The following is a 57,671-nucleotide window of genomic DNA, read 5'->3' on the forward strand; positions in this document are numbered from 1 at the left end:
AAGGACAGACACCAAAAGAATTCCGCCGCGCAAACAGTAGAGCGTGATGAATCCCCTGCGAATCACAACGCATTTAAAAGAGCGCGAGAAAAGGAGCCACCCATTAATTCGGGGCGGCTCCTTTTCTTTACAACGAAACTTCCTACACCGGTCGCTGTTCCTTGGCGACTTGCGAAGGCGCGGTCCCGTAGTATTTTTTGAACAGTTTGCTGAAGTGGTACGCATCCTGATAGCCGACAGCCTGTGCGACTTCTTTGATGGTCCACTCTTCCTGCTTCAGCAGTTCCCTCGCATGCTTCAGGCGCACGTGGATCAGGTAATGGATTGGGCTCAATCCGGTCGCTTCCTTGAAGATCTTTGAAAGATGAGCCGGACTGACGAAGAGTTGCTGCGCCAGTTGTTCCAGCGTGATTTCTTCGGAATGGTGGTTTTCCAAATAATAAACGGCATGGTTCACCAGATGCTGTTGGCGCATAGCCGTTTGAGAAAGCGCCGTGGGAAGTGTATTGTCGGACCCGTCGTCCTCCAAACTCCGCAGCAACAACCCCAGCATCTCCAATATCAGCCCTTTCCCCATCAACTGATATTCACTCCGCTGTTCGTTGAACTCTTTCGTCACTTGCCATGCTTTAGCCATGAAGGCATCCGCATAACAGCCCAAATCCAGCAAAGCGCGCTTGTTCGGGAAATGATTGCGCGGAAGACCGTTAAGCGAAAGGTTCGTAAGGCCGATATGCAGCTGATGAGAAAATGTGCCCTCTTTTTGACTTTCCGCATGTTTGACGCCCGGATTGAAGAGCATGACGGTGCCGGTTCCCAAGTCCTGCCGTTCTCCGTCCACCAGGTAATCGGCTTCCCCTTCCAGGATGATGCTGATTTCCAGGAAGTTGTGGCTGTGCGTTTTGGAATAGCTTCCGGCCGCGTTCAAGGGATCGAAAGCGTACAGAATTTCAGGATTGAATGTTTGAACGTGTATATAGGCCATCGCAAAAGTCCTTTCTGTTAATTACCCTTATATTGTACAGGAATCTGACGAAGAAAATCCATTCTCATTCCTCCAAAAAGCAGTAACCTGTTAACATACACTTTTTTTGAGGAGGACTGTTATATGAATCATTATCAATGGATTTGGCGCTATGCCCAAGCATACAAATCCAAAGGCTTACTGGCTTTATTATTTATTTTCCTGAATGCCCTCCTGATCATCGTCAACCCGCTCTTAGCTGGGGAATTGGTCGACAAAGTCATCGATGGTGGACAGGATGACTTGTTGGTGCCTATTTTGGCGATCATGATCGGCATCACGCTCTTCCGGACGACAATCCGCTACAGCTACCAGATGCTGTTTGAGCGGATTGGCCAAAATACGCTCTTCGTACTGCGCCAAGACATGTACCGGAAACTGCAGGAGCTGGATTTCGACTTCTTCAACCATACCCGTGTCGGGGACATCATGGCTCGGATGACCGGGGATACCGATGCCATCCGCCACTTTGTCTCCTGGGTCACCTACAATATCTTGGAAAGCATCCTCTGGTTCGTGATGGCCATTGCAGTCATGGGCACGATCCACTTTCCGCTGATGCTGTCGTTGGTGGCGGTCACGCCGATCATCTTCATCCTGACGCAAAAGATGTCCCGGGAAGCGTTCCCGCTGTTTTTTCAAATCAGGGAAAGCTTCTCCCGGCTGAATTCGATGGTGGAAGAAAACATCGGCGGCAACCGCATAGTCAAAGCATTCGCAAGGGAAGAGCATGAAATCGAAAAATTCACGAAGCACAATGAGGATTTCAAGCGCCGCAACCTGGATTCCGCAGCCGTATCCCGCACGTATCTTCCTTGGCTCGACGGCTTCGCGGGAACATTAAATGCAATCGCCTTGGTGCTCGGCGGCTTGTATGTCATCCGCGGGGAAATGTCCATGGGAGATCTGGTCGCCTTCAATGGTTTCCTCTGGATGCTGAATATGCCAATGCGCATGAGCGGTTGGCTCATCAATGATGTGCAGCGTTTCTCCGCTGCTTGCGTCAAAATCCGCGACATGCTGGACACAGAGGCCCGGATTCCGATTACGGCTGCCGAGGAGCAACAGCACATCAAGGGAAACGTCATGTTCGACGATGTCTCTTTTGCCTTCTCCGATGATCCGAAAACGGATATCCTGTCGCATGTCTCCTTTACAGTCGGTCCCGGACAGACGTTGGGAATTTTGGGCGAAACCGGCTCAGGCAAGACGACACTCGTCAATTTAGTCGGAAGATTCTACGATCCGACTTCGGGAACCGTCCTTATCGACGGCAAAAACGCCAAGGAGTACCCGGTCCGCCAATTGCGGGAAAACATCGCCATGGTCATGCAAGACGTCTTTCTGTTTTCGGATACGATTGAAGACAACATTGCTTTCGGAAATCCCCTGGTGGACCGCTCGTATATCCAGCAGATGGCCCGGATTGCCGATGCGGACGGCTTCATCACCAGCATGCCCCAAGGATACGCCACTATCATCGGCGAACGAGGAGTAGGCTTATCGGGAGGGCAAAAGCAACGCATTTCCTTAGCCCGAGCGTTGGCGAAGGATCCAGCCATCTTGATTTTGGATGACACCACTTCCGCTGTGGACATGGAAACTGAATCGAAAATCCAACAGGAATTATTCGGCTTGACGGAAAACAAAACAACCTTCATCATCGCCCACCGGATTTCGTCGGTGCGGGATGCAGATTTGATCCTGATGATGGAAAAAGGCCAAGTCGTTGAACAAGGAACCCATGCGGAACTTTTGGCCGAGCGCGGCAAATATTATGACGTTTACTGCAAGCAACTCGGATTGACGGGAGGGGAAACCAATGGCACGCAATACGTATGATGTCGATGAAAGCTTAGAGCAAGAATTCAATTGGGGCCATTACCGGCGCTTAGCCGGCTATATCCGCCCTTACAAAAAATCAATTTCAAAGATATTGGCTGTCATCATTCTGGCGAACATCGCCGGAATGGCAGGTCCTTATTTCACAAAAATCGCAATCGATGACCTGATACCAGCAGGAAACGTGCAACAGTTGCTGGGACTGGGCGGCATCTTCATCCTTTCCCTTGTCCTGATCGGCGGGTGCATGCGCTACCGGATCTACGCCATCACCGAAGTCGGCCAGGACATTCTGAAGGACATGCGTTACGACATTTTTTCGCATCTGCAGCGGTTGCCCTTCGCCTACTTTGACAACCGGCCCCACGGCAAGATCCTGATCCGCGTAGTCAATTACATCAATACGCTGAGCGACCTGTTGAGCAACGGTCTCATCAATTTGATATCGGACCTTTTCAACGTAGTGATCACGTTAGTCTTCATGTTCCTCATCGATGTGCGCTTGACCTTATACAGTATGGCCTTGCTGCCGGTTCTGTTCGGATTGGTGCTGTTCATCAAAAAGCGTCAGCGGATAGCTTTTCAGATATTGAGCAACAAACAGTCCAATCTTAACGCCTATATTCACGAAAGCATTTCGGGAATCAAAATAACCCAATCCTTTGCCCGCGAACAGGTCAATTATGACATCTTCAATGAAGTGAGCGAGGAATACCGGACGTCGTGGATGAAAGCCGTCAAAATTCAATTCTTGATGTGGCCGGGTGTTCTGAATATTTCAGTCATAACGACCTGTTTGATTTATTTTGTAGGCATCCGCCAGCTCGGCGTATCCGTAACGACAGGAACATTGATCGCCTTCATCGGCTACATCAATAATTTCTGGAATCCCGTCATCAACATCGGAAACTTCTATAATTCCTTGATCACAGCGACGGCCTACCTGGAACGCATCTTCGAAACACTGGACGAGGTACCTTCCATCCAGGATGCGCCGACCGCGTATGAACTGCCCTCGGTCTCCGGAGCAGTGGACTTCGAAGATGTCACCTTCCGCTATGAGGATGGCAAAGATATTTTGCATAAGGTCAACTTCCATATTGAACCGGGCCAGAGCATCGCTTTGGTAGGACCGACGGGAGCAGGTAAGACGACCATCATCAACCTGTTGACCCGCTTCTATGACATCAACGAAGGCAGCGTTAAAATCGATGGCCATGATGTCCGCGAAGTCACGCTCCACTCCTTACGCAGCCAGATGGGCGTCATGCTGCAGGATACTTTCATCTTTTCCGGTACGATTCTGGAAAATATCCGCTACGGAAAGCTGGATGCTACCGAGGAGGAAGTGATCGCCGCCGCAAAAGTAGTACGCGCACATGACTTCATCAAACATCTGAAGGACGGCTACCATACCGTTGTGGAGGAGCGCGGCAGCACCCTTTCGGCTGGCCAACGGCAATTGCTTTCCTTTGCGCGGGCCTTGCTTGCCGATCCGAAGATCCTGATCCTCGATGAAGCGACCGCCAGCATCGACACCCGGACAGAGGAACTGCTGCAGGAAGGTCTCCAGAAACTTCTGAAAGATCGGACTTCCTTCATCATCGCCCACCGGCTGTCCACGATCAAAAACAGCTCCCAGATCTTCTACGTGGCAGGCGGCAACATCGCCGAAGCAGGCACCCACGAAGAGCTAATGGCCCAAAAAGGCTTGTATCACCATCTCTACCAATCCCAATACGACCTCCTGCAGGCCGTGTGACGAACTGAAGCTGTCCCGTTTGGGGCAGCTTCTTTGTTCCTCAAAATCAGGAAATATCCGAAAAAGATGCGCTGCCGACCGTTGGAGCAACTGCTCCAAGGCCGGGAACGCATCTTTTGATTATTAAACGGGATCTCTTACGTTAGTCCGCTTTGTTTGCAATCAGTTCTTTGGCTGCTGCCGCACCTTCCAGTGCTTCCCATTTCCATTCCATGACTTCCGCAATGTCCTCGCCGTTCTCGCGGATGAAGCGGTGGTGGAAGTCCACCGTTTCCGTCATCCTTTGCGAAAAGACTGCCGCTTCTTCGCCATAGACAGCATTAGCCGCATCCTGCGCCAAGTGGAAACGATCCATTTCGGACAACACACGCATGTCGAACGGTGTCGTGATATCCCCGTTCTCACGGTAACCGTGGATGTGCAGGTTATGGTTATGACGATCAAAGAAGATGTCACGGATCAAGCCTTCGAAGCCGTGGAAGGCAAAGACGATCGGTTTGTCCGCCGTGAAATAGGCATCGAAGGCTTCGTCGCTCAAGCCGCGCGGATCCACATCCGGATGACGCAGTTTCAACAGATCCACAATGTTGATGAAACGGATCTTCAATGCCGGGAACTGCTTATGCAGAATCGTAACGGCGGCAAGTGCCTCCAGGTTCGGTTCCGTTCCCGCTGCTGCGATCACGACATCTGGTTCTTCGTCTCCGCAAGTCGAAGCCCAATCGATCACTTTCAAGCCATCCTTGACCAATATTTCCGCTTCTTCAGCAGAGTAGAATTGCGGACGCGGGTGTTTCGAAGACACGATCAGATTGATCTGTTCCTCGGAAGCCATCGTTTCCGCCATCACGGCCATCAAGGAGTTCGCATCCGCCGGCAAGTATTCCCGGATAAATTCCGGTTTCTTCTCAGCCAAGTGCGTCAACAAACCTGGATCTTGATGGGTGTAGCCGTTATGGTCCTGTTGGAAAACTGTCGATGTTGCGATCAGATTCAGGGACGGATAGTGTTTGCGCCACGTCTGTTCTTTGGCTTTGCGCAACCATTTGAAATGTTGGGTGATCATCGAGTCCACCACGCGCAGGAAGGCTTCGTAACTGGCGAAGAAACCATGACGCCCAGTCAAGACATACCCCTCCAGGAATCCTTCTGCTTGGTGCTCGGACAATTGTGAATCGATGACACGGCCGGATGGGGATAACCATTCGTCATAAGCAGGATCGATTGCTTCCATCCAGACGCGATTCGTTACCTCAAAGACTTTGTTCAGGCGATTCGATTTGGTTTCATCCGGTCCGAAGATGCGGAAATTATCCGGATTGTCCACGATCAGATCGCGTGCAAAGTTGCCGAATTCGATCATATCCTGGGCAATGACTGCGCCTGGAACGGTCGTGTCGACGGCATACTGCTTCCAATCCGGAATGACGAGCGGTTTCGGATCGATGCCGCCATTTGTGATTGGATTCATAGCCATCCGTCGGTCACCTTTCGGTGCCATCTCTTTCAATTCAGCCACCAGTTGGCCATCGGCACTGAATAGCTCTGCGGGACGGTAGGACTGCATCCAATCCACTAGCGCATCAATGTGTTCCATGTGGTGTGCATCCACTGGAATCGGCACTTGGTGGGCACGGAAACCGCCTTCTATCGGTTCGCCGTCCCACGTTTTCGGACCCGTCCAGCCTTTCGGTGTGCGGAAAATGATGACCGGCCAAGCCGGCATCTTCGCTTCGGCAGCGGAGCCTTTGCGGGCTTCGGTTTGGATCGCTTTTATCTTTTCAACAGCTGTATCCAACACTTGCGCCATGATCGGATGCACCGCTTCCGGTTCGGTTCCTTCCACGAACAACGGCTCCCAGCCCATGCCCCCAAAGTACTGCGTCAATTCTGCGTTCGATTTGCGGTCCAGGATCGTCGGATTGGAGATCTTGCCGCCGTTCAGGTATAAGATCGGCAAAACGGCCCCATCCGTGACCGGATTGATGAACACATTCGAGAACCAACCAGCCGCCAACGGACCGGTTTCAGCTTCCCCGTCACCAACAACAGTCGCTGCGATCACTTCCGGATTGTCGAAGATAGCGCCTGTTGCATGGGAAAGCGAATAGCCGAGTTCGCCGCCTTCATGGATCGATCCGGGTGTTTCCGGTGCCGCATGGGAAGCGACCCCACCAGGGAAGGAGAATTGTTTGTAGAGTTTCGTCAACCCTTCCAGATCTTCGGTGATTTCAGGATAGATTTCCGTGTAGGAGCCGTCCAGATAGGAGTTCGAAACCATGACCTGACCGCCATGTCCCGGCCCTTCAACATAGAACATATTCAGGTCATATTTGTTGATGACGCGGTTCAAGTGGGCATAGATGAAATTCTGTCCGGAAATCGTTCCCCAGTGGCCGATTGGATGAAGCTTCACATCGGTTTCCTCGATTGGGCGTTGCAGCAAGGGATTGTCCTTCAGGTACAATTGTCCTACGGAGATGAAATTAGCGGCGCGCCAGAAGGCATCCACCTTGTCCAGATATTCTTTTGAATCAAATGCAGTCATTTTTTTTTGCTCCTTTTCAGTTATATTATTGAAAACGCTTGCTATACCTTTCACAAACGTCCTCCAAAAAATCGGTTTGACGATCTTCTGTCAAACCGACCGATAGACTATTTGATTAAGGCTACTTCAAGACCGACCAGTTTTGCCCAAGCCAGAATCTGATCTGTGCTTAAACTCAATGAAACGACAGTGTGGTGACCGCCGCCAGCTTCGATCCAAGCGCGGATACCGTCATGGAAATTAGGTTTCACTTCCCATAGGACGCGTGCGACTGGAAGGTTTGGAGCTGCTTCAGTCGGTTCAAAAGCAACAACTTCATTCACCAACAATTTGTAGTGCGTTCCGAAGTCAGCCATTGAAACGACAACGCCTTCCCCTGCTTTACCATCGAAGACAAGGCGAGCAGGCTCTTCACGGTTCCCCATCGATAATGGTGCGATCAAAATTTTCGGTTTGTTGACAGCCAGTCCTGGATCGACTTCCAACATATGCGACTGCAGAATCGCTTCTCTGCCTTCAGCCATTTCATATGTGTAGTCTTCCATGAAGCCGGTGTCGATGTTGTGGGACATGATCTTCATCAAACGGTCGATTGCTGCTGTTTTCCAGTCGCCTTCGCCTGCGAATCCGTAGCCTTCTGCCATCAAGCGTTGTACTGCAAGACCAGGTAGTTGTTGCAGGCCATGCAGATCTTCAAAGTTTGACGTAAAGGCAGTGTAGCCGCCCGCTTCCAAGAAACGACGGATACCGATTTCTTGACGTGCCTGCACTTTGACATGCGCTTCCCATTTGCCTTGTTCATAATCGCCATAGTCGAAATCATACAAATCTTTGTATTCATTGAACAAAGCATCGACTTCTGCATCTTCGACCGCATCGACATAGTCCACTAGATCCCGGATACCGTAGTAATCGACTGTCCAACCGAATTGGATCTGCGCTTCCACTTTGTCGCCTTCCGTCACGGCAACGTTACGCATGTTATCGCCGAAACGCGCCACTTTGATGGAGAAGCTTTCGTTGTAAGCTACCGCAACGTCCATCCATTCCGCGATTTGGGTTTGGACATTTTCACGTTCCCAATAGCCGACAACGACTTTGTTGTTCTTTTTCAAGCGCGCATTGATGAAGCCGTACTCGCGGTCGCCATGTGCTGCTTGGTTCAAGTTCATGAAATCCATATCGATTGTTGCCCATGGAATGCTTTCGTTGAATTGCGTTGCCAGATGCAACAACGGTTTTTGCAGCAATTTCGTGCCGCGGATCCACATTTTGGCTGGCGAGAAGGTATGCATCCAAGTGATGACACCTGCCACTTCATCACGGTAATTCACTTCTTTCATGATCTTCGTGATTGTATCGGGCGTTACTGCCAATTCCTGCAACACAAGCGGATAAGGCAGTTTGCCGCTATTGTTGAGGCTTTCCACGATGACCGCTGCATTGTTTTTTACTGTTTGCAAAGCTTCTTCACCGTATAAATGTTGTGAACCGACAACGAACCAAAATTCTTTTTTTCCTACTTCTAACATATCTTCAGCTCCCCTATTTTTTTTGCCCGTAATAGGCGTTTTCTCCGTGTTTTCGCAAATAATGTTTATCCAGAATGCGTTGCGGCAATTCCTCCGCGAAGGCATTCAATTGACGGGCGAACAGATTGGTTTTGCAGACCTCATCCAACACGACCGCATTCAGTACTGCACCCTTGGCGTCCTTGGCCCAAGTGAAGGGTCCGTGCCCATGCAGCAATACACCGGGAACTTCCATCGGTTTGATGCCGCGTTCGCGGAAAGTTTCCACAATGGCGTTTCCTGTTTCTTCCTCGTAACCACGATCGATTTCCGCCTGCGTCAAGAACCGGGCGCAAGGAACCGTACCGTAAAAGGTATCGGCGTGTGTCGTACCCATGGCCGGCACATCCAATCCGGCTTGCGCCCAAATCGTGGCCCAAGTCGAATGCGTATGCACAACAGCTCCGATTTCCGGGAATTCTTTGTACAGAACGGCATGCGTCGGCATGTCGGATGACGGGTTCAGCTCCCCTTCGATGACGTTGCCGTCAAAGTCGCAAACGACCATATCGCTCGCCTGCATGTCGTCATAGCCGACCCCGCTGGGCTTGATGACGAATAAGCCTTTTTCGCGGTCGACTGCACTCACGTTTCCCCACGTGTATTTGATCAGTCCTCGTTCCGGCAGTTCCAGATTGGCTTGAAAAACTTCTTCTTTTAATTGTTCCAGCAAGATGTTTCCTTCCCTTCTATCTCAAATTCAAATGATCGACTGCAGTTTGCTCGATCGCCAGTCCTTTTTGGTAACGTTCGATGAAGATTCCGAAACCTTCAACATCGCGCGCATCGGGTGCAATCGTAACGCCTTCATCGGCACCGAATACTTCCTTGTCCAAAAATGTATCCAAAGTCTCTGTCGTTTCTTTGCGGTCCATGTAAGCAGCCAACAATGCGATGCCCCATGCGCCGCCTTCCCCTGCGGTCTCCATGACGGTGACCGGTGCGTCCATGACGGCAGCCAATACTTTCTGGCCGACTTCTGGGGTCTTGAAGATACCGCCGTGACCGACGATTTTATCGATTGCGACATTTTCCTGTTTCAGGATATTCATGCCAATCTTCATGGCGCCAAAAGCAGTGAAGAGGTGCACGCGCATGAAGTTGGCCAAGTTGAAGTTGCTTTCCGGTGTGCGGACAAACAACGGCCGTCCTTCCGCCAAATGGGTGATGTTCTCGCCCGAGTAATAACCGTAGGAGAGCAATCCGCCGCAATCGGCATCTCCTTCAAGAGCCTTATTGAATAGAGTGGCGAATAATTTGTCCGTATCAATCGCGAAACCGGCTGCCTCGCTGAATTCCCGGAAAAGTTTGACCCAGGCGTTGATATCGGATGAGCAGTTATTGGTATGGACCATCGCAACCAGGCTGCCTGCCGGTGTCGTCACGAGATCGATTTCAGGATGCACTTCATTTAAGTCCTGCTCCAAGACGATCATCGCAAATGCCGAAGTCCCTGCAGATACGTTCCCGGTGCGCTCCGCCACGCTGTTCGTGGCGACCATGCCGGTTCCGGCGTCCCCTTCCGGCGCACACAACGGGATGCCCGCTTCGAGTGTGCCTGTCGGATCGAGGAGTTTGGCTCCCGCTTCCGTCAGCTTCCCAGCCGCGTCACCTGCCAACAATACTTCCGGCAGCAGATCCGCCAATTTCCAAGTCGCGCCTTTTTCTGCGACTAAAGCATCGAACTGACCAATCATCCGTTCGTCATAATTTTTCTTCTCGACATCAATCGGGAACATCCCGGAGGCATCACCGACTCCCAAAACCTTCTTGCCTGTCAGTTGCCAATGGATGTAGCCTGCCAAAGTCGTAAAGAAAGCGACTTCATTTGTATGTTCTTCCTTATTCAAAACCGCTTGATACAGGTGGGCGATGCTCCAGCGTTGCGGGATATTGTATTTGAACAGTGCGGTCAATTCCTTTTCGGCATCAGCCGTAGTGGCGTTGCGCCAAGTCCGGAACGGCACCAATAACTCATTTTCCTGATTGAACGCCATGTAGCCGTGCATCATCGCGCTGAAACCGATCGATCCGACTGTGGTCAAGGTCACGCCGTATTTTTTTTTAACCTCGCGCGTCAGTTCTGCGTAGCTTGTTTGAAGGCCTTTCCAAATTTGTTCCAATGAATACGTCCAGATGCCGTCGACTAACTGATTTTCCCATTCGTAGCTGCCGGATGCGATCGGAGCGAAGCGGGAGTCGATCAGCACCGCCTTGATGCGGGTGGATCCGAATTCGATTCCGATGCTAGTCTGCCGCGATTCGATATCAGTGACTATCGCTTGTAACTTCTCAGTCAAAATATTTCCTCCTTTTTGCGGTGCACCCTTTCAGGATGCTGTCCGTTCTTCTTAGGAATATTATATTCTATATGTCCGTACATGTAAAGAGATAAATTGAATATTTGTCCGAACACAAAAAAACAATGCACAATCGACTTCCTGTCGTTTGTGCATCGCTCCCTTCCGCAACGCAGCCTCAAGATCCGCCAAAAACCTGATGCAGCAACAAAAAAGAAGCTATCCCGATTCAGAGATAGCTCCGTTCTCCAGTTATTGGATCCGTTTGACCGAATCGCGGATGATCAATTCCGGCTCGAATATTTTGTTGCCTGTCATTTCTTGCTGTACGGCCAGCATGATCCACTCGGCAGCGGCCTCGCCCAATTCTTCTTTCGGATGGGAAAGGGTTGTCAGCTTGACGCTGCCTGCCGTGCTTAAGAACGAGTCATCGTTGCCGACCACCGAATAATCCTCAGGTACGCGTTTGCCCATGTCAGCAAGTGCTTGGATCAAGCCCTGCGCCACTTCATCGTTGTAGCAGACGATGCCAGTGACTTCCTGATCGCTCGCTAGTTTCTCCCGAATCGTCTGGAACACTAGCGCCTTCGTCTCTGTCGTGTACGTATACACATTTTTCGGATCGAAATTTGTCCGCATCTCTTCGTGGGCTTTGATGAAGCCTTTCATCCGGTATTTCCCTTGCAGGTCATCGATCTTCGTGATCAGCGCCAAATGCTGATGGCCCTGCTCGAATAGATGTTTCGTGGCAAGATAGCCCGCTTTCGTGTCATTGACGCAAATGAAAGGGACCGACAGTTCTTCATAGTAGGCATTGATCATGACAACCGGTATGCCTCGTTCCTTGAAGGAAAGGTAATAAGCCAAATTCGGATTGTATTGGTTACTTTTTGTCGGTTCCACGATCAGCCCCGAAACGCCTTGGCTGAGCATCTGTTCCAGACACTCCCGCTCCTGATCGACATCGTTGTTCGTGCTCGCCAGCAGCAAGGAGTAGCCATTCTCCCGCAACTTCTGCTCGATACCGCGGATGATCGACGGGAAAATATAGTCCGACAGATAAGTCGTGATGACGCCGATCGTTTTGCTGGATGACACCCCGTCACCACGCCTCTGATACGTATCGTCGACATAAGTCCCGGAACCTTTCTCCTTGCGCAAAAAGCCTTCATTCACCAGCAAAGCGATTGCTTCCCGGACAGTATGGCGGCTGACCCCATAATCCTTCTGCAGCTGCAGTTCAGGCGGAATGACTTTGCCTACCACAAATTCGTTCGAAAGTATTTTTGAGCGTATCTCATCGGCAATCACCTGGTATTTTGTTTTCATGGCATGCTCTCCCTTTGTATATGTCCGTACAAATAGTATAGTAAACCAACCGGAAAAATACAAGTGTACGTTAACTAATTCTACGCAAAAAAACGGATTTCCTGCTTGATATCCCAGGAAATCCAGTACCTTTTACAATAAAGTTTCGATTGGAGTATAGACTGCGCCGATCGATTCGGCGACATCTTTATTCGTCAAATTGCCGCTGTGCACGTTGAATCCGGTGAGGATTGTCGGATTGGTTGCCGCCGCTTGTAGTGCGCCTTGATTCGCGATCTCCACTGCGTAGGGCAGCGTGACATTCGTCAACGCGATTGTAGCAGTGCGCGGAACGGCTCCCGGCATGTTCGGCACCGCATAATGCAGGACGCCATGCCGTTCATAAACCGGATCATCGTGGGTGGTCGTGCGGTCTTCGGTTTCAAAGATGCCACCCTGATCCACCGCGATATCGACGATCACGGAACCCGGCTGCATGCTTTTCACCATTTCCTTGGTCACTAAGGTTGGCGCTTTCCGGCCGGGAATCAGGACAGCCCCGATGACTACGTCGGCATCCTTGATGGCATGGGCAATGTTCCACTCGTTCGACAGCAAGGTGATGACCGCGTTCCCGTACAAATTCTCGATTTCAGTCAAGATCTCCGGTCTGACGTCCAGGATTGTGCAATGGGCGCCGAGTCCCAATGCGATCTGCAACGCATTGCGTCCGGCCACACCGCCGCCGATGATGACGACTTTCCCGTTCGCCACACCCGGAACGCCGCTCAGCAGCACGCCTTTTCCGCCGTACGGTTTCTCCAGAAACTGCGCGCCAATCTGGACAGAAAGGCGGCCCGCGATAACGCTCATCGGCGTGAGCAAGGGCAAATCACCTTTTTTACCGACCATTGTTTCGTAGCCGATTGCAGTCATGCCCGCTTGCAGCATGGCCTTCGTCAACTCCGGTGCGGCCGCCAAATGTAGGTACGTAAACAGAATCAGGTCCTCGCGGAAGTATGCGTACTCCGATTCCAAAGGCTCTTTCACTTTGATGACCAGTTCAGCAGCCCAGACTTTGGCTGAATCTTCCAACACTGTCGCCCCTGCTTTTTCGTACTGTCCGTCCTCGAATCCCGAGCCGATGCCGCAGCCCGCTTGGACCCAGACTTGATGGCCATTCTGGATCAGCAACTGCACACCCGCTGGCACCATACCCACCCGGTTTTCGTTGTTTTTGATTTCCTTCGGCACTCCAATGATCATCGCGATCATTCCTTTCCGACAAGTCCGTCCACTGCCAAAATGGCGTCGGCGACTTGCTCAGCCGTTATGTTTTTGTTTAGATTTTTCATGGTGTTGCTTTGTGCCACCGCAAGTTTTCCGACTTTAACGAGCTCTTCGCGTGTGGCTCCGGTCAGATGCATCCCGGCCAGAGTCGTCGGCATGCCGATCTCCGCGAGGAAATGGCTGTATTTTTTGAATTCTGCGTGAGGGCGCTCTTCGAGCACGAGTTGGACCAACAGGCAAAAGCCGACTATTTCCCCGTGCGTCAAACGATGGACCTCGCCTTTGATGGCGGTGAAGCCATTATGGATGGCATGTGCGGCCGCCAAGCCGCCGTTTTCAAAGCCCAGTCCCGACAGCAGCGTATTCGCCTCAACAATCGCTTCGACAGCCGGCGTCACCAAGCCTTTTTGGACATCAGCGAAGGCGCTGAGGCCGTCACGGAATAAGGTTTCTTCGCAGGCTTTCGCAATGGCGGTGCCGGCGATTGTTGGCAATCCTCCGGCCAATGTGTTCTCCCCGGAGGCCTTCGTTGCCAACGCTTCTGCACATGTTGCCAAGGCGTCCGCCATCCCGCTTGCGAAGAATCGGATCGGCGCTTGGATGACGATTTGCGTATCAACAAGCACCAGATCAGGGTTCTTCGCATAGAAACGATAATGGTCGAACAACCCGCCCTGCGTATAGAGCACTGAGATGGCGCTGGTTGGGGCATCCGTGGAAGCAGTGGTCGGGACAATCACGATCGGCAAGTCGCATGCAGCTGCGATGCCTTTTGCAACATCGATGATTTTGCCGCCTCCGAGGCCGATGATGACGTCCGCCGTTGCATCGGCGACTTTGTCAGCCAAAAGAACCATTTCTTCCAGCGAGGCTTCGCCAGTGAATGCTTCATAATGATAGGGAAAACCCTCCAGAGCCCGTTCCACTTTTTCCTGAAGCAAGCCCCAAACGAAATCATCCGTGAGCAGGAATGCCTTCTTTCCGTAGTCACCCGCTTCCTTCCCTAGTACGTCTATTGCGCCTACTCCTTGAATATACCGGCTATGCGACCGAAAAACACGATAAGCCATATGTGCGCCCCTTTTCCATTTGTGATTTATTTATTATATTTTTATTTTACCACAGCTATTCTTATATTTTCCTGTTCCACAAAAAATCCTTCGGGGCTCTTATGCTTCCGAAGGATTCTGATTTCATGCGTATTCTGTTTGCAAAGCCTTACTTGTATCCCCGCTTTTAAGAAACGGCTGTTTCCGTTTCCGCTTCTTTGTCGGCTCCAGATGGACTGATTGCCTTATCTGCCGAAATTTCGGCTGCCATTGTCTCATTGAGTGTACCCAATTTGCTGCCGATATTTTTGTTTCCGACGAACGATTCGATCAACGCCGTCACATCCAACCCGGTCGTTTCTTTGAGCCCTTCCTGGGTTGCAGCCAGGACTTGACTGGCATAATTGGCTACTTTCGCAGCACCTTGGCTGCCGTTGCCGCCGTCTATCACCGTAATTCTGTCGATGTTGGAAATAGGCTCAGCAGCAGCACGCACGATATCCGGATATTTTTCGATCAGCATCGTCAAGATGGCTGCTTCCCCATATTGTTTCAATGCGTTCGCTAAAGCTTCCTTCGCTTTCGCTTCTGCTTCCCCGATCGCCAGGATGCTGGCGGATTCCGCCAAACCGTTCAGCTCTTTCTCTTTGGCCCGCGCTTCGGATTCCCAGATCGCTTTTTGTTTGTCGGCAGCCGCTTTGGTTTCGATGGCATACCGCTCTGCATCAGCTTTCTTACGCACTTCTGCATCATATTGTCTTTCTCTCCGGACGATTTCTTTCTCTTCCAGTTCAATTTGTTTCACACGTTCCGTGATTTCGACGTTCATTTCTTTTTCTTTCAATAAGATATCCAGCTGCGCCTTTTCCAGAGCATAGGCGTTATCCGCTTTCGCTTTAGCTACGTCCTGTTCTTGGCGGAAGGAAGCCAACTTCAATTCTTTTTGTTTATTCGATTCCGCAATTTGGGTCTCTCTCAAAATTTCGGCTTGCTGCGATTCTTGTTCCGCTTGGGCACGCTTGATGCGCGTTTCCTTATCGGCTTCTGCCTGAGCGATATACGCATCCCGTTTGACTTGGGCGATACGCGGTTGCCCAAGGGCATCCAGATAACCATTTTCATCCGTCACTTCCTTCACAGTGAAAGAGACGATGACCAAGCCCATCTTGGCAAGGTCCACACTGGCGACTGCTTGCACTTCTTGTGAGAACTTATCACGGTTCTTATAGATTTCCTCGACCGTCATGGAACCCAGAATCGAACGCAGATGGCCCTCCAAAACCTCACGGGCTTCATTCTCCAGATCCTCTGTCGGCTTGCTTAAGTATTGTTCGGCCGCGGTGGCAATTTCTTCCACTGTGGAACCGACCTTGATGATGACCGTCCCATCCGCAGAAACGGGGACTCCTTCCTCCGTATAGACAGCCGGCGTGCTAACTTCCAATTTACTCGACAAGAGCGATAATGCCTTGGCTGTCTGAAATACCGGGATGACAAAAGTACCGCCACCGCGGACAACTTTCATCGTGTTGCCTGTCGCTTTGTCGATATAAGTATTTTTTCTGCCAAGAAAACTCCCACTGACGATCAGCGCCTTATCCGGCGAAGCCGTCTTGTATCGCCCGATGAAAATTATCAAGGCGACCACCAGTAAAATCACTAAGATACCGATACCCATAAATTGATCCAAAAAATTCGTCATTTATTTCCCACCTTTATTTTTTTTTTGATTCCATGTAGCAGGCTCATCCACCAAATCGTGGACAGCATTTTTGTACGGCGTGACATAGGCGATGTTATCACGGATTTCAATGATCAACACCGTTTCCCCGCTGGCGATGTTCAGCACATCAGCCGTCTCAGAACAGGCATAGATGAGCGCCATTTTGTTCATTTTACCGAATCCGGTCGATACGATGATTTCACCGATTGTTTTCTGTCCGATCGGCACAGTCACCGTCGCTTCTTTGCCTTCCAAATCTTTTGAACTCGTGATGGTGCTGTTTTCTGCTCGTTTCAATAAGGGCAGTACAAAGAAAATTTTGAAGGCGATGATGAGGGCTGAAATAACCAGAAAAGCCGATGCGAACAAGCCAACTGACCAGCCATCCGATTTTTGCAGCGCATTGATGAGCAAGCTCGTCGTCAAAATTCCCAAGAAAAAATCAGTGATATCATAGAATCCCACAGACAAAATATCATTGAGCGGGAATGTCAGGACAGTGCCGGCCACACCAATGATGAACAGCATTTCCAACGGCTCAATCGTTTGAAAAAGTGTAAGCATATTTCATTTTCCTCCTTCCAATCAAATTTTTGTAAGAAAAATGAGCCGCATACATGTTCATTATCGAACAAACGCAACCTGAAGTAAAGCCAGAACCCTTCTGGGCTTTTCGGCTCAGCCATAGCCGCTAATCAACAAAAGAGGCCCAGGATCAGCGATCCGGCCCTCTTCTGCCTTGCCGTTCAGGGGAAAAAATTACTTTTCCCTTTGGATAATTTACTCTTCTGTTTTCTTAGCTGATTTTTTGTAATAGTACATTGATACCCTTGCGGCTGCCACTGCACCGAATGCGAGTGTGCCATACAACAAAGTCGATTGGCTGATGGATGCTTCAGCCGCAGGCGCATCCGGGGCTGCTGCAGGTGCTTCCTCGTACAGTGCTTTGATTTCATCCGCCGAAAGGACGATTCCGTCTTGGATATACAGTTCATCAATCAGCCCTTTGAATGGTTGATCCCAGTAGTTGACTCCCAGACTGAACGATGCTGCCGAACCTTCGAAGATGTTCGGGAATGCCTCTCCTGTGAACTTTTCCTCACCGTTGACATAGACGGAGATTTGGCCGGCATCTACCGTAAAGGCCAGGTGGGTCCATGCACCAGCAGGGATGGTCGAACCGATCGGCGCATCATACCATTGCTGACCGGACCAAAGCATCGTCTGATTGGCCGGTCCTACAGGCGTCAAACTGATCCAGCTTTGCTCTGTGGCGGCGCCGAAGAAGGCGGTCGTGAACTGATCCAGCTCGGTTGGATTGATCCAGAAAGCTACGGTATAGGCATTTTGGGTGATCAATCCCTTCCCAAGCGACAGTCCGGATTTGCCATCGAATGAAGCTGCCTGGCCTTTGATACCCTCAACGAACGATACAGCTCCGCCCGTATTGTTGATCCGGTCTCCGGTCACTTGCGCATCACTCTGATCGCCTGCCGCATTCTGATAAGTCTCATCGAAGGAATAGTAAGCCGAAAGCTTGCCGGCTTCCTTCGGTTCGACCTGGATCTCGAAGCTGACTTGCTCCGATTGCAGCTCGTTTTGGATGAGTGCAGTCAACGTCACGAGCGCTGCCGGCTGACCGGCTTCAGGACGAGTGACGATGCCTGTTTCCGAAATGACAGCCGGGTCGGAGGAAGTCCATTGGATGGTGCTTCCGCCCGCAGCGGTTGTCGGCAGTATGATGTCCTTCATGACGGATTCAGGCATGGATTCCGCAAGCTCGGCTTTGATTTTCTCCATCTGTTCCGCGTCCGTTGCCGTGCTGGTTTGACTTCCCCAAATGACCTGTCCGTTCTCGGACATGCCGCTGAAAGTCATGACCAACGCTTCTGTCGTCGGATCCCATTGGCTGATGAAGACCCCGTCGTACGTTCCGTCCGCCAGTTTCAATTCGGCCCGATAATCATCATAAAGCCGCCATGTACCTTCCTGCGCACCTGTAACCGTGCCGTTAGCCTGCAACTGAATTAGTGTGGACTCCGTCAATTGGCCGGTGATCTGGTTGCCGTGGTTGACGAACTTGTAAGTGCCGGTGACCTCTGCCTGCGCCACTTCCGTTATCGTCTCACCAGCATAGCGATACGGTGTCGGAACCGGCCAGTCGTTGCTGTTCTTGAATGTCTGATGGACACGCACTTCATGAGTTTCGCCTTTGTTCGGGAAGCGGGTATGGAATACGAGAAATTCCTTATCGGCTTTTGCATCGATGTAATAGGAGTTGTGCCCAGCCGACAGATACCCGACGCCGTCCCCGGTCCCGTCCTCACCCAATTCCCGGGTGAAGAGGAAGTTCCCGATCAATTTGTTGCCGATGTCCTGATGATCGTTGACCCCCGGGAAATTGCCTACGCCCTTGTCGAAGGACTCGGGATACACGGCTTCATTGCCGGCTGCATCCACATAAGGACCCGTGATCGACTCCGAACGGAACTGACGCATCTGGTAACCGCCATCCGAAGCCAACCCGCCATAGGTCAAATAAAGATAATAATAGCCAGCCTTTTTGTCGTAGACGGCATAAGTCCCTTCAGACGAACGCCCATACCCAGCAGCGATCTTGGTGCCGAAATACCGATCGATCATCCGGCCGTCCTTGGTCACTCCGTCTTCGCCGGGATACAGCGGAATACCTGTTTTTTTGTCCAGTTCAAGAATGAATGTCCCGCCTGACCACGAACCGTATGTCATCCACAGTTTTCCTTGCTTGTCGTACAGGATATTGGCATCGATGGCGTTCGTGTAGTCTGCATTGTTGTAGGTACCGTTATCCGTGAACCAATCCGGATTCGGCTCTTCCAGCACGCCCTCTTCGATGAGTTCGTCGATGTTCGTGCTCTCCCATTGCTTATTGACGTCGCTATTGGCATCGTACGCCTCTTCTTCCTGGAAGCCGGAGTAGATGATCGTATCGACATACGCATACGGCCCTTCGATATTTTTGGATACAGCCAAGCCGATCGCCGATCGGATATAGGTGGAGGAGACGCTGTAGTAAAGCATGTAGGCACCTTTGCTGCCGTCTTCGTTCCGATAGTGCTTGTTCCAGATGACATCCGGCGCCCAGACCGCGTAACCTCCTTTGCTGTCGGCATCATCTTCCCCTGCCCAGGCGAAGGATTCGGAAAGATTTTCGCTCAAATCCCCGTAAATCGTATTGTCCGTACTGGTGTAACCGTTGGTGAAATTCTGCCAATTGATCAGATCCGACGATTTGGCGGCTGCGATATGCGAACCGAACACATAGTACATCCCGGATTTCGGATCTTTGATGATGGAGGGATCGTGGACCGATGCATTTGAGAAAGTGATGGCCTCATCCGTTTCCGACGCGTGCACCTGTGACTTGGACTGGACCGCGGCAGCCATGCTGATGGCCATACCGCAAAGCAACAATTTGGATATTCTCGATCTGGTAATGATAAAAAACGCCTCCTTCTATAATTGCAACCGCTAACATTTGCATCCGCACATAATATATGTACTTACAAATTAAGATAGCACATTTAATTTGTTCGTACAACTATTATGTCGATTGGCGGTTACTTTTTGTTTTAGGCGTTCTCAGCTGCGCTAAAGCGTCTCTTCTGCCGTTATCACTTTCAGATATTGGTCTCCCCAGTCGCAAATGGATTGGACGACCGGCGCCAATTCCTTGCCGATGTCGGTCAGATGATACTCGACTTTCGGAGGAACCACGGGATAGACCGTCCTTGCGATGATCAGATCGCGCTCCAACTCCCGCAACTGCCGGATCAGCATCCGCTGGTTGATGTCAGGGAGGATTTTGTTGAACTCGCTCAGCCGCAGCGTGCCGTTGTGGAGCAATGACCAGATGATCGCAATCTTCCATCTTCCACCCACGACGGATAAGGCTAAATCTTTTGTATTGTAAAATTCTTTCTCTTGGTATTGGATCATAGGACTGCCTCGTTTCTTGAAAATTCATCATGGTGACAAATATGTCAGTATTCACACAAGAGTCATTATATAGTATTCTGAAACAGAACGAAATACCATTTTTAAAGAAAGAAGGAAATAAAATTATGAAAAGTAGAGCAGCTGTCGCTTTTGGACCAGGCAAACCGTTGGAGATCGTGGAAATAGATGTAGCAGAGCCAAAAGCCAAAGAAGTAATGGTGAAGATCCTTTACACTTCCGTCTGCCATACCGATGCCTTCACTTTGTCGGGCGACGATCCGGAAGGTGTTTTCCCTGCCGTACTGGGACATGAAGGTGCCGGTGTTGTCGTTTCCGTGGGTGATGAAGTCACTTCCGTCAAACCCGGGGACCATGTCATTCCTCTTTACACGCCGGAATGCGGGGAATGCGAATTCTGTATATCCGGCAAAACGAATCTGTGTTCAGCCGTGCGCGAAACCCAAGGCAAAGGCTTGATGCCTGATGGAACGACCCGTTTTTCTTATAATGGTGAGCCTATTTATCATTATATGGGGACAAGCACTTTCAGCGAGTACACGGTTGTCAATGAAATCAACCTGGTGAACATCGATAAGGAAGCGCCGCTGGATAAAGTCGCTTTGTTCGGTTGCGGAGTTACTACAGGTCTCGGTGCTGTCGAAAACACGGCTAAAGTCGAAGAAGGCGCAGTGACTGCAGTATTCGGGCTGGGCGCAATCGGCCTCGCCGTTATCCAAGGTTTGAAAAAAGCCAAAGCCAAACGTATCATCGCTGTCGATATGAATCCCGACAAATGGGAATTGGCCAAAAAAATGGGCGCCACTGATTTCGTCAACCCAAGCGATCACGATCGCCCGATCCAGGAAGTCTTGATCGAAATGACCAACGGCGGCGTGGATTACAGTTTTGAATGCATCGGAAATGTCGAAGTCATGAAAGCCGCTTTGGAAGCTTGCCACAAAGGCTGGGGCGAAAGCATCATCATCGGTGTCGCCGGTGCCGGCAAAGAAATCCACACACGACCGTTCCAATTGGTGACAGGACGCGTTTGGAGAGGTTCCGCGTTCGGAGGTGTCAAAGGCCGTACGGAATTACCCGGAATGGTGGAGGATTTCATGAATGGCGAAATCGATCTGGACAGTTTCATCACGCATCACCTGAATTTCACCGACATCAACGAAGCCTTCGACCTGTTGCATAAAGGGGAGTCCATCCGTACCATCTTGACCTATGGAGAATAAAGATATGACAACAACCTTGATCGAAACGCATAAAGTATTTAAGGGCGAACAAAGAAAATACCGTCACTATTCTGAAACGCTGGATTGCGACATGGTTTTCAGCCTGTTCCTGCCGAAACAAACAGACAACAAGCGGACATCTTTGGTTTGGTGGCTTTCAGGATTGACGTGCACCGACGACAACTTCAGCCAAAAAGGCGCGTTCCAAAAATACGCAAACCAACACCAGTTGACAGTTGTCATGCCGGACACTTCCCCGCGCGGAACGGCTGTGGCGGATGACGAAAACTGGGATCTGGGACAAGGCGCCGGATTCTATCTGAACGCGACCCAGGAACCGTGGGCAAAAAATTATCGGATGTATGATTATTTGACGGAAGAACTGCCGCAACTTGTCCACAGTCTTATCCCCAATTTTTCAGGAAAAGAGAGCATCATGGGCCACTCGATGGGCGGACACGGAGCGTTGGTCATCGGATTGAAAAATCCGGAACGCTACCGATCCATTTCCGCTTTCGCACCTATTTTGAATCCGTCGCAGGTTCCTTGGGGCCAAAAAGCCTTCACCGCCTACTTGGGGTCGGATGAAAAAGATTGGGCAGCCTGGGACGCGACCAGCTTGATTGCGGAAAGCCCTGCCGCTCCCCCTATCCATATTTCGCAAGGGACCGCTGACAACTTTTATGCTGTCCAGCTGAACGAGGAAGCCTTCCTGCAAGCCGCTGAAGGTAAAAAAGTGAACTACGAAAAATTGGACGGTTACGACCACAGTTACTTCACGATCGCTTCCTTCATAGAAGAACATCTGCAATTCCACAAAGACTGTTTGAAGTAGGAAGAAAACAGTGCCCAAAAACATATAGCCAGTAATGGGCAAAAAGCCGATAAGGTCACGGATATTCCGTTTCCTTATCGGCTTTCTTCATTGAGTACTCAGGCAACTATTTTTTCTTCTGGGTCCCTTTCCGGGATGGGATCGGTTTGATCAGATTTTTCTTCAGCCATTCGTAATAGTACATGTCCGGCACAACCGCAAAATCGGCCATCACATTGGAAATCGCGATATAGAGTTCTTCTTCGCTGTCCGCAAGATAATCGGCAGCATCCGTTGCGTCAAACATACTTTCTACATCAAACTCCATCTGGCCGAAAACTTTTTTGCAGTTTTTGTTTTCCTTCTGCAGATCTTTGTAATAGCGTTTTGCGCTTAGCTCATCATCGTATTTCAACGACAGCAGAATCAGCGGCAACAGCATTTGGGCGGATGTTTCGGGGTAGCGTTCATAAAGTTCTTTGGCTTTTTCCAGTTGTTCCAACTGACAGTAGATACCCATCAGAATGTAGCGGGCTCCCATGTTATCCCCCACACTCAACCGCAACATATCCTCGTATTCCCTCACGGCCGCTGTCAACATCCGACGTCGCTGCAGTTCTTCGGCATAGAGCGCCTTGACGCGCATGTATGCCCTGGTTTCGACGATTCCCCAATATTTTCCGATGGACTCTTCATCATCCAAACCATGCTTTTGCAGCACCGTCTTTCCGAACGCCACCAGTTTCTTGATTTCATGGATGAATTCGAGTGACTCAGGATCCAGCTGATAGAGTCTCGCTTCCAGATTATCCGGATCCAATTTCAAGGCACGCTCCAATATAGCCGCGTGTTCGCTTTCGGAAGTCGCGAACTCCAGCTTCTCCAACTCTTCGCTCGCCTTCTCTTCAGCAGTCAATTCTCCGGCTGTGAACGCTGCTCCCTTGGCACCCGCCTCGTTGGAAAGTTTCATGAATGCTTCGATTGCTTCCTCCACAGAATCATAGTCCTCGCCGTGTTTCATCACGAAATTGTTCAACTGTTTCATCAGCTTTTCCATTTCACCCATACAATCCATCCTCCCTTAGTGCTATCTGTTAAGTATATTATACCCGCTTTTTGACAGATTGCGTTAAGGACAAGTCGTATTCCAGCAGAAACGTTCCACTCCGCGCGGCATTCTGTTCGACGATAGCCATGATGACGTCAACGGATTTCTCCATCGTCTCAAGCGTCACGAATTCGTATTTCCCGTGGCCGTTTTCGGTTCCGGAGAACAGGTTCGGGGTCGGCAAGCCTTTGTGGGAGATGATGCAGCCGTCCGTACCGCCGCGCATCGGTTTGAAGACCGGCGTGATGCCGCAGGATTCATAAGCTTGGACCGCCAAATCAACGACGACCGGATGCTGCTCGATGATGTCGCGCATATTGTAGTATTGGTCGAACAACGTCAAGGAAATACGCGGTTCGGCAAATTGGGAGTTGAAGGCCGCTACCTGTTCGGCGAAGAAACGCTTGCGGGCTGCGAAGCCTTCCCGGTCATGATCGCGGATGTAATAGGTCTGTTTGACTTCATCGACGGTCCCGCTCTGGCAAGTCAGGAAGTAGTAGCCTTCGTAGCCGCTGGTGCGTTCGGGCGTTTCGTGCTGAGGCAAAGCTGTCGCAAATTGACTGGCGACCAGTAAAGCGTTGACCATTGTATCCTTTGCGGAACCGGGATGTACGCTCGTGCCGCGGATGATGAGCTCCGCTTGGGCCGCATTGAAGTTGTCGTAGGTCAGATTTCCGATTGGTCCGCCATCGATCGTGTAAGCGAAGTCGGCCGCGAAATGGTCCACATCGAACAGCTTCGCCCCGCGAGCCCCAAGTTCCTCATCGGGTCCGAAAGCGAGGCGGATCTTCCCGTGTTTCCGTTCCGGATGCGCGATGAATTGCGCGCAGGCGGTCACGATCGAGGCAATGCCGGCTTTGTCGTCGGCGCCCAACAAGGTCGTGCCGTCCGTCGTGATGACCGTCTCCCCAATGTAGTTGCGCAGTCGCGGGAATTCCTTCGGCGAAAGGATAATTTGTTCGTCCGCGTTCAGGACGATGTCACCGCCATCATAAGCATAGTGAACCTGCGGACGGACATTGACTGAGTTGAAATCGGCTGTGTCCAGATGTGCGATGAAACCGAGGACCGGCACTGCTTCTGCCGTATTGCTCGGCAGGGTTGCCGTCAGGAAGCCGTTCGTTTCATTGTATTCGACCTCATCCAAACCGATTCTGATCAGTTCCTTCGCCAATTCCAGGGCGAATGTCACTTGGCTGTGCGTGGACGGCACCGTGTAGCTGCTGTCGTCCGACCGCGTGTCGACCTTTGCGTATGCGATGAATCGTTCCAATAAATTTTCGTACATATTCCTCATCCGCCTTTCTTTGACGCTTTTCTTATCGGTATAAGGAAATATCCGACTAACGGGCGCCTTCTCGAGGCAGTCCGTTAAGCGGATATTTTCTCACGTACTTGTTTTCGGTCTGTTATCCGTTTACTCTTCCACGTAGGCCGTGCGGAAGTACATCGCTGCACCCACCGGTTGGATCTGCACATCCTTCAAGGACGGATCGATCAGATTGGCATTGGCTCCTTGATAAATCGGCGCATTCACGGCGTTCTCGGCTAGCAGTGTTTCTTCAGCCGCCAACAACGCTTCCCAACGGCTTTCCGGATCGTTGGCATACGCGCTTCTGGTGTCGTCCAGCAAAGCATCGTAGCCTTCATCCGCAAAGCGGGAACTGTTCAGGCCGCTTGTGGATTCATACATCTCCAGAAAGGCGATTGGATCGGCATAACTCGGCGTATACGTTCCATAGGCGATATCATAGTCACCGTTCGTGGTCGATTCCATCCGGCTCTTCAAAGGCACATTGCGGATCGTAATCGTCAAGCCCGGCAGGTTCTCTTGCCATTGCGATTGCAGGAATTCGGCCGTTGTCTTGGATGTTTCCGTATCGGAAGTCAGCAATTCGAGCGACAGCGTTTCGATGCCCAGTTCTTCCTTCGCGGTTTCCCACTCGGCTTGTGCCGTTTCCACATCGTAGACGGCCAAATCGCCGCTCTCTTCGCGGAAATCTTCATCGGTTTCCGGATTGAAGGCGTAATTGGAAGGCACAAAACCATTCGAAGGAACGGAACCGTCATTCAAAACGGTATCCACATAAGCCTCCTTATCGAACGAATAGGACAAGGCTTTCCGCAGATGGACATTGGCGGTGCTCGTGCGGCCTTGGTTGAACCAGACATAGCCGGACAGAGCTTTCGGTTCCGTCACCAAAGCGTCGGAGCCTGCATACTGTTCGATGTAAGGATTGCTGATTTGCGTCAACTGGACCTCACCGGACTCGAACAGATTGATGTTCGTGGCGATTTCTTTGCTGACTTCCCAGTTGATTTGATCCAATTGGACGTTCTCCGCATCCCAATAGGCTTCGTTCGGAACCATCGACCAGTTCAGATCCGTGCCTTCCCAACCTTCCACGACGAAAGGTCCATTGTAGACAGTGTTTTCACTGTTCGTTCCGTAGGCGCTGCCCAATTCGCTCGCCACTTGGTGGTTCTGCGGCAAGTAGGAAGACGTCCCCAACAGGTCCTTGAAGTAAGCGGTCGGATTGCCCAAAGTGAACTTCACGGTCTTCTCGTCGATCGCTTCGACACCCAGTTCCGCTTTGTCCAACTCCCCATTGTTGATCGCTTCTGCATTCTTCAACGGATACAGTTTATTGATGTTCGGGGAAGCCGTCGCCGGATCCACAATTTTCTGGTAGGTATAGACAAAATCTTCCGCGGTCACCGGATCACCGTTCGACCAGTTCGCATCTTCCCTGATTTTGAAGGTATACTCCAGTCCGTCCTCGCTGACGATAGGCTCTTCGGCTGCGATACCCAGTTCAAACACGCCCTCGTCACCGACGCGGTAAAGACCTTCATTTGCGTTCTCGAGCACCACCAAGCTGGCGTTGTCGGCCGAAACGGCGTTGTCCAAGGAGGCCAACTCCCCTGTATTCGTGATTGTGATGACTTGCTCGGCTGCTGCGACGGTTGATGAAGCAGCCGTGCCTTCGCTGCTTTCTGTATTTGCGGCATCACCAGTCGAACAGCCCGCCAACACCAAACTGATTGCTAGCGTTGTCGTGATGACCCATTTATCTTTTAACATACTGTTCCTCCTGACAATTTTCATATATATTCAATTCTATATTGGAAGTCATTCCCTTTATAGTTCGTAAGAGTAGCTTACCATTGCAGCAGCCTTTAGGATAATTCCGATTTCCGAACACGTGTGATAGGCACAACCGATACATCACGAAACACAAAAAACCCGTCCCCCGTTGTGAACGGCAGGACGAGCGATGCAGGGGATTGTTCCGGGATCAAACCCGGGCCAGAATCCGCTGCAGGAACCCTCTGGTGCGGGCTTCTTTCGGATTGCCGAAAATATCCTCCGGCGTACCTTCTTCCACGATGACGCCCTGATCCATGAAAATGACCCGGTTGGCCACTTCCTTGGCGAAGGTCATCTCATGCGTGACGACGACCATGGTGGTGCCTTCCTCGGCGAGCTTGCGGATGACCTGCAGCACTTCACCGACCAGTTCCGGATCCAAAGCCGAGGTGGGTTCGTCGAACAGGATGACGTCCGGATTCACCGCCAAGGCGCGGGCGATGCCCACCCGCTGCTGCTGGCCACCGGACAACTGCGAAGGGTAGTAAGCCAAGCGATCGCTCAGGCCGACTTTTTCCAAAGCGCGGATGGCGGTTTCGATGGCTTCCTTCTTCGGCACTTTCCGCCCGACGATCAAGCCTTCGGTGACATTGTCCAACACCGTTTTGTTGTCGAACAGGCCATAGTTTTGGAAAACGAATGCCGATTTTTTCCTTACAGCGTTGATGTCTTTTTTGCTTGCTTTCGAAAATTCGGTCTGGATTTCATCGAAATGCAGAGAGCCTTCGTCGGCGCGCTCCAGGAAATTGATGCAGCGCAACAAGGTCGTCTTGCCCGAACCGCTTGGGCCCAGGATCACGACGATATCGCCTTTTTCGACTTCGATATCCACGCCTTTCAGCACTTCCGTTTCGCCGAATTTCTTATGAATATTCTTCAATGCCAGCATGGTATCGCTCCTTTCGTGCGTCTTGAAAATACTCCGGTTGGTTATCATTTTCTGATTTTACCGTCATTTTACGTCCGCGCTTGTAGAGGGACAAGCGTTGCTCCAGCAGTTGGAAGAATACCTGAACGAGCGAGCAGAGGACGATGTATACGATGAAAATCACTAGGTATGACTCCAGATAGTTGTAGCCGAATGCCGCTTCCGTCTTGGCGATGGCCGTGATGTCCTGTACCGACATCAGAAAGGCAAGCGAGGTCGATTTCAGCAGATTGACGGTGCTGTTGCACAAGTTCGGCGTTGCCGCCACCAACGCTTGCGGAATCACGATGCGACTATAGGCCTGGACCGGCAGCAGCCCGATCGAAAGGGCCGCCTCAAGTTGGCGTTTGTCGACCGTTTCGAGGGCCGAACGGAAAACCTCCGACAGGATCGCGATCGTATTCAAAGTGAAAACGATGTAGGCGTAATAAATTGGATTGATGCCGAAGACGTCGTAATCGAGCCCCCAACTTTTCACGAGCACGTTCAGCAGGCTCGGGAAAAGGCTGTACATCACCAGAATCTGGACGATCAAGGGCGTTCCTCTGATGAAGGATACATAAATTTGGGAAACGCGGGCCAATATTTTGATGTTCCGCTGTCTCGCCACGGCAATCAGGAAAGCAAACGGCAGCGCGATGAGCAAGGGGATAAAGGTCAAGCGCAGCGTTGTCGGGATGCCCTTCAACACAAGGATCAGAATTTCCTGCACATAAGGTAAATCAATGGTCATGCGTCTCGCTCCTCTCTCCTATGCCGCCCGCAGCGGTTGTTTTCCTGCCGATAATTTGTCTTCCGCCATCTTGAACGCCTTCTCGATCGCCAGCGTCAGCAGCCAATAGATGCCCGCCAACGCGATGTACGTCTCGATCGAATAACCGCCGAGATTGCGCGCGATGATCAGTTGGCCTTTGCCCATGATGTCGATGATGCCGATCGTGTAGGCCAAAGCCCCCTCCTTCATCAGCAAGATGAACGAGTTGCCGAGATTCGGCAATGCACTCACAAGAGCCTGCGGTAAAACGATCCTTCTGAATGCTTGTGCTTCGGTGAGGCCGATGCTGAGGGCAGCCTCGCGCTGCACTTTTGCGACGGCCAAGTAAGCCGACCGCATGATTTCCGAACAAGGCGCCGAAAACAGGAGCGACAAGGCAACGACGACAAAGTTGAGGCGATTCCAGCTGTTGATGTCGATGTCGAAGGCGCCCAACAGCACCTCCGGCAAGCCGTAAAAGACCAAGAACATCATGACGATCGAAGGCGTGCAGCGGATGATCCAGATGTAGCTATGGACGATTGCCCGCAGCCATTTCGGACCGCTGAGCCTTGCCCAGGTAGCCAGGAATCCCAAAAGACCCCCGATCACGATTGTACCGATCAAAAATTGCAGCGTTACGCCCAGACCGGATAAAATTTCCGGCACGGCCTTCCAAATATAAGCGATATCGAATGGACGATTCATCTTTTATCCTCCTCCTTGTCTGTGTTGTCATCCGTCGGCACTCTTGTTGTTATTCTTTCACGTATTGGAATGTATTTTCACCAAGGAACTCGATCATCAAATCATCGATGGTGCCGTCCTCTTCCAATTGCAGGAAGGCTTCGTCATAGGCGTCGGCCAGTTCCTGCTGTTCTTTGTTGAACAATGGCCAAGTCGGCAGCGCTTCGTAGACGAAGTAGTCGAAGTCATCCTTGTATTGGCTGTACGGCGCGCCTTCTGCCAGCACGTTCACTTCATAAGCGGTCTTAACGGCGAAGTAGCCATCATAGCGTCCTTCCAACAACCAGGTGTAGGCGTCGGCGATTTCGAATACATCAGCCGCAGTCAGTTCGATTGGTGTATCCGGATGTTCCGCATTGAAGTCCTCGATCACGTTGTACTGGGCATTGTTGGGCGAAATGGGAACCAGGCTCTTGCCTGCAGCCGCAAAGGATTCCAAGTCGGTGATTTCTTCAGCATCTTCCGAACGGATAAGCACACCGATGCTGCTGGCGCCGATATAATTCTCAGGGAAAATGAATTTCTGCGCGCGTTCCTCTGTATACCAAGCACCTTTTGTTCCGACATCATACTTGCCGGATTCAATCCCGATCAGCAGATCCTCGTCAGAAGTCGGCACATATTCGAATTCATACTGCGGCAACAACTCGTCGATGGCTTTCAAAACGCTGACTTCGTAGCCGGTGGATTCGCCGTTCTCATCCACATAATTCATCGGCGCGGAGCTTTGCGTATGCGCGACTGTAACTGTTGTCACTTCCACCGTCTCAGCTGCGGAACTGCTCGTTGCCTCACTCGTCGTTTCCGCATCCGTCTGACCGCATCCGGCCAAAAATGCTGCCCCCAATAAACTTACTGTCGTCAATAATCTTCTTCTCTTCATATTCTACTCCTCCTGTGTTATCAATTATTTTAATGGTTCGTTGTGTTTATGGTCGTCGTGCTCACTTTTTGGGCGGCGGCGTTGATGCGTTGATAAAAATCCGGGTTGGCTTCCAATGAGATTGCGCAGCCCGGTGCAAATACAATGCCCGTATCGCCGGTTTCGGCGAGGACATCCGACAATCGATCGACCAGCAAATCCTCGACTTCCTGAGCATTATCCGAAAACGTCAGATCGGTTTTTGGCGAGATGCCGCCGATCAGCAGTTTGTCCGTCAGTGCCCGCAGCTTACGGAAACTCAAGCGGGTCGGATCTTCCGCGTGATCGCTGCCGTCTTCCCAGTTGATGGCCTGGACATCGTAATCGATAAAACGTTCCACAGCCAGATCGACATGCCCATGTGCATGCAGGATGTTGAACCAGGTGCGGTCGTTGATGTAAGCCAAAAGGTCATCCGTATAAGGTTTGGCGAAAGCTGCGTAGTCCGCTTCGGAAATATCGCCGCGTTGGCTGTACTGCTCGGCGATGAAGAAACCGTCCACGCCGGCCGCGATCAATTCGTCCACAAACACTTTATTCGAGGCATGCAGCACATCGAGCGCCGCCTTCAATTCCTCACGATGGTTTTCCAGGAAATCCGCAATTGGGCTTTCTTCCGGTCCGTCGACGATATGCGCGATCGAATCGTTGCCTGGCGCAAATTGCTTCACCCATGACAAAGGCGAGAAGACGGTGCCGACGACCACTTTTTCGCCTGGATAATGATCCACGATTTTCTTGGCAAAAGCGGCTTCGCGCTGGAGAACAGGGTTATCGGCTCGTAACGGCTTCAAGCGCGTCAAATCTTCCGCGCTCCGGATCGGATACTCCAGGATTTTGCCTGCCCATTCCTTCGCATCTGTCGAGAATTCGATAGGAGCTCCATAGGCTTCAGCGAAGAATTGCCCTTGCGACATCAGCTTGATCAGATCCCAATCGTTCTCATCCGTGAATGCGATTGTCGCTGCGGCAAACGCCTCGACGTCCCGATCGACTAATGGCATGTGACGCCAACCGGAAATGGCCGGTCTGTCCAAAGGTTGCTTTGCGATGGCTGCTTCAATTCGTTTTCTTCCATTAAATTTTTCTGTCATAGTGTGCGTCCTCCTGTTCGATTGGTGTCCATGTCTGCGTTTCCTGCGACCGGTAGGCGGCTTCCAGAATGCGCAATGCGGTTATCCCCTGCTCCGCTGTGACGAAGGGAACGGTATCCTGTTCGATGCTTTCGATAAACTTGTCGACGATTGGAGTCAACGGTTCCGTATAAGAATCGCCTTGCGCCGGATCATCCAGATAGGTCTTTTCCCCGTTCTTCCGGTAGAGTGCGACCGGATGCCCGTCCGCATACGTCGCGACTGTGGCATTTTCGCCGTAGATGACGGTCTGCCTATCGTTCGAATAATCGAACCAGTGGGTCAGCAGCGTTCCCTGTATCCCCGAGCGATGTTGTAATTGCAGCACCGCATAATCCTCATATGGGACCGGGCTGCCGTCAGACAACTGTTTGCCTTGTGTCATGGTGTTCGCCAATACTGCGATGACGGGATCTTCACTGAACAAGTAGTTCAACAAGTCGATGCGGTGGACGCCGACTTGAGTCAGAGCCCCGTTCGTATGGCCGATGCGGTCGTAGAAATCAGGGAATGCCGTACCCCAGCCATCATTTTCCTGGCCTTGATTGGCCAAAGTCGTCCGGTAAGCATGGACCTTTCCGAGTGTCCCTTCCGCCAGCACTTTTTTCAGCAGCTGATGCGCGGGATAAAGCCGTTGGTTATGGATGATCATCAACTTTTTACCCGTTTTCTCGGCTGCCTGCTGCATTCGTTCTGCCTCGGCCGCCGAATCCGCCATCGGCTTTTCGCAAAGCACATGCTTGCCTGCTTCCAGGGCGGCGATGGTGATGGGGCTGTGCGACTGTTCGTTCGTCGCGACGATGACGGCATCGACTGTTCCGTCTTCCCAGATTTCATCCAGGTTCCGGTAGACTTTCCCGCCGTACCTCTTTTGGAAAGCTTCTGCTTTGGCGATGGTGCGGTTATAGAATCCAATCAAATCGACTTTTTCATTTTGGTGGCTTAGAGGGGCGTGCCTCTGTTTCGAAACGTCCCCGCAACCGATGATGACAATCCCGACCATGGGACCCCTCCTTTCTTTGCCTTCCGATTTTTAGGATGACGGCTGTTTTAGCTATGTGCTTGATTCTATCATGGCTGTTCGGTTAAAAATAATACCGATTGTCTATCAGGGTTGACCGCCTGTGCCGAACACCGGCGCCTGCTTTGTTCAATTCGATTATGCCGAGGGGGTCGCTTGTTTGCGGTTCTTGCCCGACACGCCGGCAGCTGTATCCCTGACCAATATCAAACGATCCAGTTCGATCTGCGGATTCACGGTGCAGTCCGCTCCGATGATGACGCCTGTATCGCCGATTGCTTGGATGAGGTCGGCCGTGTATTGGGCGATATCCGCTTCGTTTCCTGCATCCAACAGCGTGCCTGCGTTATTGTCGAATCCGCCGATCACCGCTTTGTTGCCGAAGAAGTCTTTGCCTTCCTTCAGGCTGATTTTTTCCGTGTGGACCGCCCAGTTGTAGGCTTTTGCATCATAGTCCTGGTAGTACGCCAAGTTGTTTTGGTTATGCTCATAGCCGCATATATGCAGGATGTTGTAGTCGCTGACTGCATTTGCCGCAGCCAACACGTCCAATTCACTCGGCGCGATGTAGGTCTGGTAAGCTTCTTTCGTGGCCGCGCTGGTTTGGACATTCTGAACGCTCAGGTAGATGCCGTCCGCGCCTGCTTCTTCGATGATTTTTTGCGTTAGCAGCGCCACGTCCTTGGCGATTTCGTTCGCCGCATATGCGAGTGCGCCGGGATCCGTCTCAAAGAAACGGGTGAATTTTTCGAGATCCTTATCCCACGCTTCGAAGGCGATCCGGATATAGTTCGCTGGCGAAAAGATATTATAGAAGGTTGCGATTTCACCGTTGAAGGATTCCTTGATTTGCTTGACCGTCTTGACCTGCTCCGTGATCCACGGATGTTCCGGCCCAACAGCTTTGACGTTGTACAGGTCATCCGCATGCTCGATCGTTTTTTCCAACAGGCTGGGATGGCCGAAGAAGCCATCGCTCATGATTTTCACGAAATCCGGGTTGAATGCGTCGTAGAAATCCGTATGCCCCTCGATCACTCGATCCAAAATCGATCTGTCCTCCAAACCACGGAATTGATCATCACCGAAAACAAAGTGAAACCAAAAGCCAACCGGCACACGCTCCGTTTCTTTGTTGTCGAAAGCGTCAAAAATCAATTTTCTTCTGTTATTGTCTGTCATGTATATTCCTCCTAAAGTTTAATAAAGTGTAATAAAAAGTGTAATAAAAAATCGCCCCTCTGGATCGATTCCAGAAAGGACGACGGTTAGATCGCGTTACCACCTTGCTTCATGACAATCTTGCGATTGCCATCTCAATCAGTACAGAGGGATTCATCATGCTCAATACTGCTGCCTGTCTAACGGGGGCGTCCGGACGCGCCTGAAGGAAACTCCCTATCAGCGCATCAACTCCGAGGCCATTTTTCCTGTGCTGCCGTCCGCTCTTTCTCACCAACCAAGAGCTCTCTGAAGGACTATCCAACAAGTACTTTCCTCTTCTTTGCTTTTTTCTGTATGGCTTTGATTCATAGACACAGTCTATCATCGCAGCCACGGCCTGAAAAGCACACGATTCCGAACAGGATTGACAGGGAAAAGCGAACACCGGGTTGCGTGGTTTCGCTTGTGCGTGGGTAAAAAATGGATAGCGGCCAAGTATTCATGGTTTTGAGTGTCTGGCATGCGAAAAAGATGAATAAAATTTATTAATCCATCTTTTCGAGCCGCCGTCGGACGAAAAGCATGGATAACGGCCAGTTGTTCATGTTTACGCGCAAAAAAGGCGGCCGGCCCGACTTTGGCCCCCGACATTCATCCCCACGCAACAAAAAGCCCTCCCAGCAAAACGCTGAAAGGACGGGATTCTCTTCTCAAATACAATTATAGCTTGCCTTGCTCGTTCAGTTTGCCCAGGAAATATGGCATCTGGACACGCCACCATTCCCAATCGTGATGGACGTTCTCGCCCCAGAAATCAATCCAGGCAGGGATGTTCTTGAAGCGCATCACTTCTTCAATCTTGCGCGTGTCGCGGATGCTGACTTCTTCCCAGTTGCCTTGGCCGGTCGCGACGATGATGTTGCCGGAACGGTATTTGTCCAGGAACCAGCCGTCGTTCAGATTCCAAAGGTAGTCGATCGGTGAGTTCTCATAAGCGTTGCGATCATGGTAATTCCCAAAGAAGTAACGGACATCGTAAAGGCCGCTCAACGCGATGACGCTGTCGAAGACATCCGGATGGCGCAGGTAAAAGTTCAGGCTGTGGTAGCCGCCCATGCTGCAGCCGGTCGTGATCATCGGTCCCTGATAGTTCGTCTGATGCTTGATGTGCGGCACCAGTTCCTCGATGATGTAGCGGTCATAGCGTTCGTGCATGTTGGCGCGGTCGTACGGACTTTTCCATTCGCACAGCCAAGATTCGTTGTCCATGCTGTCGGGTGTATAAAATTGCACTAAGCCTTGGTCGATGAACCACTGGCAGGCTTCAATCATGCCGAAGTCCGCGTATTCGTTGTGGCTTCCTCCAGATGATGGGAAGACGATGATCGGTTTACCCGCATGTCCATAGCGATTGAAACGCATCTCACGGTTCAAGTGACCGCTCCATTGTGATGAATATTCTACGTGCATCTTATTTCCCCCAGTCTATTCGGTTATGGAAATCATATGGATAATGTCCATCAGTTCTTGATATTCTGCCGCACGGATGACGTAGCCGAAATCCCCCATGATAGCCGCAAAAATCCCCGGCATTTCTTCAAACAGGACAACGTTGCCTCCGTAACGGGCAATCACTTCCTCATGCGTGAAGCGGTAAGGATGGACACCTTTGCGGCTGACATAGCAACAGTAGTAAGGCGTGTTCATCTGCGCCGTGAAATTGCCGGTCGCAACCAGATTCCCGTATGCGGCATACAGATCGACATCATTGGCCCAGTTCCACATGTCCATCGTATGACCGCCAGGCGGACGCAAGTTGGCTTCCAAGGCAACCAAGCTGCCGTCAGGTAAACGGAAAAACTCAAAATGGAAGAAACGCTCGCGGACATTGAAGGCCTGAACGAGTTTGGTTCCGATTTCGCGCAAGTCTTCCGGCATATTGCGGTCGACATAGTAGAACATATCCGCATTTTTTTCGACGATTTCCAACACTGCTTTTTCGTACACAAGCGTGGCATCGAAAAGGATATTCCCCGCGGCATCAGTCAAACCGTCATATGTGACGATCTTTCCGTCGATGAATTCCTCAAGAATATACGATTCATATGGATTCTTCACATGGAAAAAATGCCCGAGTTCTTCTTCTGAACGGATTTTGTGCGTATCCGCCGCACCTACGCCTGAATCAGGCTTGATGCAGACCGGGAATCCGTATTCGTGGCATAACCCGAGGGCATCGTGATAATCGCCGATGACACGCCCTTGCGCTACCCGAATGCCTATTTCTCTGAATTTTTCTTTCATGGCGGATTTCAGTTTTACGAAGGCCATATCCTCGTTTTTGAAGCCGAATACGTTGAAATCAGTGCGCAGACGCGCATCCTGCGCCAACCAATATTCGTTGTGCGATTCGATACGGTCCATTTTGCCGTGCTTGTAAGTCAAATAGGCCACCGCGCGCATCATTTCGTCATAATTTTCCATATCATTGACGCGATAATACTCGGTCAGGCTCTCGCGCAAATCAGTATCCAACAACTCAAACGGCTCGCTGGCGATACCGAAGACATTCACGCCCGCCCGCTTCAGACCGATTGCGAAATTCTTGAAATTACTGGGAAAATGGGGAGATATAAATACGTAGTTCATGGAATTTCCTTCTTTCTTCCGAACATTAGATTACAATGAGAATGTACCATTTTGACAGCATATTTACAAGCGTTTTTCAGTTGGAAAGGGAAAATATTGATACAATCGAGGAGCTATTTTGATTAGCTGAAGGCTGCTAAAATCCAGTCCCTCGAAAGCCATGCGCAACACCCTAAACTGGATTGCGCCAAAAAGCCCCTGCCCTTACGCAACTAAGGCGCGAGGACAGGGGCTTTCTTCACTTGCAGTCACTTCGAGGTGCTGCAAGTGACTCTTTATTTATTTTTTGACCAACTCTAGCGGAGAAGGGATGTACGCATCTACTTCTTTGCCAGCAAAGAAGTCAAAGGCTGCTTGTAAAGCAAGTCTGCCCATTTCTTCAGGTTGTTGCGCGACAGTCGCACTCATTTTTCCTTCTTCAACAGCATTCATGCCATCTTCCGTTCCATCAAAGCCAACCACCTGAATTTTCCCGGTCAAGCCAGCAGCTTCGATTGCTTCAATGGCACCCAATGCCATTTCATCATTTTGAGCAAATACCGCTTGGATATCCGCATGCGCCTGCAGCATATTTTCCATAACTGTCAGTCCTTCAGCGCGGTCAAAATTGGCTGTCTGGCTGTCCAATAGATTCAACGACCCCTCAGCGATTTTCGTGAAGCCTTCTCCTCTTTCACGAGTTGCAGAAGCACCGGGAACACCTTCCAGTTGGACTGTGTTGGCTCCTTCTCCTGATAATTCGACAATATATTGCGCAGCTAGCTCTCCTCCGGCTGCATTATCTGAAGCAACTAAGGTAACCACTTCTCCCCCATCGCTGGAACGATCGATTGTGATGACAGGGATGCCTGCGCTGTTTGCGGCTTCCACAGCAGGAGCAATCGCAGCCGAATCGACCGGATTGATCAGCAATACATCGACTCCCTGCTGGATAAGGTCATCCACATCATTCGTCTGTTTTGCTGTATCATCCTGGGCATCGACACTGATGATTTTCGTGCCATTTTCTTCCGCTAGTCCAGTGATGCCGGCTTCCAATGAAACAAAGAACGGATTATTCAAAGTTGAAATAGAGGCTCCCACAACCAATTCGGAAGCTTCCTTTTCCTCGACAGCAACACTTTCTGCGTTGTCGCCTTCCAATGTAGCTCCTCCGCATCCAGCCAACAGTAACAAAGAAGCAGCAGTCAATCCCAATAATTTTTTCATTTTTATTCCTCCTATTTTTTGTTCTTACGATCCAATAAAACAGCGATGATGATGACAACACCTTTAACGACTTGCTGATAGAAACTCGATACACCCAATAGGTTCAAACCGTTGTTCAGCGTACCGATGATCAATGCTCCGATCAATGTCCCCACTAACCTTCCGCGTCCTCCGGATAGACTGGTTCCTCCAAGAACAACGGATGCGATCGCGTCCATTTCATAGGCATTACCCGCAGTCGGTTGAGCAGAGTTCAAACGAGAAGTGATGATGATACCAGCGACTGCCGCCATCAATCCGGAAATGGAATAGATGGCGATTTTGATGCGGTCACTCTTGATGCCGGCAATGAACGCAGCCTTCTCATTCCCACCAAGTGCGAACGTCTTTCTTCCGAATGTCATTTTATGCAAAAGCACATACAACACTCCGAAGAAGAGAAGCATCACAACCACCGGGAAAGGAATGCCGAAAAGATAGCCTCGGCCCATATATTTGAATATGAAACTGTTCCCGATACCAGTGATAGGATTCCCATCCGTGTAAACCAAAGTAAGTCCGCGATAGATCGTCATCGTTGCAAGGGTCGCAATGAATGGCGCCATTTTACCTTTTGTGATCATTACACCATTGCAGGCTCCCAAAAAGGCACCAAGTACCAAGCCCATTCCCATCGCAAGGACAGGATTCAAACCGGAAGCGATCATGCCCGCCATCAAAGCACTGCTAAGAGCGAGCGTTGAACCTACAGAAAGGTCAATCCCACCCGTGATGATGACAAAGGTCATACCGAAAGCGATAAGTGCATTTGTGGAAACTTGTCTCAAAAGGTTCAGCAGATTGGTAGGTGACATGAAGCTCGGGTTCATGATGGTGACAAATATGACAAGCACAACTAATGCGAGCAAAGGCCCCAATTTATTCAGCCTTTTTTTTGCTGGGCCCTTTTCTTTGTTACTTTTTAAGGCTTGTATTCCTAAATTCATTTACATTACCCCCGTTGCTAATTTCATGATTTTCTCTTCTGTCGCCTCTCCACGCTGCAACTCACCGGATATTTTCCCTTCATGGACAACCACAATGCGATCACTTACACCAAGCACCTCAGGCAAGTCACTCGAAACCATAACGATGGCAACGCCTCTGTCCGCCAGTTCATTCATCAATTGATAGATTTCACGTTTGGCGCCTACATCCACACCGCGCGTCGGTTCGTCCAAAATCAATACTTTGGAGCCGATGCCGATCCATTTGGCTAAAACGACCTTCTGTTGGTTCCCTCCGGATAGTCCGGAAACAATATCATCACACCCTTCGGCTTTGACCTGCAAGCGTTCCATCAGCAACTCAACAAAATCTTTCTCGGCTTGTGTGTCGATCAGGCCATTCTTACGGAAACCGTCTATTGAAGGAAGGCTGATGTTTTCACTGATGGAATAATCGAGAATCAAACCTTCTTCTTTCCGGTTCTCCGTCAAGAATCCGATGCCTTGACGAATGGCATCATTTGGACTGGAAATGGTTATTTTCTTGTCTTCAAGATACATCTCACCACTGTCGAGCGGATCGATTCCAAAGATGCTCCGCATGATTTCAGTCCGTCCTGCTCCCATGAGTCCCGAAAAACCAACGATTTCCCCTGCTTTCACTTGGAAGGACACATTCTGGAATTTCCGTTCCGATGAAAGTTTCTTTGCTTCGAAAACGATAGGTCCGATTTTGGAAGTCTTCGCCGGATAATAATCAGCGAGATCCCTGCCGACCATTTTACGCACCACTTCATCGTTGCTAGTGTCAGCTGTTCGTTTCGTATCAACAGATACACCGTCACGCATGACCGTGATGCGGTCACTGATTTTGAAGATTTCTTCCATCCTGTGGGAAATGTAGATGATGGCCACATTCTTTTGCTTCAGGTTCTGGATAATCCTGAACAATACCTCGATTTCCCTTTCCGTCAGGGCTGCTGTAGGTTCGTCCATAATGATCACTTCACCATCGGAAAGTAAGGACTTCGCGATTTCGATCATCTGTTGCTGCCCTACCGACAAATTCTTCACTTCTTCATCCAGATTCAAGGATACACCTAGCTCACGGAACGTCTCAATGGCAAGCGCTCTCATTTTCTTGTTGTTGATCCATCCGATAGCGTTTTTGATTTCATTTCCCAAAAATAAATTTTCGACTACCGTCATTTCCGGCCACGTATTCATTTCTTGATGAATGAAGCTCAACCCGAATTTCTCCGCTTCCTTTGGACTGTCAAATTGCTTTTGGGTGCCATCTATTAGGATCTCGCCTGCATCCGGCTTATGAAGTCCGGTCAAAATATTCATCAGTGTCGATTTGCCGGCCCCGTTTTCTCCCATTAAGGCATGCACTTCTCCCGCTTTGATGGTGAAGTCAACGCCCCTCAATACGTAGTTGGTGCCAAAGCTTTTCGTGATTCCTTTCATCACAACTTCCATTTGTTTCCCTCCTAAAATAGGACTCCTGATTGCAGTATGATATTGGAATAAGGTGTCGCTTCTCCTGTCCGGATAATGGCTTTAGCATCAACCGTCATTTCCTTAAAGGTCTCATGACTGACAAAGGCAACGTCAACGCCTGCCATCCGATCCATAGTCCGCTCGAATTGGTCCGGATTCTGCTCCTTTATCTCCTCAGCCAAAAATACTTTTTCCACTTCCATCTCTTCCATCAGCAACTCCAGAATCGTCTGAAAGGCAGGTTCATGCAAGCGTAAGGATAAATCAATCTTTTTGACGCCTTCCGGTATCGGAAGGCCCGCATCGCCGATCACAACTTTATCTGTGTGTCCCAGATCCGCCAAAACTTTTGCGATATCACTATTTAAGATTCCATGTTTTTTCATAATGTTCATTCTCCTTCAGTTCAGCTAGTGTCGGCATGCCGCCTTGCGCTCCAAATTTCTGTACGGATAATGCCGCTGCCAGATTCCCGAGTTGCAGGCTGGCTTCGATATCCAATCCTGATGCGATTCCTACCGCAAAGGCACCATTGAACGTGTCCCCCGCTCCGGTAGTGTCCACTGGTCCGACAACATATGCCGGAACGTTCCGTTCAACCGAGCCATCATGGTAGCAGACGCCTTTGGAGCCAAGTGTAACGATGAGTTTTCCAGGGTATTTCTTGATTCCTTCCGAAAGTGATAACCCAGGGAACATGATTTTGTATTCGCTCTCATTTGGTGTCATGAAAGTGACTTTCTCCAATAAAGCCTCATCCACTGTCCTTGCAGGTGCAGGATTGTAGAGCACTTTTACACCTTTCTCAAAGCACAGTCCAATCACGGCTTCGACAATCTCTTGCGGCACCTCATTCTGGATGACCATCAGCTCGACTTTCTCAAGTTCTGTTTCCAGATTTTGCAGCCTTGCGCTTTCGAATGCGTTGTTCGCACCCGGGATATAAATGATTGCGTTATCGCCATCGACAATCGTGATGTGGGCTGACCCTGAAGGTAAATGTGTAACCCGTTCCACATTGCTTGTATCAATCCCATTGCGTTTCAGGTTTTCGATCAATTCCGTCCCGAACAAATCATTTCCTACAGTCCCTACCATTGAAACGTTGCCGCCCAAGCGCGCACTGGCAACTGCTTGGTTAGCGCCTTTCCCTCCGAAAGTAGTCCTGAAGTCCTTCCCTGTAATGGTCTCCCCAGTTTCTGGGCGTCTGTCGGCTGTGACGACAAAATCAGTTGAAATACTTCCTAACACCATAATATTACCCATTTTCCATCTTCTCCCTCAATGATTCTCTTATTATTAACGTTACAGGCAATTGTATCCTTTTTTTCAGAATGATTTTGTTTTCGATATGTCTGCAAAGAAGATCTGCAGCTTGATAGCCTAACTCATAAGCTGGCTGGGCAATTGTGGAAAGCCCAGGAAACATCAGTGCAGCGAATGGCATATCGTCATAGCCGATGATCTGAAGTTCCTCAGGGATACGGATCCCTCTTTTGATAGCTTCCTTCATGACTGCCAATGCGTACACGTCATTGGAAGCAATCACGCTGTCCGCATGAGGAAATTGATCCAAAAAATGCTGTGCAGTCTTTTCCGCTGAATCGAATTGGTATGTATCGGTTTGGTACAGTTGGTAAGGAATGTTTTTTTCGTTCAATACCCTCAGATTTCCGGAAAGCCGGTCATGCGAGCTTGGCACGTCTTTCGGCCCGACCATAATGACGACATGCTTTGCTTGTCGCTCGCTGATGGCCTGTGCCGCCAACTCGCCACCGTGGAAATCGTCCGTGTGAACTGCAAATTCGATATCTTCGCTGACCCGATCCAATAACACGTATGGCATGCCATGGAATTCTTTTGTGCTACCTTGTACTGCGGACAGGACTCCCGCCACATTGTTCTGCGCGAAAATTTTCAGGTAATCTTTTTCCTTTTCGACATCCCCCTGCACATTCCCAAGGATGAGACTGTAGCCACTCTCGTTGATTTTATCTTCCACACCTTTAGCAACCAATGGGAAGAACGGGTTTGCGATATCCGGCAGCAGCAATCCAATCAGCTTGGATTTTTTCTGATAGAGGGACCGCGCAACTTCATTCGGCGAAAAATTCAATAGCTTGATTGCTCTTTCGACCTTTTCGCGTGAAGCCTTCCCTACATATCCGCTGTCGTTCATGAACCTTGACACTGTTGCGACGGATACACCTGCCAATTCTGCAACTTCCTTGATAGTAGCCATTCTCCTTCACCTCCGCTGGTTGTAAATGTGTAACCGATTACACAAATAATATAGCACGTTCGGAAAACGTTTGCAAGCATTACGTGCGAAAAAATTTTCTGACCGCAAAAGAAGAAGCGCTGCATCCATGCGGGGACCGACTCTCCTGAGGGAAAATCCGGCAATCCTGAATATCGCTCAAAAAGCAAAAAGCCTATCTCGAAAATGATATGCTACCTCTATATAGGACATTGAATTATTTCAAGTCTTATATGGGGGTTTTTTCTATGTCTAAAAGAGCTATGAAATTATCTGTCGAAAACAGAGTCAACATTGTCGAGCAATATGTGAGAAATGAAATCGGTATATCAAGGGCAGCACAGAACGCTGGAGTATCTCAAGAGACCATTCGCAATTGGATTAGACTTTATGAGAACGGCGGTCCATCGGCCCTTTTACCGGTAAAGAAGAACAGTCATTACTCCAAGGAGTTAAAGTTGGCAGCCGTCACGGACTATCTGAACGGCCTGGGCAGCATGATTGAAATCGCCAAAAAATATGGTTTGCGGAGCAAAACGCCACTGCAGAACTGGCTAAAGGATTATAATACTCATAAAGACTTCAAAACAACCAGTGGAGGAAGTACTATGAGCAAAGGTCGGATAACAACCATAGATGAGCGTTTAAAAATTGTGTTGGACTGTTTAGAGAATGGAAAAGATTATGGTGCTATGGCTATAAAATATCAAGTCTCCTATCAAAACGTCTATCAATGGGTAAAGAGATATGCGGAATTGGGAGAAGCAGGGTTGGAAGACCGCCGTGGGCGCAGGAAAGGGACAATGCCCAGCCGGACTCCCGAGGAATTACTTCAAGACGAATTAGCACGTTTAAAACGCGAAAATCAACGTCTAAAAATGGAACTTGATGTAACAAAAAAATTCCAAGAATTAGAAAGGAGGAATCGTTGAGCGAAATAAGAAAACAAGCTGAGTACGAAACCATCAAGCAATTCCATACAGAAAAAGGTTATCCGGTGCAAGTTATGTGCGAAATCTTACATGTGACACGCTCCGCTTATTACCGCTGGCTTGAGCAACCACAAAGTCCAAGGGAAATTCGCAACAACCAAATCGCTGAAGTGGCAAAACAGATCCATGAAGAACATGACGATATGGGTCATCGTCGGATACGCGATGAGTTGGAATATACCCATGGCATGATCATCAGTGACAACCGCGCCCTTCGGTTATGCCGTAGTCAACAAATCCAATCCCGAATCAAACATCGTGCGAATAGCATCACCAAAGGTGCACAGAATCCGTATCATATCGCCGAAAATCGCCTCAACCGGAACTTTCGTGCAGACGCACCAAATGAAAAATGGTTGACCGATGTGACCGAATTCAAGTATTACGAAGGACCGGCAATCAAGAAAGTATATTTGAGTGCCATTTTGGATCTTTATGACCGTCGAATTGTCGCATACATAATCAGTGATCAAAACGATATGCCGCTAGTCCTCCAGACTTTTGATGCAGCCATACAAAATGAGCCAGAAGCTCAGCCGTTGTTCCACAGTGACCGCGGATTTCAATATACAAGTAAGCAATTCTGTGCGCGTTTAAGCGAGGCTGGTATGATACAAAGCATGTCCCGTGTCGCTCGTTGTATTGACAATGGCCCTATGGAAGGGTTTTGGGCGCTCATCAAGCGTGAAAAATATTACCGTCGCAAATTTACGAGTCGTTCCTCTTTGATTGATATGATTCACAACTATATGGAATATTACAATAATAGACGCATTCAAAGAAAGCTGCATATCATGACTCCGATGGAGTTCCATGACCAGTATTTCGAGGCAGCCTAATGACCCCTCACGTTTTGTGAGGGGAGCGGGTTGTGCTTCGCTCATAAAACGTGTGGGCCGCCAAGCGTAAGCGCGGCAGATATATATATGCAAAAAAACTGCCCCCACATTACGGGGAGCAGTCTGTAAAACTGTTTAAATATTTTACTGTCCTATTGACGGGTGGCATACCAAAAAGAGACAGACTTTTTGCCTTTTTTAAATGAATTTCAGCACAAAATACAGAACAAAGATGCCTGTCAATCCATACATCATTTTCGAAACAGCTTGTCGATCACCCGAGAATACTTTGATGAACGTGTACAGAATAAAGCCCCAGCCGATACCGTCCGCAATGTTGAACGTCAATACCATCATCAACACCATCAGGATGGCCGGGAAATATTCCGTGAAATCATCAAAATTGATGCCTTTCAGATTGTTGGCAGCCAACAAGGATCCCACAATGATGAGCAAAGCCGAAATGACAGCCAGCGGAATAAGGGCAATGAAGGGAATCAACGCGATGGTGAACAGGAAATAAACGCCCACCATAAAGGATGTCAATCCGCTCCTTCCTCCCACAGCGATGCCTGTTGCCCCTTCCGCACTTGTGCAGGTGGAGCTGCATCCCAATAAACCTGCAATCATCACTGACAATGCGTTTGATTCAAGCGTTCGTTTCAACACTTTGGGTTGTTCGGAGGTCAAAAAACTGACCTGTGTCCCTAAATTTTGGAAAACGACCAAAATCAAGAGGGAAAATACGGCAACCCAATAGTCCATCGACAGAACGCCCGAAAAATCAAGTTGGAAGATAAACGGCTCCAAGGAACCCAGATCGATAAAGGAATAGGAAAATGAGCTGATGTCCGTTACCCCTAAAGCAATGGAAATGAGAACACCGAAAATAATCGTCAACAAAAAATTGCCTTTTACATTTCTGACGAACAGGATCAGTCCGACCAGCAGTGTTGCCAACAGCGTCAACGGCACCGGTTGAAAAATATTATTCAGTGCCACGATTGTACCCTCTGAGGATACGATGATTCCGCCGTTCTTCAAGCCAAGGAAGATCAAGAAGAAGCCGACTCCCGCGCTCATGCCTTTGATCAAAGTCACCGGGATGGAGCGAAGGAGGTGATCGACCACGTTGAAATGCGTCAACAGGAAGAAGAGCAAACCGACGATAAAGATAATCGATAAGCTTTCTTGCCAAGTAAAAGCAAAGGCTCCGACCAAGATGTAGGTGAAGAAGGCATTGTCGCTCATTCCCGGAGCAAGTATCAAAGGCGAATTGGCATACAGACCCATCAGAATGTTACTGATGGCTGTCGTCAGTATCGTCGCAATCACAACAGAATTATAATCCATGCCGGCTTGCGACAAAATCAGCGCATTGACGGCCACAATATACACAATAGAGAAAAAGGAAGTCGCACTCGCCAACATTTCGGTCCGTATCGAACTGCCTTTCTCTTTCACACGAAACAGTTCTTGCAATAGCTCCATCATCTCACGCTCGCGTCATAATGGACACCCAACGCTTTTGGACCCCTAGTTTTTCTTCCTGTGAAGATAAGCGCCAATAACGTCACGATGTATGGCAACATATAGAAGAATTCAGTCGGAATGGCACTTGCAAAGTCCAAGATTTGGATCTGGTCTTTGATGGATTGTGCGAATCCAAAAAGTAACGCTCCCATCATGACGCCGTATGGGTTCCAGCGTCCCAGAATGACTGCCGCAATCGCGATGAATCCTTGCCCGGCGATTGTATTGAACGAAAAGTTTCCGTTTGTCGTCAATACAATGGTCGCCCCTCCCAAGGAAGAAATCGAACCACTGAGCATCACAGCCCAGAATTTAATTTTCATGACGTTGATCCCGGCAGTGTCGATGGACCCAGGATTTTCGCCGACCCCTCTCAGACGTAAGCCTGCAGGTGTGCGGAAGAAGTAAAATCCGATGGCAAAGACCATAATGAAGGCCAAATAGGTTGTAGGATAGGAACGGAACAAGGCATCCCCAATGAATGGTATGTCGGATAATACCGGTATGTTCACTTTTGCGAACATATTCCGTAAGCGTGGTGTATCTGCTGCGCCATCAAACAATAATTTCACCAAGAAAAAGGTGAAGTTGGCCGCCAGCAAGTTGATGACCACCCCGCTGATGACATGATCAGCCTTGTATTTCAAGGTCGCCAGCGCATGCATCCCTGAGAACAAAGAAGTGAACACAAAGGCCGACAATAAACCTATCCACGGGCTGAACCCGCCCATTCCCATCGATTCGGCGAAGTTGGCGCCGATAGCGGAGAAGAAGGCCCCAGAAATCATGAATCCTTCGACTCCTAAGTTGGTGACTCCTGCCCGCTCGCTGAGCATCCCGCCAAGTGCACCGAACAACAGTGCTGTAGCAAAAATCAAACTGCCGCTTATAATATTGGCTACCATCTATTTCGCCTCCTCTTTATGCAATTGTTTCTTTGGCAATACGGCTTTGACGATTCCGGGTGCTGCCACAAAGAAAATAATCAGCGATATCACAATGCCGATGATTTCGCTCGGCACGCCCGCTCCGAACTGCATCCCTTGCGAACCGTAATTCAAAGCCCCGATCAGGATCCCGGACAAGGTTGTTCCCAATGCGGAATTGCCTCCCAGCAATGCAATGGCCACACCATCGAAGCCTATACCGCTTGTTGAGGAACTGATTGCGACATACCCATAAACGCCCAGCGTATCCAAAGTACCGATTAAGCCACCCAAAGCCCCGGAAAGGAACATCGTGCGTGTCATAATGCGGTTCACGCGGATGCCGGCATAGGAAGCTGCATTCGGATTCAAGCCCACGACTTTGGTTTCATATCCCCAGCGGGTCTTCTCAAAGAAGTAGTAAAAAGCAAAGATGATGAACGGGACCAGAAAGAATCCCCAATGGATTCGCGCGCCATCGAACACTTCGTTCAGGGAAGGGAACGTTATGCCAGCCGATTCTTTGATCATGGCGGAACGTGCCGTCCCTTCCTGCGCCGCGAAATTCTTGATCAAAATATGGCTGAAATACAAAGCGATATAGTTCAGCATGATCGAGCTGATGACCTCATTGATCCCAAATTTGGTCTTGAGACCCGCAACCAACACACCCCATAATCCACCCGCAACGACACCGACAAAGATGGCCACAATACCGTGCAAAATAGGCGGCATCTCGATGAGCGTACCGACCAAAAGGGAACTGACGGCGCCCATAATGATCTGGCCGTCCACTCCGATGTTGAATACACCCGCTTTATTGGCCACCGCAACAGCCAGGCCACTCAAAAGCAGCGGAATGATGGCACGAATCGTTTCCCCGATATCATAAACCGATCCGAATACTTTTGTGACCAACGACTGATAGGCAACCAACGGATTGTACCCACCGATGACCATCACGATTGCTCCGATAACGAGTGCAATCAGTACGGCGATGATTGGAACCATTACATTACTGTTTTTTGTCTTTCTTTTCAATTTTTCCATGGTATCATTCCTCACCCGATCCTTTACCAGCCATCATCAGACCCAGCTCTCTGTCGTTAGTTGTCTCTGGTTTTGTTTCCCCGACGATTTTACCGTCGAAGATGATTGCTATCCGGTCTGACAAGGTCAAAATTTCCTCCAATTCGAAAGAAACCAACAGGATAGCGACTCCTTTGTCACGCAAACGCACGATTTGGCGATGGATAAAATCGATGGCGCCTATGTCCAGACCTCTTGTCGGCTGTACGATGATAAGGAGTTTTGGATCGCGGCTGATTTCCCTCGATAGGATGACTTTTTGTTGATTACCGCCGGACATGCCCCGCACAACCGTATATTCATTTTCAGCACGGATATCATAGTTTTGCATCGCTTCACGCGCTGCTTCATACATCCGCACTTTGTCCAGTTTGATCCCTTGGTTATGCTTTTCCTTGTAATATTCGATCAAAATCAGGTTTTCGGCTATATCGTTATCCAAAACAAGGCCATGTTTATGTCTGTCGGCCGGCACATAGCTCACACCGGATTCATAGATTTCACGCGTGGATTTCTCTTTGATGGAGACGCCATTGATATGGACATCCCCCTCATCGAATGCGCGCATCTTAACGATTGCTTCCACCAATTCACTCTGCCCATTCCCGTCCACCCCGGCAATCCCTAATATTTCGCCGGCCGCTACGGTCAGATTAACGTCATCCAAAATCCGCTTCTTGCTGGCGCTGAACGAGGTAAGGTTCGTTATTTCCAACACGGTCGCTTGCGGGTTGTATGCTGCTTTCTCGATTTCACGGGAAAGGTTTTTTCCGACCATCAGCTGCGCAAGCTGTTCTTCATTCGTTTCAGCCACATCCACGCTAGCGATGAATTTCCCTTTGCGGATGACGGTGCATTTGTTGGCTACTTGCATGATTTCCTTCAGTTTATGGGTGATCAGAATGATAGACTTGCCTTCCACCACTAATTTTTTCATGATCTGGAGCAGTTCCCCAATTTCATCCGGGGTCAATACCGCAGTCGGTTCATCAAAAATCAACAGATTGGCACCGCGATAAAGGCATTTTAAGATTTCAACTTTTTGTTGCATCCCAACGGGCAAATCCTCGATTTTACTGGTCGGATCCACCTTCAACCCGTACTTCGTTGAGATATCGCTGACTTCCTTCACCGCTGCCTTCATGTTAATTCGGATTCCGTCCTTTGGTTCCATCCCTAAGATGATGTTTTCGGTCACGGTAAAATTTTCGATCAGTTTAAAATGTTGATGGACCATCCCGATGCCGAGGTGAATGGCGTGATTCGGGTTCTCAATCTTCGTTTCATTTTCATAAACCGATATGGCACCGCCATCTGGTTGATACATCCCGAACACCACATTCATCAAAGTGGATTTTCCAGCCCCATTTTCACCAAGCAGAGCGTGGATTTCTCCACGTCCTACTGTCAGTGAAATATCATCATTAGCGACAAAATCGCCAAATTTCTTTGTGATGTGCTTTAATTCCAATACTTTCTCGACCTTCGTTTGATTCATCATAGTATTCTCCTTATGGCTGTTCAGGCACTGTGATTTCTCCAGAAATGATTTTTTCCTTATAGCTTTCGACCACATCCAGTACTTCTTTCGGCACATTGATATCGGAAGTATCAGCCAAACCAACGCCATTTTCTGCCAATCCTAGACGCACCACTTGTCCACCTGGGAATTCCCCGTCGGCAGCTTGTTGGGATACTTCATAGACTGCATTGTCGACGTTCTTGATCATGGATGTCAATGTAACATCATTCCCGAATTCCAAGGACTGATCTTTATCGACGCCGATGACCCAAACTTTTTCGCCAGCTTGGAAACGTTCTTGTGCTTCATTGAAAATACCGTTCCCAGTTCCACCTGCAGCATGGAAGATTACGTCCACACCGTCGTTGTACATGGTGGAGGCAGCAGATTTCCCGATATCCACACGGTTGAATACGCCCGCATAGTTCACGACGATCTCTGCATCCGAATTGATTTCACGGACTCCGGCTTCAAAACCGGCTTGGAAGCGTTGGATAACAGGGATTTCCATTCCACCGATAAATCCGATCTTATCCGTTTCAGACATGCTCGCTGCCACAATTCCCGCCAGGAATGCCCCTTCATTCTCCTTGAATGAAATCGATACAATGTTGTCGATCCCTTCGATATCGGCATCGACAATTCCCAATTTAGCATCGGGATTATTTTTGGCTATGTTTGTAACAGCATCCGCCAACGTTGCTGCAGTTGCCCAGGTCAAGTCCGTGCCGCTGTTGACGAATTGCAGCAAGCTCGGTTCCACTTCCGCATCGGATTGTGGTTCAAGATATTTCACATCGTAGCCGAAGTCTGCTTGTAATTTTTGCAATCCTTCCCAGGCGCTTTGGTTAAAGGACTTGTCGTTCACACTGCCCAAATCCGTTACCATCCCGACTTTAAACTCTTTCCCGGCAGTTGTGCCGCTTTCGCTGCTGTCGCTTGAGCCACCGTTTCCGCAGGCAGCTAACAAGGTTGTTGCCAATAAGGAAAAACCAATCGTTCTAACTGTAAATTTTTTCATCTGAATCACTCCTATGATTTTTTTATTTTAATTCCGCCAAAAAACTTTTTCCGTGTTCTGCTTGTGGTACATCGAAATTATCCGCGATGGTTGCCGAAATATCCGCAAAATGATGAGCTGTGGTCAATTCACTTGGTTGAACCAATTGTTTTGAATAGACAAGCAACGGTACATATTCACGCGTGTGATCCGTTCCCGGTGCTGTCGGATCGTTTCCATGATCTGCTGTAATGATCAACAAGTCATCTTCTGCCATTTGATCAAGTATTTCCGGCATTCGTGCATCAAATGCCATCAAAGCTTCCCCATATCCTCGAACATCCCGGCGATGCCCGTAAAGCGCATCGAAGTCGACCAAATTTGTAAATGAAAGCCCTTCGAATGTCTCGCCCATGACCTTCAGCAACTGATCCACACCGTCCATATTGCTCTTTGTCCGGATGGCTTGGGTGATGCCTTGGCCATTGAAGATGTCGTTGATTTTCCCAACAGCAATGACGTCTTTCCCATTGTCCTTCAGCTGATCCAATACGGTCCTCCCGAATGGGTTCAATGCATAATCATGCCGGTTCGCTGTTCGTTGGAAGGAACCAGGTTCTCCAATATAAGGCCGTGCGATGATCCGGCCGATCATATAGGGATCATCTTTTGTAATCTGGCGTGTATATTCGCAGATATCATACAGTTCCTCCAACGGGATGATATCCTCATGTGCTGCAATCTGAAGGACAGGGTCAGCGGATGTGTAGACGATCAATGCTCCTGTCTCCATTTGTTCCGGCCCCAGCTCATCCAGGATGGCTGTTCCCGAAGCGGGTTTGTTGCCGATGATTTTTCTGCCTGAGTAGGATGTTATTTTTTCCAACAGTTCCTCGGGGAACCCATCCAGGAACACCCTGAATGGCGTATCGATCTGTAGGCCGGCAATTTCCCAATGGCCTGTCATTGTGTCTTTCCCTGCGCTCTTTTCAGCCAGCTTTGTCCAATACGCTTTGCTTGGGATCGCCTTTTCTATCCCTTTGATTTCGGCGATATTGCCTAATCCTAAGCTTTCGAGATGGGGCATTCGCAATGCCATGTTCTCGGCAATGTGGCCTATGGTGTGTGCCCCGCTATCTTGGAAAACTGCCGCATCCGGAGCCTCCCCGATCCCAACAGAGTCCAAAACGATCAAATGTATTCGTTTACTTTTCACGATACCCTTCCTTTCTGTTTCATGTTACAATTTTGTCTGAGGTGAAATTATGAGTAAAAGCATTCAACTATTTGATGGTATGACCGATGAACAAGTACAGACCATCCTTTCAAAGCTCCCATCGAGGAAGTACAAGAAAAACCATATGCTTATCTTCGAGGATGATCCCATCGAAAAAATTTACATCATCAAGAGCGGCATGCTGAAGGTGTATCGTATGCATGAGGGTAAAGAACTCATACTCGGTTTCGCAAAAAGACATGAAATACTTGGCGAGATCGAACTTTTTTCGGACGGCAACGCTCTCTCTTCTGTGGAAGTGATTGAAGATGGAGAAATTTACTATTTATCCCAAGCAGATTTCACTACCTTACTTTATGAGAATAAAGCTCTTCTGAAAAATATCTTCCGTATTTACAATCAACGCTTTAAGGCATTGAACAGGCAAATACAGAATCTCACATTCCATAGCGTCCACACCCGCGTCTGTCGTACCCTGCTTGACTTTATCGAAAACAGTGAGGCTTCCACTGATCTGATCATCCAGCATACGAACCAAAGCACGATCGCCAGCATCATCGGCGCGACCCGGGAATCCGTTTCAAAAACATTCAAGGATCTGCAGGATGAAAAAATCATTGCTTTGGAATCAAAGAAAATCCGCATCTTGAACCTTCCTAAATTGAAAGATTACGCAAACATCTAGGTCCCTGATGTCGTGCCTTCATGTTAACAAAGAAAACGCTTTCCAAGAATGAACCCTTTAACAAAATAAGTGTGAACATCCTCACACTTACACTGAGAGCGATTTCATAACGCTTCATCCTCCTTTGCTCTATCATTGGTACTAACCACTAAAGAGGAGGAAATCATTATGAGTCTTCATATTGATACAGAAAAAGGGCAAATCGCGGAAATCGTTCTATTACCGGGGGATCCGCTTCGTGCGAAGTATATCGCGGAAACATTCTTGGAGGATGCGGTATGCTACAACACCGTCAGGAACATGCTGGGCTATACAGGCACTTATAAGGACAAAAAAATATCGGTGCAAGGTACGGGAATGGGAATGCCATCCGCAACCTTGTACATCCATGAATTGATCAATGATTTTGGCGCCAAAAACTTGATCCGCATCGGTACATGCGGTGCCATCCAAGAAGATGTGCATATCCGCGACGTCATCATCGCACAAGCGGCGGCTACGGACTCATCCATGATCTACAAAGATTTCGCGCCAGCCTATTTCCCGCCTATCGGAAATTATGACTTGATCAATAAAGCCTACACGCTCGGGAAAGAACAAGGGATGAACATCCACGTCGGAAACGTCTACTCATCTGACAGCTTTTACAGTGATTCCAATATCACAGACAATATGAGCAAATATGGCGTACTCGGGGTCGAAATGGAAACAGCAGGGCTTTATTACTTGGCTTCTAAATTCCATGTCAAAGCGCTCAGCATCCTGACGGTCAGCGATCACCTGATCACCGGCGAATTGACCTCCAGCGAAGAACGTCAAACAACATTCAACGACATGATCATTGTTGCGTTGGAAGCAGCCATCCAAGAGTAATACTTAAACTTATACAAGCGCTTGTTCCACAGAAAAAAGCTGATTGCATAGCCGCAATCAGCTTTTTTTGTGCTATCAATTATCTATTTGACTTAACACCGACTCGTTTGTTGATTCATTCCTCCCCAAATGTCTTCACAATGCTGTACGCATCCACTACAGACTGATCGGAAACTTTGTACGTTGTGAAAGTGAGCGAATCGTCCGTCACTTCTACATTCATGTAGGTCGGCTCCTCCAGTTGCAGGGCGACTGCGGAGTAGCGGTCATAAACGGAAGGATCTCGCATCTCGTAATATTTCGAATCGGAAGCTGAGTTGCCTGTCAGGTAGACAGTGCCGTCCGGATCGACCGCCGCCCCTTCCTCGTTGTAGCTGATTTTCCCGACTACCCGATCGCCCTCCATTTGGTAGGTCCGTACATACACGTGGTCGTGGCCCATCAGGACGGCGTCGATATCCAACTCATCGAATGCGGGCACCAACCCGGCGCGCAAAGCCAAAACGTCCTCGTCGAGCGCATGGTCCGCGCTGCTATAGAGCGACTTGTGCACGAGCACAATCCGATGGATCGCATCCGGGTTTGCCGCGATCGCCAACTCCATCGCTTTACGGTGCTCGTCGGTATCGTTCGTTTGCGTGTTCAAAGCGATGAACAGCGTGTTTCCATAGGTAAAGTAAAAATCGCTGTCTTCGGAATCACCTCCCCAGCCCGTCTCATTCGGCACATTGAAATAATCCGCAAACGAGGCAGCATCATGGTTACCGACAATGGGCATGATAGGATAGGCGGTCAGCTCTTCCGGGGAGAACCAGCCATCATATTGGATCGGGTTGTTGGCGCGGTTCACCTGATCACCCGACGATACAAGAAAGGCCGTATCGGGAAACATTTCCGTCGCGGTCGTCACCGTGCGATCCCATCCGTCCGCATCGATCTGGGTGCCATCGCCTGCCCCAATCTGCGGATCGCCGAAGAACAGGAAGTTGAAGTCACCGTCCTCGGTCGCCTGCATCCGGAATGTATAGGATTCCGACCAGGCACGGTGGCCGTCTCCGAAGCGGTAGGAATAAAGCTGGTTCTCCTCCAGTCCGGTGATGATGGCCTTGTGTCTTGATTGGCCGCGCAAAACACCTTCGACAGTCGCCTCAAACGTCTCGCTCGACAGGATATTGCCTGCTTCATCCAGCCGGCTCAGCTCCACTACGGCTTTTTTGTTCATGCCCCGAGTATGCCAGCTGAAAGTCCGTTCCGTTTCATCCGCACCAGGGGCAAAAGCTATATGGAATGCGTCCAATATATGAGGAGTATATTTGGTTGCCACCGATTCTTCTAGCGCGGAATCCCTGTATGGTTCCTTCGCGCAACCAGTCATAACCGTCACCATTATTAGTGTTGCAAAAAGGATTTTCATCCTGTGATTTCTTTTGAACATCGTCAATCCCCTCCAAAACGTCATAGAGCAACTTGCAAGAAAACTGATTTTCTTAAATTATACAACACCAGCCATTAATGAGTATCGCCGATGGCTCTGAAGGCAGATTTCCGCAAAGCATCCACGTGCGAAAAAGAGAGGCGCTTATCTCATAAGCGCCTCTCGGATAACCTTTTATGATTGCCTGTCACAACAAGTGCGGCAAGAACATTTTTGCCAAGCTTAAAAAGAGAAAGAACCCGAAGACATCAGTAGCCGTAGTGAGGAAAATGGAGGAAGAAATTGCCGGATCCAGATCCCATTTTTTCAAGGCCAAGGGAATCAAGAACCCGAAGAAACCCGCGATGATGAGATTTCCAATCATGGCTATGAAAATGATGAGTCCCAAAAAGACATTATCGTATCTCAAGTAAAGAATGATGCCGGTGATCAAACCGGTCACCGACCCGTTGATCAACCCCAAGCCGACCTCGTTGAAAACATATTTCCAATCATTTTTTATATCGACTTCCCCTAACGCGATGCTCCTTATGACCACGGATAACGTCTGGGAGCCAGCATTTCCACCCATTCCGGTAACAATCGGCATCGCAGCCGCGAGCGCGACCACTTGGATGATGACATCCTCAAACATCCCCACCGTAAAGGAAGCCAGGAAAGCAGTAATCAAATTGATGACCAACCAAGGCAGCCTTCTGACAACAGAAGTGCTGATTTTGTTGCCGACCTTTTCATCTTTGCTAACCCCTGAAAGCATCAGTAAGTCTTCTGTCTGTTCCTCGACGATAACGTCGATGATATCATCAATGGTGATGATGCCTAAGATAACGTTCCTCCGGTTCACGACAGGAATAACCTTCAGATCGTATTTGGAAACGATAAGCGAGGCTTCCTCCTGGTCAGTTTCTGGGCGGACCGAGAGGACATTGTCATTCATGATTTCTTCCAAACTGACATCTTCGGCAGATGTCAAAATATCCCTTAGATCGGCAGATCCGATCAGTTCATTCGCCTTGTCGACGACAAAAATCGTTTCGATGATTTCTGTTTTAGGGCCGATGCGCCGGATTTCCTGCAGCACATCTTTCATGCTGAGTTCGCTTCTCAAGGCGATGTACTTCGTGGTCATGATCCCTCCGGCTGTGTCCGGTCCATAACCCAAAAGCATCTGGATCTCATTCGAGTCGCTTTTTTTCATCATGCCCAAGATTTCTTTGCGTTGTCCGACACCGATCGTTCCCAGGATATCGGCGATGTCATCGGGCGACATGTAGGCGAAGAACTTGACGATCTTCTTCGAGTCCAGCAAGCCCATCATGCCTTGCTGGAGTTCTTCTTCCGCTTCCTCTATGATGGCGGCGATTTCCTTCGCTTCCAACAGATTAAGCAAGGCGGCTAATTCTTCATCTTCAAATTCAAACAGAGCCGTTGCGACATCCACAGGATAGTGATCGCCGACGAGCTCCTTCAGTTCTCTCACATTTTTGTTTGCTACTGCGTTTAACAATATTTCGTTCAATTCCATGTCTACACCTCCAAATTGATTAAAATTTTTGAAGGTACAACAGACAGATTATAGATGACAAGTTTCCGGTTTATATTATCTGCGATTGGGCTGAGGATACAAACAGACCTGATGGCTGGCTCCGCTCAGAACCATTCAGGCTAAAACCGCACCTAGGTGGTTTGTCTGCTATACCCTGACTACTATCTGCGTCCATTTGTATCACCCCAATCCTTTTGTTCTTCGTGCAACGGGGACATCAAAAAGTTCCCCTGTTCTCCAAACCTAGTCTACTACTTTTCATCGCCCATAGCCACCTTTGCCCAAAAGAAGTATTCCTTTACGGATTTCATGTTCAAAGTGATATAATGGACACAAATGAATCCGCTATCAAAAGCGGTCCAAAAGGGGAGGCATTATTATGAATGAGTCTGAACTATTAGCGAGTGGCTATAGAAAATATACAGGAGAAAAGGTCGATGTCTACTTCAATTTAAGCGTCTGCACGTATTCCGGCAACTGCGTGCGGGGGAACAATGCCATCTTTGACACGAAAAGAAAACCTTGGATTTTGGCTGATGCAGATTCGCCCGAAGAAGTGGCGCGCGTCATCCATACTTGCCCATCCGGAGCGCTTAAATACCGACTGAAAGGATCCGAAGAAATCTTGCCGACCTTCCCATTGGGAGCAATGAAGCCCGAACAAACTGCAGACAGCCCTGAAGAAGAAAATGATTGCCCTCCGGATGAAACTAAAAAATAGCCGGATGTCCATACCGTTTACCAAACAAATCACCCGCAAAGGACTCAAGATCCTTCGTGGGTGATTTTTAATGTCTTATTTTATTTATTAATTCTATTCTGCTGCAGCAATCTGCGGATTTTCCCGAGGTTTCCTCAAAGTAATCACAAATCTGAATACCGCTAACCCGAGCAGGATCGCCGCTTCTATGTAGAAGATTCCGCGCACCGAGTTTACGTGGAACAGCCGCTCCAATACTACGATGCCGTATGGTGAGAAGGCCGCGCCGAGCGACGGAATCGGGACCCTCCTCCGGCGAGGGTTCCCCCACCGGAGGACAGCGGTATGTTGCGGACTCTTCTCCGGCGAGCTTGCCCTCATCGGAGAAGGGGCCTTTAAATGCGAGGCGTGCTCCGGCGTAGCCTCCGTTCGCCGGAGGAGAAAACCCGTTTGGCGTATCACGTCAGCCATATGTATGAGAGCGGAGAGTATGCGGAGACACTCTATGTTGACTTGCCCCCCGAAGCAAGTAGTATAATTGATACGCATACGCTTCACATCCCAGGAGGAACCCACATGAAAAAAACGTTGTACTTGATGCGCCATGGCCAGACCCTTTTCAATGTCCGCAGAAAAATCCAGGGGGCATGCGATTCGCCTTTGACGGAGCTCGGCATCCAACAAGCCGGGATCGCCAGTGCCTACTTTGATGATATCGATCTCGACCACGCCTACAGCTCCACAGCCGAGCGCGCCTGCGATACGCTGGAAATCGTTACGAACGAATTGATGCCCTACCAGCGTCTGAAAGGCCTGAAGGAAATGCATTTCGGCACCTTCGAAGGTGAGAGCGAAGATCTGAATCCCAAAGACAAAAGTACCTTTTTCGTGCAGTACGGTGGCGAATCCGGCGATCAGGTAAAGGAGCGGATGGTCAAGACTTGCATCGAAATTATGGAACAAGACGACCATAAGACTGTGCTTGCTGTCTCCCATGCCGGTGCCTGCATCCACTTCCTGCGCGCTTGGCAGGATCCGCATGATGTGATGAAGGATGGCATCACCAACTGCTGCGTCTTCAAGTACGAATACGATTCGGAGTCGAAAACCTTCGCGCTGTTGGAAGTCGAACGGCATGGGTTCTAAAGTTTCTTGAAAAAAAATCTGGATAGATAAAAAAAGTTAAGGGGGTGCCTCGAAATAATGAGGCTTTCCTTAACTTTTTTGCGCATTTCTACATTTAATTGTTTGCCGGCGAGGCCGGAAAGATGAATAGCTGTCTGTTATTCATCTTTTTTTTTCCAAATTG

The 57,671-nt window shown here is 49.5% G+C and carries 48 protein-coding genes, 1 pseudogene and 1 other annotated feature (1 of these 50 cut by a window edge); of the genes and pseudogenes, 11 read left to right on the top strand and 38 right to left on the bottom strand.

From position 1 onward, the window contains the following. A protein-coding gene (locus tag AC0J5I_RS03235; RefSeq protein ID WP_475303603.1) for a response regulator transcription factor crosses the window boundary here: on the top strand, positions 1-47 show its 3' portion. It extends 1,528 nt beyond the left edge of the window; 47 of the gene's 1,575 nt are visible here — the last part of the coding sequence; its start codon lies off the left edge, out of view; its stop codon occupies positions 45-47. Positions 48-142: 95 nt separating this feature from the next. On the opposite strand, the gene AC0J5I_RS03240 is transcribed toward AC0J5I_RS03235, so the two are convergent. After that, positions 143-985 carry an AraC family transcriptional regulator gene (locus AC0J5I_RS03240; protein ID WP_475303606.1) on the bottom strand — a complete coding sequence of 281 codons (843 nt, stop codon included), beginning with the start codon at positions 983-985 and terminating at the stop codon, positions 143-145. A gap of 123 nt (positions 986-1,108) precedes the next feature. On the opposite strand from AC0J5I_RS03240, the gene AC0J5I_RS03245 reads away from it, so the two are divergent. Continuing rightward, positions 1,109-2,866: an ABC transporter ATP-binding protein gene (locus AC0J5I_RS03245; RefSeq protein WP_475303610.1), complete on the top strand. Its 1,758-nt coding sequence runs from the start codon at positions 1,109-1,111 to the stop codon at positions 2,864-2,866. Further along, positions 2,847-4,628, top strand: coding sequence for an ABC transporter ATP-binding protein (locus AC0J5I_RS03250; RefSeq protein ID WP_107996359.1), 1,782 nt, complete (start codon positions 2,847-2,849; stop codon positions 4,626-4,628). The genes AC0J5I_RS03245 and AC0J5I_RS03250 overlap by 20 nt, the downstream gene beginning before the upstream one ends. 142 nt (positions 4,629-4,770) lie before the next feature. Here AC0J5I_RS03250 and AC0J5I_RS03255 read toward each other — a convergent pair whose 3' ends face one another. From AC0J5I_RS03255 to AC0J5I_RS03305, 11 genes are all read right to left on the bottom strand, one after another. Next, complete coding sequence (locus AC0J5I_RS03255; protein ID WP_268811292.1) at positions 4,771-7,200, bottom strand: phosphoketolase family protein; 2,430 nt, start codon at positions 7,198-7,200, stop codon at positions 4,771-4,773. 83 nt (positions 7,201-7,283) lie between these two features. After that, positions 7,284-8,708, bottom strand: coding sequence for an L-arabinose isomerase (gene araA / locus AC0J5I_RS03260; protein ID WP_475303616.1), 1,425 nt, complete (start codon positions 8,706-8,708; stop codon positions 7,284-7,286). A 13-nt stretch (positions 8,709-8,721) separates the two neighbouring features. Then, on the bottom strand, positions 8,722-9,420 hold the full coding sequence (locus tag AC0J5I_RS03265; protein WP_107996355.1) for an L-ribulose-5-phosphate 4-epimerase: 699 nt from the start codon (positions 9,418-9,420) through the stop codon (positions 8,722-8,724). Between the two features lie 16 nt (positions 9,421-9,436). After that, entirely contained in the window at positions 9,437-11,047 is a 1,611-nt protein-coding gene (locus tag AC0J5I_RS03270; protein ID WP_475303617.1) for a xylulokinase, read from the bottom strand. Positions 11,048-11,299: 252 nt separating this feature from the next. After that, positions 11,300-12,376 carry a GntR family transcriptional regulator gene (locus tag AC0J5I_RS03275; RefSeq protein ID WP_107996351.1) on the bottom strand — a complete coding sequence of 359 codons (1,077 nt, stop codon included), beginning with the start codon at positions 12,374-12,376 and terminating at the stop codon, positions 11,300-11,302. A 132-nt stretch (positions 12,377-12,508) separates the two neighbouring features. After that, complete coding sequence (gene ald / locus AC0J5I_RS03280; RefSeq protein WP_107996349.1) at positions 12,509-13,621, bottom strand: alanine dehydrogenase; 1,113 nt, start codon at positions 13,619-13,621, stop codon at positions 12,509-12,511. 5 nt (positions 13,622-13,626) lie between these two features. Further along, positions 13,627-14,715: a glycerol dehydrogenase gene (locus AC0J5I_RS03285; RefSeq protein ID WP_475303618.1), complete on the bottom strand. Its 1,089-nt coding sequence runs from the start codon at positions 14,713-14,715 to the stop codon at positions 13,627-13,629. A 166-nt stretch (positions 14,716-14,881) separates the two neighbouring features. Continuing rightward, on the bottom strand, positions 14,882-16,384 hold the full coding sequence (locus AC0J5I_RS03290) for a flotillin family protein (protein ID WP_327229082.1): 1,503 nt from the start codon (positions 16,382-16,384) through the stop codon (positions 14,882-14,884). A 12-nt stretch (positions 16,385-16,396) separates the two neighbouring features. Continuing rightward, positions 16,397-16,981 (bottom strand): hypothetical protein, encoded by a 585-nt coding sequence (locus AC0J5I_RS03295; protein ID WP_475303619.1) that lies wholly within the window; start codon positions 16,979-16,981, stop codon positions 16,397-16,399. Positions 16,982-17,197: 216 nt separating this feature from the next. Then, positions 17,198-19,870: a LamG-like jellyroll fold domain-containing protein gene (locus tag AC0J5I_RS03300; protein ID WP_475303620.1), complete on the bottom strand. Its 2,673-nt coding sequence runs from the start codon at positions 19,868-19,870 to the stop codon at positions 17,198-17,200. Between the two features lie 177 nt (positions 19,871-20,047). Then, positions 20,048-20,395: a winged helix-turn-helix transcriptional regulator gene (locus tag AC0J5I_RS03305; protein WP_107996340.1), complete on the bottom strand. Its 348-nt coding sequence runs from the start codon at positions 20,393-20,395 to the stop codon at positions 20,048-20,050. A 125-nt stretch (positions 20,396-20,520) separates the two neighbouring features. Here AC0J5I_RS03305 and AC0J5I_RS03310 point away from each other — a divergent pair, with 125 nt between their 5' ends. Both AC0J5I_RS03310 and fghA read left to right on the top strand, forming a co-directional pair. Beyond that, positions 20,521-21,636, top strand: coding sequence for an S-(hydroxymethyl)glutathione dehydrogenase/class III alcohol dehydrogenase (locus AC0J5I_RS03310; protein WP_475303621.1), 1,116 nt, complete (start codon positions 20,521-20,523; stop codon positions 21,634-21,636). A gap of 4 nt (positions 21,637-21,640) precedes the next feature. Further along, the gene (gene fghA, locus AC0J5I_RS03315; RefSeq protein WP_475303622.1) at positions 21,641-22,471 is read left to right on the top strand and encodes an S-formylglutathione hydrolase; all 831 of its coding nucleotides are present in this window, start codon (positions 21,641-21,643) and stop codon (positions 22,469-22,471) included. Positions 22,472-22,577: 106 nt separating this feature from the next. Here fghA and AC0J5I_RS03320 read toward each other — a convergent pair whose 3' ends face one another. From AC0J5I_RS03320 to AC0J5I_RS03405, 18 genes and pseudogenes are all read right to left on the bottom strand, one after another. Then, complete coding sequence (locus AC0J5I_RS03320; protein WP_475303623.1) at positions 22,578-23,516, bottom strand: hypothetical protein; 939 nt, start codon at positions 23,514-23,516, stop codon at positions 22,578-22,580. Between the two features lie 37 nt (positions 23,517-23,553). Beyond that, the gene (gene pepT / locus AC0J5I_RS03325) at positions 23,554-24,846 is read right to left on the bottom strand and encodes a peptidase T (protein WP_475303624.1); all 1,293 of its coding nucleotides are present in this window, start codon (positions 24,844-24,846) and stop codon (positions 23,554-23,556) included. Between the two features lie 129 nt (positions 24,847-24,975). After that, on the bottom strand, positions 24,976-26,643 hold the full coding sequence (locus AC0J5I_RS03330) for a peptide ABC transporter substrate-binding protein (RefSeq protein ID WP_475303625.1): 1,668 nt from the start codon (positions 26,641-26,643) through the stop codon (positions 24,976-24,978). Positions 26,644-26,857: 214 nt separating this feature from the next. Continuing rightward, positions 26,858-27,598: an amino acid ABC transporter ATP-binding protein gene (locus AC0J5I_RS03335; RefSeq protein WP_107996328.1), complete on the bottom strand. Its 741-nt coding sequence runs from the start codon at positions 27,596-27,598 to the stop codon at positions 26,858-26,860. An 88-nt stretch (positions 27,599-27,686) separates the two neighbouring features. After that, positions 27,687-28,364 (bottom strand): annotated as a pseudogene (locus tag AC0J5I_RS03340) (amino acid ABC transporter permease); the annotation flags it as partial. A 24-nt stretch (positions 28,365-28,388) separates the two neighbouring features. Continuing rightward, the gene (locus AC0J5I_RS03345) at positions 28,389-29,099 is read right to left on the bottom strand and encodes an amino acid ABC transporter permease (RefSeq protein ID WP_475303626.1); all 711 of its coding nucleotides are present in this window, start codon (positions 29,097-29,099) and stop codon (positions 28,389-28,391) included. Between the two features lie 49 nt (positions 29,100-29,148). Then, positions 29,149-30,021, bottom strand: coding sequence for a transporter substrate-binding domain-containing protein (locus AC0J5I_RS03350; protein WP_475303627.1), 873 nt, complete (start codon positions 30,019-30,021; stop codon positions 29,149-29,151). A 29-nt stretch (positions 30,022-30,050) separates the two neighbouring features. After that, positions 30,051-31,154 (bottom strand): uroporphyrinogen decarboxylase family protein, encoded by a 1,104-nt coding sequence (locus AC0J5I_RS03355; RefSeq protein WP_475303628.1) that lies wholly within the window; start codon positions 31,152-31,154, stop codon positions 30,051-30,053. Beyond that, positions 31,138-32,196: a Gfo/Idh/MocA family protein gene (locus AC0J5I_RS03360; RefSeq protein ID WP_475303629.1), complete on the bottom strand. Its 1,059-nt coding sequence runs from the start codon at positions 32,194-32,196 to the stop codon at positions 31,138-31,140. The genes AC0J5I_RS03355 and AC0J5I_RS03360 overlap by 17 nt, the downstream gene beginning before the upstream one ends. A 156-nt stretch (positions 32,197-32,352) precedes the next feature. Beyond that, complete coding sequence (locus tag AC0J5I_RS03365) at positions 32,353-33,396, bottom strand: uroporphyrinogen decarboxylase family protein (protein ID WP_475303630.1); 1,044 nt, start codon at positions 33,394-33,396, stop codon at positions 32,353-32,355. A 72-nt stretch (positions 33,397-33,468) separates the two neighbouring features. Continuing rightward, positions 33,469-33,728, bottom strand: a binding site (T-box leader). Positions 33,729-34,098: 370 nt separating this feature from the next. Beyond that, complete coding sequence (locus AC0J5I_RS03370) at positions 34,099-34,848, bottom strand: esterase family protein (protein ID WP_107996302.1); 750 nt, start codon at positions 34,846-34,848, stop codon at positions 34,099-34,101. Positions 34,849-34,863: 15 nt separating this feature from the next. Next, positions 34,864-36,027 carry an ATP-grasp domain-containing protein gene (locus AC0J5I_RS03375; protein WP_107996300.1) on the bottom strand — a complete coding sequence of 388 codons (1,164 nt, stop codon included), beginning with the start codon at positions 36,025-36,027 and terminating at the stop codon, positions 34,864-34,866. A gap of 279 nt (positions 36,028-36,306) precedes the next feature. Beyond that, the gene (locus AC0J5I_RS03380; protein ID WP_107996299.1) at positions 36,307-37,236 is read right to left on the bottom strand and encodes a substrate-binding domain-containing protein; all 930 of its coding nucleotides are present in this window, start codon (positions 37,234-37,236) and stop codon (positions 36,307-36,309) included. A gap of 11 nt (positions 37,237-37,247) precedes the next feature. Beyond that, positions 37,248-38,222 (bottom strand): ABC transporter permease, encoded by a 975-nt coding sequence (locus AC0J5I_RS03385; RefSeq protein WP_107996297.1) that lies wholly within the window; start codon positions 38,220-38,222, stop codon positions 37,248-37,250. Further along, positions 38,223-39,704: a sugar ABC transporter ATP-binding protein gene (locus AC0J5I_RS03390; RefSeq protein ID WP_475303631.1), complete on the bottom strand. Its 1,482-nt coding sequence runs from the start codon at positions 39,702-39,704 to the stop codon at positions 38,223-38,225. It abuts the gene before it with no gap. 11 nt (positions 39,705-39,715) lie between these two features. Continuing rightward, positions 39,716-40,111: a D-ribose pyranase gene (gene rbsD / locus AC0J5I_RS03395; RefSeq protein WP_475303635.1), complete on the bottom strand. Its 396-nt coding sequence runs from the start codon at positions 40,109-40,111 to the stop codon at positions 39,716-39,718. Continuing rightward, the gene (gene rbsK / locus AC0J5I_RS03400) at positions 40,086-40,991 is read right to left on the bottom strand and encodes a ribokinase (protein WP_475303638.1); all 906 of its coding nucleotides are present in this window, start codon (positions 40,989-40,991) and stop codon (positions 40,086-40,088) included. Before rbsK ends, rbsD begins: the two co-directional genes overlap by 26 nt. Then, a complete protein-coding gene (locus AC0J5I_RS03405) occupies positions 40,984-41,967 on the bottom strand; it encodes a LacI family DNA-binding transcriptional regulator (RefSeq protein WP_475303643.1) in 984 nt (327 codons plus the stop codon). The genes rbsK and AC0J5I_RS03405 overlap by 8 nt, the downstream gene beginning before the upstream one ends. Positions 41,968-42,233: 266 nt before the next feature. Between AC0J5I_RS03405 and AC0J5I_RS03410 the strand changes: the two genes are divergently transcribed. Both AC0J5I_RS03410 and AC0J5I_RS03415 read left to right on the top strand, forming a co-directional pair. Then, on the top strand, positions 42,234-42,917 hold the full coding sequence (locus AC0J5I_RS03410; protein WP_475299477.1) for a helix-turn-helix domain containing protein: 684 nt from the start codon (positions 42,234-42,236) through the stop codon (positions 42,915-42,917). Continuing rightward, a complete protein-coding gene (locus AC0J5I_RS03415) occupies positions 42,914-43,816 on the top strand; it encodes an IS3 family transposase (RefSeq protein WP_475299478.1) in 903 nt (300 codons plus the stop codon). The genes AC0J5I_RS03410 and AC0J5I_RS03415 overlap by 4 nt, the downstream gene beginning before the upstream one ends. Before the next feature lie 198 nt (positions 43,817-44,014). On the opposite strand, the gene AC0J5I_RS03420 is transcribed toward AC0J5I_RS03415, so the two are convergent. Genes AC0J5I_RS03420 through deoB form a run of 6 tightly spaced genes read right to left on the bottom strand, consistent with a single transcriptional unit; the run spans position 44,015 to position 51,102 of the window. Then, a complete protein-coding gene (locus AC0J5I_RS03420) occupies positions 44,015-45,310 on the bottom strand; it encodes an NCS2 family permease (RefSeq protein ID WP_475303647.1) in 1,296 nt (431 codons plus the stop codon). Next, positions 45,307-46,254: an ABC transporter permease gene (locus tag AC0J5I_RS03425; protein ID WP_475303652.1), complete on the bottom strand. Its 948-nt coding sequence runs from the start codon at positions 46,252-46,254 to the stop codon at positions 45,307-45,309. Before AC0J5I_RS03425 ends, AC0J5I_RS03420 begins: the two co-directional genes overlap by 4 nt. Then, a complete protein-coding gene (locus tag AC0J5I_RS03430; RefSeq protein ID WP_475303656.1) occupies positions 46,255-47,325 on the bottom strand; it encodes an ABC transporter permease in 1,071 nt (356 codons plus the stop codon). Between the two features lie 4 nt (positions 47,326-47,329). Next, positions 47,330-48,862 carry an ABC transporter ATP-binding protein gene (locus AC0J5I_RS03435; protein WP_475303660.1) on the bottom strand — a complete coding sequence of 511 codons (1,533 nt, stop codon included), beginning with the start codon at positions 48,860-48,862 and terminating at the stop codon, positions 47,330-47,332. A gap of 13 nt (positions 48,863-48,875) precedes the next feature. Beyond that, positions 48,876-49,907 carry a BMP family lipoprotein gene (locus AC0J5I_RS03440; protein ID WP_475303663.1) on the bottom strand — a complete coding sequence of 344 codons (1,032 nt, stop codon included), beginning with the start codon at positions 49,905-49,907 and terminating at the stop codon, positions 48,876-48,878. Positions 49,908-49,929: 22 nt separating this feature from the next. Then, positions 49,930-51,102, bottom strand: a complete 1,173-nt coding sequence (gene deoB, locus AC0J5I_RS03445) for a phosphopentomutase (protein WP_475303668.1) — start codon at positions 51,100-51,102, stop codon at positions 49,930-49,932. A gap of 49 nt (positions 51,103-51,151) precedes the next feature. On the opposite strand from deoB, the gene AC0J5I_RS03450 reads away from it, so the two are divergent. Then, positions 51,152-51,808 (top strand): Crp/Fnr family transcriptional regulator, encoded by a 657-nt coding sequence (locus AC0J5I_RS03450; protein ID WP_475303671.1) that lies wholly within the window; start codon positions 51,152-51,154, stop codon positions 51,806-51,808. 168 nt (positions 51,809-51,976) lie between these two features. Further along, positions 51,977-52,681, top strand: coding sequence for a purine-nucleoside phosphorylase (gene deoD, locus AC0J5I_RS03455; protein ID WP_475303675.1), 705 nt, complete (start codon positions 51,977-51,979; stop codon positions 52,679-52,681). Positions 52,682-52,796: 115 nt separating this feature from the next. Here the strand turns inward: deoD and AC0J5I_RS03460 are convergent, their stop codons facing one another. Then, a complete protein-coding gene (locus AC0J5I_RS03460) occupies positions 52,797-54,116 on the bottom strand; it encodes a purple acid phosphatase family protein (protein WP_475303679.1) in 1,320 nt (439 codons plus the stop codon). Positions 54,117-54,303: 187 nt separating this feature from the next. Next, positions 54,304-55,641, bottom strand: a complete 1,338-nt coding sequence (gene mgtE, locus AC0J5I_RS03465) for a magnesium transporter (protein ID WP_475303683.1) — start codon at positions 55,639-55,641, stop codon at positions 54,304-54,306. A gap of 400 nt (positions 55,642-56,041) precedes the next feature. Here mgtE and AC0J5I_RS03470 point away from each other — a divergent pair, with 400 nt between their 5' ends. Together AC0J5I_RS03470 and AC0J5I_RS03475 are read left to right on the top strand one after the other, a co-directional pair. Further along, positions 56,042-56,383 (top strand): (4Fe-4S)-binding protein, encoded by a 342-nt coding sequence (locus tag AC0J5I_RS03470; RefSeq protein ID WP_475303688.1) that lies wholly within the window; start codon positions 56,042-56,044, stop codon positions 56,381-56,383. Between the two features lie 555 nt (positions 56,384-56,938). Continuing rightward, entirely contained in the window at positions 56,939-57,508 is a 570-nt protein-coding gene (locus AC0J5I_RS03475; RefSeq protein WP_475303692.1) for a histidine phosphatase family protein, read from the top strand. Positions 57,509-57,671: the final 163 nt, after the last annotated feature.

The sequence above is a fragment of the Trichococcus sp. TS_SC_9 genome, assembly GCF_056156325.1.

What these genes read in the sequence shown, in the direction of transcription:
- AC0J5I_RS03240 (WP_475303606.1), bottom strand. Translation starts at nt 985, where the DNA reads ATGGCCTATATACACGTTCAAACATTCAATCCTGAAATTCTGTACGCT.
- AC0J5I_RS03245 (WP_475303610.1), top strand. Translation starts at nt 1,109, where the DNA reads ATGAATCATTATCAATGGATTTGGCGCTATGCCCAAGCATACAAATCC.
- AC0J5I_RS03250 (WP_107996359.1), top strand. Translation starts at nt 2,847, where the DNA reads ATGGCACGCAATACGTATGATGTCGATGAAAGCTTAGAGCAAGAATTC.
- araA (WP_475303616.1), bottom strand. Translation starts at nt 8,708, where the DNA reads ATGTTAGAAGTAGGAAAAAAAGAATTTTGGTTCGTTGTCGGTTCACAA.
- AC0J5I_RS03275 (WP_107996351.1), bottom strand. Translation starts at nt 12,376, where the DNA reads ATGAAAACAAAATACCAGGTGATTGCCGATGAGATACGCTCAAAAATA.
- ald (WP_107996349.1), bottom strand. Translation starts at nt 13,621, where the DNA reads ATGATCATTGGAGTGCCGAAGGAAATCAAAAACAACGAAAACCGGGTG.
- AC0J5I_RS03285 (WP_475303618.1), bottom strand. Translation starts at nt 14,715, where the DNA reads ATGGCTTATCGTGTTTTTCGGTCGCATAGCCGGTATATTCAAGGAGTA.
- AC0J5I_RS03295 (WP_475303619.1), bottom strand. Translation starts at nt 16,981, where the DNA reads ATGCTTACACTTTTTCAAACGATTGAGCCGTTGGAAATGCTGTTCATC.
- AC0J5I_RS03305 (WP_107996340.1), bottom strand. Translation starts at nt 20,395, where the DNA reads ATGATCCAATACCAAGAGAAAGAATTTTACAATACAAAAGATTTAGCC.
- AC0J5I_RS03310 (WP_475303621.1), top strand. Translation starts at nt 20,521, where the DNA reads ATGAAAAGTAGAGCAGCTGTCGCTTTTGGACCAGGCAAACCGTTGGAG.
- fghA (WP_475303622.1), top strand. Translation starts at nt 21,641, where the DNA reads ATGACAACAACCTTGATCGAAACGCATAAAGTATTTAAGGGCGAACAA.
- AC0J5I_RS03320 (WP_475303623.1), bottom strand. Translation starts at nt 23,516, where the DNA reads ATGGGTGAAATGGAAAAGCTGATGAAACAGTTGAACAATTTCGTGATG.
- pepT (WP_475303624.1), bottom strand. Translation starts at nt 24,846, where the DNA reads ATGTACGAAAATTTATTGGAACGATTCATCGCATACGCAAAGGTCGAC.
- AC0J5I_RS03330 (WP_475303625.1), bottom strand. Translation starts at nt 26,643, where the DNA reads ATGTTAAAAGATAAATGGGTCATCACGACAACGCTAGCAATCAGTTTG.
- AC0J5I_RS03335 (WP_107996328.1), bottom strand. Translation starts at nt 27,598, where the DNA reads ATGCTGGCATTGAAGAATATTCATAAGAAATTCGGCGAAACGGAAGTG.
- AC0J5I_RS03345 (WP_475303626.1), bottom strand. Translation starts at nt 29,099, where the DNA reads ATGAATCGTCCATTCGATATCGCTTATATTTGGAAGGCCGTGCCGGAA.
- AC0J5I_RS03350 (WP_475303627.1), bottom strand. Translation starts at nt 30,021, where the DNA reads ATGAAGAGAAGAAGATTATTGACGACAGTAAGTTTATTGGGGGCAGCA.
- AC0J5I_RS03355 (WP_475303628.1), bottom strand. Translation starts at nt 31,154, where the DNA reads ATGACAGAAAAATTTAATGGAAGAAAACGAATTGAAGCAGCCATCGCA.
- AC0J5I_RS03360 (WP_475303629.1), bottom strand. Translation starts at nt 32,196, where the DNA reads ATGGTCGGGATTGTCATCATCGGTTGCGGGGACGTTTCGAAACAGAGG.
- AC0J5I_RS03365 (WP_475303630.1), bottom strand. Translation starts at nt 33,396, where the DNA reads ATGACAGACAATAACAGAAGAAAATTGATTTTTGACGCTTTCGACAAC.
- AC0J5I_RS03370 (WP_107996302.1), bottom strand. Translation starts at nt 34,848, where the DNA reads ATGCACGTAGAATATTCATCACAATGGAGCGGTCACTTGAACCGTGAG.
- AC0J5I_RS03375 (WP_107996300.1), bottom strand. Translation starts at nt 36,027, where the DNA reads ATGAACTACGTATTTATATCTCCCCATTTTCCCAGTAATTTCAAGAAT.
- AC0J5I_RS03380 (WP_107996299.1), bottom strand. Translation starts at nt 37,236, where the DNA reads ATGAAAAAATTATTGGGATTGACTGCTGCTTCTTTGTTACTGTTGGCT.
- AC0J5I_RS03385 (WP_107996297.1), bottom strand. Translation starts at nt 38,222, where the DNA reads ATGAATTTAGGAATACAAGCCTTAAAAAGTAACAAAGAAAAGGGCCCA.
- AC0J5I_RS03390 (WP_475303631.1), bottom strand. Translation starts at nt 39,704, where the DNA reads ATGGAAGTTGTGATGAAAGGAATCACGAAAAGCTTTGGCACCAACTAC.
- rbsD (WP_475303635.1), bottom strand. Translation starts at nt 40,111, where the DNA reads ATGAAAAAACATGGAATCTTAAATAGTGATATCGCAAAAGTTTTGGCG.
- rbsK (WP_475303638.1), bottom strand. Translation starts at nt 40,991, where the DNA reads ATGGGTAATATTATGGTGTTAGGAAGTATTTCAACTGATTTTGTCGTC.
- AC0J5I_RS03405 (WP_475303643.1), bottom strand. Translation starts at nt 41,967, where the DNA reads ATGGCTACTATCAAGGAAGTTGCAGAATTGGCAGGTGTATCCGTCGCA.
- AC0J5I_RS03410 (WP_475299477.1), top strand. Translation starts at nt 42,234, where the DNA reads ATGTCTAAAAGAGCTATGAAATTATCTGTCGAAAACAGAGTCAACATT.
- AC0J5I_RS03420 (WP_475303647.1), bottom strand. Translation starts at nt 45,310, where the DNA reads ATGATGGAGCTATTGCAAGAACTGTTTCGTGTGAAAGAGAAAGGCAGT.
- AC0J5I_RS03425 (WP_475303652.1), bottom strand. Translation starts at nt 46,254, where the DNA reads ATGGTAGCCAATATTATAAGCGGCAGTTTGATTTTTGCTACAGCACTG.
- AC0J5I_RS03430 (WP_475303656.1), bottom strand. Translation starts at nt 47,325, where the DNA reads ATGGAAAAATTGAAAAGAAAGACAAAAAACAGTAATGTAATGGTTCCA.
- AC0J5I_RS03435 (WP_475303660.1), bottom strand. Translation starts at nt 48,862, where the DNA reads ATGAATCAAACGAAGGTCGAGAAAGTATTGGAATTAAAGCACATCACA.
- AC0J5I_RS03440 (WP_475303663.1), bottom strand. Translation starts at nt 49,907, where the DNA reads ATGAAAAAATTTACAGTTAGAACGATTGGTTTTTCCTTATTGGCAACA.
- AC0J5I_RS03450 (WP_475303671.1), top strand. Translation starts at nt 51,152, where the DNA reads ATGAGTAAAAGCATTCAACTATTTGATGGTATGACCGATGAACAAGTA.
- deoD (WP_475303675.1), top strand. Translation starts at nt 51,977, where the DNA reads ATGAGTCTTCATATTGATACAGAAAAAGGGCAAATCGCGGAAATCGTT.
- AC0J5I_RS03460 (WP_475303679.1), bottom strand. Translation starts at nt 54,116, where the DNA reads ATGTTCAAAAGAAATCACAGGATGAAAATCCTTTTTGCAACACTAATA.
- mgtE (WP_475303683.1), bottom strand. Translation starts at nt 55,641, where the DNA reads ATGGAATTGAACGAAATATTGTTAAACGCAGTAGCAAACAAAAATGTG.
- AC0J5I_RS03470 (WP_475303688.1), top strand. Translation starts at nt 56,042, where the DNA reads ATGAATGAGTCTGAACTATTAGCGAGTGGCTATAGAAAATATACAGGA.
- AC0J5I_RS03475 (WP_475303692.1), top strand. Translation starts at nt 56,939, where the DNA reads ATGAAAAAAACGTTGTACTTGATGCGCCATGGCCAGACCCTTTTCAAT.